The following is a 57,671-nucleotide window of genomic DNA, read 5'->3' as shown; positions in this document are numbered from 1 at the left end:
AAACGTTATTGCAGTAACCGATGACCGCGTCACCGGCCGCATAGATCGCCGCGGCGTCGTTGAAGCCGCGCGCGATGGTACGGACCTGTGGACGAAGGGCGGCGAGCACTTGGGCGCACCTGGCGAAGTCTTCGTCCGAAAGATTGAAGGGATCCGCAACGCCAGCCTGCAGCGCGATCATCGGAAGGTGATATAGGCATCATCGAACAGATTGACTTTGCCGGCATGCTTTTCGTCCCAGAGCGCGGCCCAGCTGTCGGTGCCTTCGGTGACGACATCCGCGTTGAACATCAACGGCTGCGTTCCCCAACTATAGGGTACACCATAGAGATCGCCATCGACCGTGTTGCGTTCCTGATATTTGAGGCCGGGCGTTATGTTGACCGCATTGGGGAGCTTGGAAGCGTCAATCGGCACAATGAGGCCAGCTTCCTTGAAGCGCGGAATGGAACCCGACTCGAAATAGAGTACGTCGGCCTGGATCGCGCCCGACTGGGTCTGGGCAAAAATCTCGTCATTGGAGCCGGCACGAACGACATTGACCTTGACGCCGGTCGCCTTGCTCCATTCCGCGATCCATGCGTCCTCGTGATATGTTTCCCAGGTAATGATCGTAATTTCCGATGCTGCACGCGCATCGCGAATGAAGGCGGGCGCTGCGAGCGCTGCCGTTCCTGCCGCAGCCGCCGCCAGAAAGCCACGCCGCCCTATTTTCAAATCCGTAAAATTCTCCATCACTTCCCTCTTTCGGTTCCCTGATTATTGCCGGCGCCATGGAGCGCCGGGCTGAAGGCGAGCTGCCGAGCACGTCTTCAGATCCTGCCTCCGCACGACCTTCGGAAAAGCGGCTCTTGCGTTTCGCTTTCGCATACTACACATCGCCTGCGCAACAGATTTCTGACGAGCTCGTCGAAAATCTCGCGCACAGCGGCGTGCGAACCTCCGGCAGGTCGCGCAACTGAAGTCCGATTGCAGTGGTAGTTTCGAAATGACGGCGATAAGCCCATCCTCCCTCTCCTCCAAAGGCCAGCCCGCGGCAGAGGAAGCCCAGGACACCGCGTTCTGAGTCTGCAGGAAATCCAAGCCCTGGCCACGCGCATCCTCGTCAGACACGGGCTCACGGAACCGCATGCCGATGCGCTGGCAGACGTCATCACCGCCGCTGAACGTGACGAATGCGCGTCACATGGCACTTATCGCCTCGCCGGCTGGTGCGGACCATCGCCGCCGGCAAGGTCAATGTTGCTGCCAAGCCGAAAATCCAATCAGATCAATCCGCCATCGTCAGGGTCGATGCCGATATGGGCTTCTCCTCGCTTGCCTTCACGATGGGGATCGACGCCTTGACGGAAAGAGCTCGGAGCCACGGCGTTGCCGCCATGGCGATCAATCGCTGCTTTCATTTCACCGCACTCTGGCCGGAGGTCGAGGCTCTCGCCGAGCGGGGCCTCGTATCGCTCGCCATGACGCCGAGCCACAGTTGGGTCGCGCCAAACGGCGGCCGGACGCCGCTGTTCGGCACCAATCCACTCGCCTTCGGCTGGCCTCGGCCGGGACACCTGCCCTACATCTTCGACTTCGCGACCAGCGTCGTCGCGCGCGGCGAGATCGAACTTCATCGCCAGCGCAATCAGCCGATTCCCTATGGCTGGGCTCTCGATCGGCAGGGAAATCCGACCAACGACCCGATTGAGGCCATGGCCGGCGCGCAGATGACATTCGGCGGCCACAAGGGTTCAGCGCTTTCAACCATGATCGAGCTTCTCGCAGGCCCGCTGGTCGGAGATATGACAAGCCCGCAATCCCAGGCTTTCGATGATGGCGACGGCGGCGCCCCCTGCCATGGTGAACTGATCATCGCACTGTCGCCCGACATGTTCATGGGCACGGAACGCGACAGGCATTTCAAAAGCGCCGAACGGCTGCTTGAGGCGATTCCAGCTCAGGGCGCCCGACTACCCTCGTCACGGCGCTTCGCCGCCAGGGCGCGCACAACGCGCGACGGAGTCCGCATCTCCGGCACCCAATATGACATTCTGATGCAACTGCTTGCGCAAGACGCAGCCGCCAATCTTAAGGAAAGACCATGAAAATCACCGGGGTGGACATCTACAAGTATACCGTCGGCTATGCCCACGGAACATACGTCATGTCTGGAGACCGTGTCGCGGCCACGGAAGACGGCACGGTCATCCGCATCCGCACCGACCAGGGTCTCGAAGGCTGGGGCGAGATCACGACACTCGGCAAGATCTACCTGCCGACCTTTCCAGATGGCATTCGGATCGCGCTGAAGGACCTCTCGGAGGCGCTGATCGGTACAGATCCAACCAATATCGGAATGGTCAACCGCATCATGGCCGGCACGTTGATGGGGCAGGAATTCGCCAAGAGCCCGATCGACATCGCTTGCTGGGATATTCTTGGCAAATCGCTCGGCCGGCCGATCTCGGCGCTGATCGGCGGCGTACTCAACGACCGCTTTCCAATCTACGAGGCAGTGCCGCTGGCCGCGCCTGAATCCATGGGCGAGTTCATTCGCGAACGGCGGGCCGCCGGCATCAATCGCTTCCAGCTCAAGGTCGGCAACAACCCCATGGATGATATTGCGCGGACCCGCGCCAGCGTGGAAGCTGGCGATTCCGAGACGATCATCGTGGCCGATTCCAACGGCGGCTGGTCGCTTGCGTCAGCGAAGCTCGCACTCCAAGGCATGGCCGGCCTCGCAGTCTATGTCGAGCAACCCTGCCGCTCGACGGCCGATTGCATCCTCGCGCATCGTGGATCAGCGCTTCCACTCGTTCTCGACGAGTCGATCGTCAACCACGACGAAATCTATCGCGCCAAGTATGAGGCCAACGCTGTATCGGTGAACCTCAAATTCGGCAAGCTTGGCGGCCTCACTAACACGATCAAAGCCCGCGACCTGCTACAGGAACTGAACATGGCGGTCTCGGTGGAGGACATGTGGGGCGGCGACATCATCACGGCCGCGACCAGCCATGTGGCGGCAACGACCCGGCCGGAATCGCTGCTGATGACTCCGTTCTTCAACGACTGGACGGACGGCCACGTTGCCAGCTATCTTCCACGCTCGTCAAACGGCTTCGGCTCCGCGCCGACCGGTCCCGGTCTCGGTATCGAGGTGGAGGTCGACAAGCTCGAACATCTGTTCACGGTGGGCCGCGCCTGAGAGCGAAAACCGGCCGACGCCGCCTGCGACGTCGGCCCCTTTTACTGTTCACCCACAGTTGCTTCTGTTGCGTCAGTCTGGTCGAGATGGAGAAGCGCCATTAGGCCAACCCGGATACGATCGATATGCATGCGCATGAAATCGGCCGCCTCTGCAAAACGCCGTTCCCGGCAGAGCCTTACGAGTTCCTTGTGTTCGCGGACGGCCCGCGCCCGATCGCCAGTAATGTTGGAGAGCTGAATTCGCGTGTGCCGGTCGCATTCGCCGAGGAGGTTCTGGACTGTACTGGTTATACGTGGGCTCCGCGCATGGGTATAAAGCAGCATGTGGAATTCGGAGTTCAGATCGTTCCAGCGGTCGATATCCAGCTTATCGATCGACGTTTCGTAACGGTCAAGGATTTTATCTAGCTTCTCGAAATCCGCGGGTGCGAGATGCGGCGCCGACCTTTCGAGTAAAAACGGCTCGAAAAGGATGCGCATGTTGAAGAGTTCTTCGACCTCCTCTGCACTTAGCTCTACGACCACGGCGCCGCGATGGGGCTGGATGCGCACGATCCCCTCGCTTTCGAGCAAGAGCAGGGCCTCGCGGATGGGTATGCGACTGATTCCGAATTCCTGCGCCAATTCCTCCTGACGCAACTGACGCCCCGGCGGAAAAACGCCCTCAAGGATCCGGCTTCGGATTTCCTCGGCAGCTGCGGTCGACATCGTCTTGTGCTTCAAGCTCTTGCTAACAGTCGCCACGCGGCATTCCTGCTTCACGCAGGTGCACATTTTATACAATGTGCAGAGCCAAATGCAAAGAGATGGCGACAACCGGCATGAGATCCAACTTCGCCCCAGTTTCGGGAAAGTCCTGAGTGTCAACCGGCGCCGAATATTGACCCTTAACAGGGCGCAAGCGCGTGGCCGCAAACGAGCCCTGGGAACACGAGCGCCGATGGCAATCCCGCAGGGCCCGAACCAGCGCTGGAGCATGGACTTCGTCTCGGTTGCGCTGGTCGACGGCAGGCGCTTCCGTATCCTGTATGTCCTCGACGAATTCAGCCGCGAGTGCCTTGCCACCGTGGTCGACAACTCGCTATCCGGCGAGCGTGTCGGCCGGGAACTGGATCGCATCGCGCTCACAACCGGTTACCCCTGCATGATCGTCTCGGACAACGGAACGGAGCTGACCTCGAACGCCATTGACCTGCCACTGAGAACTTCCTCCAGAATGGATTAGAGTCCGGCCCATTGAGGACGGACTTATGAAGAAGCAGCGATTTACGGAAGAGCAGATCATTGCGGTGCTGAAGGAGCAGGAGGCCGGAGCGAAAGCGGGCGATCTTTGCCGTAGGCACGGGATTTCCGAAGCGACCTTTTATAACTGGAAAGCTAAATACGGCGGCATGGAGGTATCTGAGGCCAAGCGCCTGAAGGCGCTGGAGGATGAGAACGCCAAGCTGAAGAAGCTGCTCGCCGAACAGATGCTGGATACAGCCGCACTCCGCGAACTTCTCTCAAAAAAATGGTAGGGCCTGCCGCCAAGCGTGACGCTGTCGCGCATCTGAAGGTCACGATGGGGCTTTCGGAACGGCGGGCCTGCCAGATTGTATGTGCCGACCGAAAGACGATCCGTTATCGATCCTCTCGACCGCCGGAGGTCGAGTTGCGAGCGAAGCTACGCGATCTGGCCAATGAGCGACGGCGGTTTGGCTACCGACGGCTGTTCATTCTGCTTCGGCGCGATGGGGAACCGTCCGGTGTCAATCGCATCTATCGGCTCTATCGCGAGGAAGGTCTCTGCGTGCGCAAACGCAAAGCCAGGCGTCGTGCTGTTGGCACGCGTGCGCCGATCCTCGTCGAAGCAAAAGCGAATGCTCGCTGGTCGCTGGATTTCGTCCACGATCAGTTCGCCTGCGGCAAACGCTTTCGCATCCTCAATGTGGTCGACGATGTCACACGCGAATGCCTGGCGGCGATCCCGGACACATCTATCTCTGGTCGCCGTGTCGCGAGGGAACTGACGACGCTTGTCGAGCGAAGGGGCAAGCCCGGCATGATTGTTTCAGACAACGGGACCGAACTGACCTCGAATGCCATCCTTGCTTGGTCGAAGGATCACAAGGTCGAGTGGCACTACATCGCGCCGGGAAGACCGATGCAAAATGGCTATGTCGAGAGCTTCAACGGCCGCATGCGCGACGAGCTGCTCAACGAGAGCCTGTTCTTCGGTCTCGATCATGCTCGCAGCGCCATTGCGGAATGGGCCGGCGACTACAACAATTTCCGGCCGCACTCATCGCTCGGATACCAGACCCCAGCGGACTATGCCGGGATCATCGCCGCAACCGGCTCCAACGCTACGCAATGTGGAAGCTCCGCGTTTCCGCCGGTTGCTCCCACCCCGCCATTTGGCTTATCAAAAAAACGCCGACGCTCTAATCGCAGCCGGATGAAACTTCAGTGGCAGGTCAAGCTTGCTTGTACTCGGCGGGGCTGAACCATGGCCGGTGAACAATCTTCCCCTGCGTCTTATACGGCGGCGACAGGTCGGGAAGATGCTGGAGCCATTTATGGCGAATGGCGGTTTTCAGGACCTGCCGGAGCGTGCCCACCTCGTCATGCAAGGTGCTGCGTGCCGGTGCCCTCCCCGTCGTGGACGTGGCAATGCGCTGCACGCGATAATCCTGAACTGTACCGGCATTGATTTCCGAGACGCCCATCTTGCCGAAGAACGGCACCAGATGGAGCCGCAGGCGGATGCTGTGACCCTCCACCCATTTGGGGCTGCGCTCCCCCTCGGTGATGGCCGCATATTCCTGCTCGAACTTCTTGGCGGCTTCCGCGAAGGTGGTTTCGGTCTTCAAAATACCCGCCGCCGATTTCCCGCGCAAACCGAGAAGCCAGTCTTCTGCAAAAGCCTTGGCCTGCTCCAAGCCGGTTTCCTTGGTGCTCACACGATACTGACGGCCCTTTATGGACGTAGAGCAATGCCAGACGCGGCCCCGCGCCGGTAAATCTGCACCAATCCTCCGAGGATTTCATGGCTTGGCATGCTGCCCTCCCATTTCGCTTATTGCTCGATATGGGAAGAGGGAATCACACCATCAAGCCTCCCGTCAAACGGGTGGGGTGTGTTTGTGCTGACTGTGTGCTAGGTCCAAAAACGACTTCAGCCTCCCGAAGGAGGCCGATTAAAGTCTTGATAGTCTTTAAGAAACTTGGTTGCGGGGGCAGGATTTGAACCTGCGGCCTTCAGGTTATGAGCCTGACGAGCTACCGGGCTGCTCCACCCCGCGTTATTGTTTATGCATTGCAAAAGGGCCGCTTTGAGGGCGGCCCGATTTCGGCTTGGGCCGAGGCTTGTTATGAGAAGATTTGATTGCCTTTAGCAGACCTGGCAGCGACCTACTCTCCCGCGTCTTGAGACGAAGTACCATTGGCGCTGGGGCGTTTCACGGCCGTGTTCGGAATGGGAACGGGTGCAGCCACCCCGCCATGACCACCAGGTCGGCTAAGGGCAATCTTTTGAGAAGCTGGTAGAAGGCTCGAGCCTTCGTTTGTCTTAATTTTGTGAACACGTCTTTGATCTTTGGCCTGGCGTTTCGGAGCGAATCTCCGCAAGGCCAGAGGCCGTCGCGCCTGATGGCGCGGCCCGTCCGGAGCGCTTTGGCGCGTCAGGACAGAAGATCAGCATCATCAGTGCAGCTATGCTGCGCCGATGAGCATGAACAATGAGAACGATCAAGCCAATCGAGCTATTAGTACCGGTAAGCTTCACACATTGCTGCGCTTCCACACCCGGCCTATCAACGTGGTCGTCTTCCACGGCTCTCAAGGGAATACTCGTTTTCAGGTTGGTTTCCCGCTTAGATGCCTTCAGCGGTTATCCATTCCATATATAGCTACCCTGCTATGCCCTTGGCAGGACAACAGGTCCACCAGAGATATGTCCATCCCGGTCCTCTCGTACTAGGGACAGATCCTGTCAATATTCCTACACCCACGGCAGATAGGGACCGAACTGTCTCACGACGTTCTGAACCCAGCTCACGTACCGCTTTAATTGGCGAACAGCCAAACCCTTGGGACCTGCTCCAGCCCCAGGATGCGATGAGCCGACATCGAGGTGCCAAACAACCCCGTCGATATGGACTCTTGGGGGTCATCAGCCTGTTATCCCCGGCGTACCTTTTATCCGTTGAGCGATGGCCCTTCCACGCGGGACCACCGGATCACTATGACCGACTTTCGTCTCTGCTCGACTTGTCAGTCTCGCAGTCAGGCGGGCTTATGCCATTGCACTCGACGACCGATTTCCGACCGGTCTGAGCCCACCATCGCGCGCCTCCGTTACTCTTTCGGAGGCGACCGCCCCAGTCAAACTACCCACCATACACGGTCCCGGATCCGGATAACGGACCGCGGTTAGACATCCATGACGATAAGGGTGGTATTTCAAGGATGGCTCCACAGAAACTGGCGTCCCTGCTTCAAAGCCTACCACCTATCCTACACATGCCTTGGCGAATGCCAGTGTAAAGCTATAGTAAAGGTGCACGGGGTCTTTCCGTCTGACCGCAGGAACCCCGCATCTTCACGGGGAATTCAATTTCACTGAGTCTATGTTGGAGACAGCGGGGAAGTCGTTACGCCATTCGTGCAGGTCGGAACTTACCCGACAAGGAATTTCGCTACCTTAGGACCGTTATAGTTACGGCCGCCGTTTACTGGGGCTTCAGTTCAGAGCTTGCACCCCTCCCTTTAACCTTCCAGCACCGGGCAGGCGTCAGACCCTATACGTCGTATTGCTACTTCGCAGAGCCCTGTGTTTTTGATAAACAGTCGCTACCCCCTGGTCTGTGCCACCCCATCATACTTGCGTACAAAAGGGTCACGCTTCTTCCGAAGTTACGCGTGCAATTTGCCGAGTTCCTTCAACATAGTTCTCTCAAGCGCCTTGGTATACTCTACCTGACCACCTGTGTCGGTTTCGGGTACGGTCTATACGGTGGAGCTATTTCCTGGAACCTCTTCGCCGCCCAACCAATCCAATAAGGTTGAACAACACACGAGATCCGTCACTACCACCAGGCCCACGAATATTAACGTGGTTCCCATCGACTACGCGTGTCCGCCTCGTCTTAGGGGCCGGCTAACCCTGCTCAGATTAACTTTAAGCAGGAACCCTTGGTCTTTCGGCGAGGGAGTCTCTCACTCCCTTTATCGTTACTCATGTCAACATTCGCACTTCCGATATCTCCAGCAGCCCTCACGGGTCCGCCTTCACAGACTTACGGAACGCTCCGCTACCACTTGCATTGCTGCAAATCCTCAGCTTCGGTGCATGGCTTTAGCCCCGTTACATTTTCGGCGCAAAGACCCTTATTTAGACCAGTGAGCTGTTACGCTTTCTTTAAATGATGGCTGCTTCTAAGCCAACATCCTGGTTGTTTTGGGATCCTCACATCCTTTCCCACTTAGCCATGACTTGGGGACCTTAGCTGGAGGTCAGGGTTGTTGCCCTTTTCACGACGGACGTTAGCACCCGCCGTGTGTCTGCCGACTAGTACTCCTCGGTATTCGGAGTTTGGTTAGGATCAGTAAGACGGTGAGTCCCCATAGCCCATCCAGTGCTCTACCCCCGAGGGTATTCGGTCGACGCTCTACCTAAATAGATTTCGCGGAGAACCAGCTATTTCCGAGTTTGATTGGCCTTTCACCCCTAGCCACAAGTCATCCCGAACTATTGCAACAGTTATGGGTTCGGCCCTCCAGTTGGTGTTACCCAACCTTCAGCCTGCTCATGGCTAGATCACTCGGTTTCGGGTCTAATGCAACTAACTCAATCGCCCTATTCAGACTCGCTTTCGCTGCGCCTACACCTACCGGCTTAAGCTTGCTAGTTACACTAAGTCGTTGACCCATTATACAAAAGGTACGCCGTCACCCTTGCGGGCTCCGACTGTTTGTAGGCATCCGGTTTCAGGTTCTATTTCACTCCCCTTGTCGGGGTGCTTTTCACCTTTCCCTCACGGTACTTGTTCGCTATCGGTCATGCACGAGTACTTAGAGTCGGTCCGGAAAGTTATTCAGTTTGAACAGAGCCTTCTCAGCATGAGGCGAATGGATGCCAATTTGAGGAAGGCGAGTGCGTTGCGTGACATGTTTTCGAAGTCCTTGGCCAGCCTGCGGCAACGTCCCAGCCACGCGAAGGTCCTCTCAACCACCCAACGTCTCGGCAAGACCTCGAAGCCTTTGGCAGTATCGGAGCGCTTGACGATTTCGGTCGCAAGGCCCGGCATGGCCTTCTTCTGCCCCTTGGCAAAGACAGGTCCCTGATAGCCGCCATCGGCGAACAGCCTTTTCAGGAACGGGTACCTCCCAAACAGCGTCTTCAAGACCAGCACGCCACCGTCACGATCCTGGATGTCGGCCGGGTGAACCAGGGCATGAAGCAGCAGCCCTACCGTATCGACGAGGATGTGGCGCTTCTTGCCCTTGATCTTCTTGCCCGCATCATACCCGCTCGGGTCGATGCAGATCCCCCTTTTTCGGCGCTTTTAACGCTCTGGCTATCGATGATGCAGGCGGTGGGACTGGCCTCACGATCCATCGCCTCGCGGCATTTCACATAGAGTTCATCGTGAAGACGGCCGAGTGTGCCGTCCCAGTTCCAAAGGTCGAAATAGTCGAACAACGTGCTCTTGGCCGGCAGGTCTTTCGGAACGGCGCGCCACTGGCAGCCCGTGCTCAGCACATACAGCAGGCCGTTGACGACCTCGCGAACATTGACCTCACGTCGGCGCCCGCCACGCTTGGCTGGAGGGATCAACGGCTCCACCAGAGCCCATTCCGCATCCGTCAGATCACTCGGATAGCGCAATCCATCGCGCTTGTATTTTCCACGGTTCGCTGTCGTCCACATCGCTGCCTTGCCCGAAAAGAATCATCTCAAAGCCAGGGAATCATAACCGACTCAGATTACGCAACTTCTTTCCGGACCGACACTCAGGTTACAAAGATTTATAGTGACGGCAATATAAATTCGAACTCAGAATCGTAAGATCAGTCTTCGTGAAGATCGAATCCACGAATGAAATGACGAAAAGAAACGAAGGTGGCAAACATTGGATAATGAGATTCTGGCGCGCCCCTATCCGTTAAGACGGAACTATAACCTGTTCGTACTACCGATTTTCTTCCTGACGATTTCCGGCCTACTTATTGCCGTCTCAAACGCTCTGTCTGTTAGTGTCGAACGTGCCTATAGTGCACAAACGGCTTCGCTCCATGCCGCGCTGTTCGCGCCGATCTTGGGGAAAGCCAGACACTCGGAGATCGGAAGTGGAGGAAAAGTCAGCGACGCTGACCAGACAAGACAGGCTATCGAAACGGAAGCGAAGGAGCTTGACTTGCTCTGCGCAGTTGCTTTTACCGAAGACGGCAAGGTACTGGCGGCAACCAACGACACATCGTGCATGGCCTCAACGATAAGTCGCATCCCCGAAATATCTGACGGACAGACAGTCTTTCTCGAAGAAGATGGGCCCCCTGTGCATTGGACCGTGCTCAGCAGGGCGCCAGGTATGACAGGGTCTATGTCGGTCTACATCGCCACTTCCGAAAAGGCATCCGCCCGCGAAAAACTTCTCGACAACGATACGATTATTTGGATCGTTATCCTTGGCGTGCCTCTAATAGGAGCACTTTGCCTCTCCACGTATTTCGTCTCACGGGCACAAAATGAAATCGACACACGCACAAACGCCCTGAATGAGGCGCGAAAGTCGCTCGCACATTTTGTTTCCGACAGCACTGAGAAGCGCGTTAGTTCCGGGCGCTCGAGCGCCGAGCGCCTGGCTGCGTCCATCCTGGTCCTCGATATCAGAGACTTCTCCAGTTTTGTCGAACAGGCGAGCGCCGAAGAAGCCGCTGCCCTTGTGTCTGAGGTTGCAAGCCACAGCTTCGCGGCCATCCTCGAACACGGCGGCGATATTGATCGCCTCGTGGGTGACGGGCTTGTCGCCTGGTTCGAAGGATCAGAAAGAAAGACAAACGCCCTCAGGGCGTCGGAGGCAATTCTGACAAGTGTCTCACGGGCGAATTTGCCCAGAGGGATCGGCATAGGACTGCACGACGGCACTGTGATAGAGGCCGTGATCGGAACCGAAATTCGCAAGGATGCAACGATCCTCGGTTCGCCCGTCAACGTTACCGCGCGACTGTGTGCTGCGGCACTACCAGGTGAAATCGTGGCCTCCAGTGAATTTTTCGAGGTGGCGGCAGGGCACGAGTTCAACGTTTCGGCTAGAGGCTCACTTCTGCTGAAGGGTATCGCCAATCCTATCGAGACGATTCGGCTTTCGCTGATGAACCGACGCGTGCTTGTCTAACCCGGCAGTGGCTCAAGTTCGGTTCCGTCATCTTCAACGCCCAGTTTTTCCCGCAGTTCAGGCGTTTCATTCGGGCCTATTTGCTCCTCGCTATTCGAGTCGCTGACGAATGTTAGGGGGAGCATCGCATGCTTGCCTTGTCAACGGCGACCGTATTGACCACCAACGTCCTCAGACGCTCGCAATCGCCTGTTCAAGCAAAGACCGCACGTGCGCCGCGACCGTCTTCAGTTGCTGGTTTTCGATAGCCTGCATCGAGGCCACGGGGTCGATGGCGCTGACCATGATGGCGCCCCCCTCCAGCGATCGTACGATCACGTTGCAAGGCAGCATCGCGCCGACCTTCGGCTCGATCTTCATCGCCTCGAGGGCCATCTTCGGGTTGCACGCACCCAGGATGAGATAGTCCGGTATATCGACGTCGAGTTTCTTATTCATGGTCGCTCGTACGTCGATTTCAGTGAGGACACCGAACCCGTTGCTCGCGAGAGCCGCCTTCGTGGCTGCGACCACCTGATCAAATGGTATTCCGTTGGTCGTCTTATCGAGAGTGTAGGTCATGTTCTTCCTCCATATAAATCGGCTCCTGCCGATTAATCCGCCGGTGTGAGGACCACACAGTAACACTTGATCAATATTCCGCACACCTAGACGGCTGTTCCCACCAAGGCGCCTATGCCTGCTGTCAGCGCCATCGCAAAGGCGCCCCAGAAGGTTACGCGTACCGTGGCCCTCAGCACATTTGCACCGCCTGCCTTGGCACCAATCGCGCCGAGCAGGGCGAGGAACATAAGCGAGGCTACAGAGACCAGCATCACCAGTTGGTTCGGTGGCGCCACCCATACCATTGCGAGTGGCATTATCGCGCCAACCGCGAACGTCAGAGCCGACGTCAGCGCGGCAACGATCGGTCGGGCGGTAGTGATTTCGGAGATGCCAAGTTCTTCGCGGGCATGCGCCTCAAGCGCATCCTTCTGCATTAGTTGCACTGCTACCTGTCGGGCCAGATCAATCTCGACGCCGCGCCTGGTGTAAAGCTGTGCGAGTTCCTCGCGCTCAAGATCGGGCTGGCCGTCAAGCTCAAGCCGTTCGCGGGCGAGATCAGCCTGTTCGGTATCCGCCTGCGAGCTGACCGAGACATATTCTCCAGCCGCCATCGACATCGCACCAGCCACGAGGCCGGCGACGCCGGCGATCAAGATCTCCGAGCTGCCCGCCGCGGAGGCTGCAACGCCGACGATTAAGCTCGCAGTGGATACGATACCGTCATTTGCACCGAGAACGGCGGCTCGCAGCCACCCGATCCGGGAAACGAGATGCGTTTCGCGATGAAGGCCCCTCATGACTTCCTCCAGATTACACCATCTAAGCGGGCTGCAAGAGGGACGGTGTTGGAGATTGTGCCGTATTTGCGGACATTCTTGTGTAAAAGTTCAAGCCGTTGGTCAGTCTCATCGGTATCGACCACGAGTTGGTACTTGACCGAAACGATAAGCGGCGGATCATCCTGTCGAACGGCGTGAAGGACCACCTCGACACCATCAATAGAGAAAGCGAGGGGAGGAATGACGCGCTCAATGCCCTTGATCATACAGGCAGCGATGGACGCGAGCAGAAGTTCGGCCGGATTGAAGGCATCGGCAGCGCCGGACAGTCCCGTGGCAAGCCTGACCTCGGCAGTCTCGGTGCGTGCCACACTCTCCCTAGGATCTATCCGTTGAGCCGAGACCTTGTATCCGAGCATCACTCGTCCTCCATGGCGCAGCCATGTTTAGGAGACCACAAGCCCCACACTATGCTTTGATCACAAACAAAAATTGATCGACATCAATCGAAAAGATCAATGATGGACGTCCGCGTTCGGCTGGTTTGCGCAATAACCGGCCTTTGTTAGTTGTAAAATTCTACAAGCAAGCGGATGCGGTCGCAGCGCCGTCCTCGCCATCCTTTAATCGCTTCATGCGGCGTTTCAATTCAGTCGACAAATTTGTCCGGTGATAGGGCGACATTTTGCGCCACGCCTTGATTTCATCCGCCGTCCGGCCGCAGCCCAAGCACCATTTATTGCGCGGATCGAAGCGGCACAGATCGGTGCAAGGCGACTTATTATTCATCATGAACCTTATTTGAGATAAGCGCGAATGACATCGATCAGTTCGGCCGCGCCTTCTTCACGCTCTTTCTGACTCAGACTTTCGGCGGCCAAGTGCATGCGGATATGATCTTCGATGACTTCGCCCATTAGACCGTTGATGGCACCACGCGCACCCGCGATCGTTTGCATGACTTCGACGCAACCCTTTTCCTCCTCAAGCATCCGCTCGACACCTTCCATCTGCCCGCGAATACGACGTACGCGGTTGATCAGCTTTTGCTTTTCGCGGATGGTATGGCTCATAGGAATGCTCCTTCGGTATAGACGTTTTTGTCAAGCCGCGCGGGTTTCGACCTCCACCGTCACATGCGACAGATCGTGAATGGCCGCAAGCTTTGCGCGGTAGTAGGACGGCGCATGCGGATCATTGACGACGATAGAAACGATGGCTCCGTGGTGGCCGGGCCCGAGTTGCCAGATGTGGAGATCGACGATTTCCGCGCCTTCCTTGACGAGGATTTCCTGTATTTCCTCGGGGAGGTCTTCGCCTTCAGGAACGTAGTCGAGCAGGACGCCGCCCGTATCTCGGATTAATCCCCAGGACCAGCGAGCGATCACAATAGCGCCGACGATACCAATAGCTGGATCAAGCCAGAGCCAGTCATAGAGGCTTCCGAGAACCAGCGCGCCGATCGCCAGAACGGAGGTCAGCGCATCAGCCAGTACGTGGATGTAGGCGGCGCGAAGGTTCTGATCCTGGCCTGCATTGTGCCCGTGTCCGTGAGCATGGCCATGATCGTTTCCGTGATGGTGATCATCCTTGAGGAGCCATGCGCAGACAAGGTTTACGATCAATCCGACCACCGCCACGATGATGGCTTCCCTGAAATTGATCGCTACAGGCGACTGGAAGCGCAGAAAACTTTCCCAGCCGATAAGCACCGCGATTAGCGCCAGGATCACGGCGCTGGCGAATCCTGCAAGGTCGCCGAGCTTGCCAGTGCCGAATGAGAAGCGGCGGTTGCTGGCGTGCTTGCGAGCATAGAGATAGGCCAATGCCGCGATGAGCATGGCCGCAGCGTGCGTGGACATATGCCAGCCATCTGCCGTCAAAGCCATAGACCCGAACATGTTTCCGGCGACGATCTCCACCACCATCATGGTGGCGGTGATACCAATCACTAGCCACGTGCGGCGTTCGTTCCGCAGGTGGTTGTCGCCAAGGAAGAAATGTTCATGGGCGGCGTTGAGCGCACGACCATGGCTGTGATCGTGCGGATGGGGATGGTCGTGCGCATGCCCTTGAGATGAACTCATAGCCTAAACTCCATTTCATATATTATAGGGGGGTATACTATTTGTAAGACGAATACAAACGTTCTGAAATCGGCGGAGTGTTTGTTCTTACAAAGTAGATGACGTCATCAATGACTGCATGGGCGGAATCCAGACACCGCCGATTCGGCGTTGGGAAGACGCTTGACGCCAACACGCAATTTAGAGAACCGCCGGCAAAAATCCGGAAACCGCGACCGATAGCATCCAGCGCGCGAGTCCGCACTTAAACCATTGATCGCCACACTGCCGCCTTGGGCCGTTAGATTTAAACGCCTTGAAGGGATACGAACCATCGCCCCTATTATCACCAGAGCCTACCGACCATCTCGTCCAAACACTTGGACAAGTCTCGCACCAAATCGGAAGGAGTGCGGGCCTATTGTGGCCGGCCGCCAATTAATCAAAGGAATCCTACACCTGTGCGACGATCTCTGTCTTCAGAATCGTCTCGACCGCCGCATAAAGATCAACCGCGGCACCAGGCGCGCGAATGGTCACGATCAGCGAATAGCGCGCCTTCTCGTTGTATCGGTCCAGATACGGCTTTTCCTTCCACCAACCGCCAACTGGATAAATACCGATGGCGTCACGCTCGGCAAGATCAGCCGCCGTTCCCCGCCAGAAATCCGAATGCAGCGATCCGCTGTCGCGGAATGTACCCAATAACCAGCTTTCGCCGACGTTGACGGGTGTACCTTCTTCCTCGTTTCGGGCAGCCTGGTTGATGCGGGCACGGAACTCGTCGACGGATTCCGTGGCTGTTTTCATCTGGAAGCGCAATCCGTGAGAAGCGTATCTGTGACGCCTAGTCCAGCCTCGCTCGCCGGGGTTCGGCTCGATGAAATAGGACAGCGTGACCCGGACCTCGACAGGCTCAGCGCCCAAGGCCAGCAGATTGTCCTTCGGCCAAGGAAGCAGATGAAGCTTCATATCTCTCATTTTGACTGATCCGCTCCCTTCTCGCTGGAAGGGTCGAATGTCGTCCTCGATCATCAAAGTCAGATCGTTATTGGCGGAAAGCAGCGCTCTGCCGAGATTTGGCACGCCGTAACCGTAGCGGCGCAAAATCGATTGCAATTGCGTTTTGTTGCCGTGGCAGGCCGTGACGCGGGCGGCCATCGCAGGTGTCCATTCGGCAGAATGAACCAATAAAGCACGGACAGTCTCGGGCCAGAGCCCCGGCCGGCTGACCATGATCTCTGCCGCGAGCTTGGCAGCTTGCGCGGTTGCGGAACTGGTGTCGCCAATCGTAGAGAAGTAGCGGTTTTCGGGCCGGAAGTGCGTCGTCAGAATGCGCAGGTCATCAATCGGCTCACCAGGATTGACGCCGTCATGCGCCAGGTTCCCGCCCTCCATGACGATGTCCGGCTTGACCGGCCACTGACGATCCCAGGTGACGGAGGTCCTGCTCGCCGGAGACAGTTCTCCAGCGGGCGCGATCGGGGCGTAGCCGGCAAAAGGCGCATCGATAACGTCAACTTTGTTGGTGAAAGCCCCGACGGTGATTGCGTTCCAAGCTTGCGCTGGATCATCTAGCGGTTCGATATCGTTGCGAACCAGGTGATCCGCAGGGCTTAAGTCAACCCGTATGTTTCCAGCAGCTATCAGGATCAACCGCTGCGCATCCGTCTCGAAGCAGAGTTGGTCGATCGAAGCAGACCAGGATGAGGCTCGCCCCCGCGAAGGAGCCGTGCTTGTTATAGCAGTCGCTACGACCCGACTTCTGTGCGGCGCCTGAATCTCGGCTCGAGCAATCGCCTCACCGGTAATCGCGCCGTAGAGATCAGGTCGGTTTTCATCCGCGTCGCCAGGTGGCAGAATTCTAACACTTTCCAGCCGATATTGCAGTTCGACAGCGTCCTCAGAAGCAAGCGGATCAATCAGATCGTTATAAAGTGCTACTCCGGCCATTCGCGTGCCGTGACCCTGCCAAGCTGGCGTGTCGTCGGCGCCCCAAGCCGGATTGATCGTATGCCAATCATCGATCGACAACACCGGCTCGATCAAAGGATGAGTGCGGCGGACCCCGCTGTCCAAAAGGCATATAGCAACGTCACCGGCAGTCTGCGAGACCTGAACGCGACCAGCGAGATCGTCTGTCCAAGCTCTTTGTTCTGCACCTCCAAGACCTGTGAAAAACGCTGGCGTATCTTTTGCCCGGCGCAACTCAGCGATGGTATCGCTGCGAGCAACGACGCGATCCATGGTCACGGTGCTTGCCAACGCCAAGACGACTTCGCGCTCGGGGAACCGGATGGCGTGCTGGCGCAGCTCTATTTCCAAAGCGGCCGCTATGGCTTCAAACTTCTCACGCCTGCCTTCGCGCAACCAGATTTCCCACCACACCGCGAGTTGCTGGTCGGGTGGAAACAGCGCTGCGTCATCCGTGAAGAGAGAACGCGCGGATGCCAGCTGTGCGGTTTCGATCCTTGAAATTAGAGGCTCATTTCGAGGACGCCCTTTGTCGGTGTCCGTCGATCGATACTGCTCAATCTTGTTTAGGAAGTAGTTTTTTGCACGCTCGGGCACAAATACCGAGGCCTTGACGATACCGCCGTCGCCTTCCGGCTCGCGGACTGCGACAACCTCCATTTTTTGTTGTCTGTTCGCGAGCTGGTCGATTGCGGCCCCCTCGGAGGCAGGAAGATCGAACTCGAGATAGAAACCGCGCGTCTCAAAGGCTGTTACCCCGGTTTCGGCAAGCTGCTGCTCTGCCGCCGCGACAGCTCCTCCGACTGCCAACGCCAGCGCCTGGGCATGAGCCTGCCTATTGCGTTGAGGTAGCGCCGGTGGGTCAATTTTCCGGTTTGGGCGCCGGTATGGCTCTGCCGCGCCGTTATCTCTCAGCAGGAAATGCGGGCGATCGCGTGGTCCGGTTGCCATTATGGCCTGTTGCTCGCATCCATAGCTTGGGCAGCCAAGCGGCGCTCGGCAAGCGCGTCAAATATGCTTGCAGCAGTGACCGTGCCCGAATTATCCAGAATGACGGACTTGGCGGCGTCGTCAGCCACACGAGTAATATCTGCCGGCGAAAGGCCGTGTGCCGCGTTCGCGACATCTACCCACGACAGTTCGGGTGTTGCGAAGCGATCAAGCCTGTTACGAAGGATCGCTTCGATGAGTGACACATCCGGAAGCGTGTATTCGATAACGTCGTCGAAACGACGCAAAAGCGCCCGGTCCAGTAGTTCGGGATGGTTCGTCGCAGCGACGATTAAGGCCTGGCTTTCATCCTGTTCTACGAATTGAAGGAAGGAATTGAGCACACGCCGGATTTCTCCGACGTCCTGCCGGTCTCCCCTCTTCGCTCCGATCGCATCAAACTCATCAAAGAGATACACGCCGCGGGTCGCGGTCATGGCATCGAAAACCAAGCGCAACTTCGACGCGGTCTCGCCCATAAACTTTGTGATGAGGCCGTCCAAGAGAATGGTGAACAAGGGAAGATGCAGTTCTCCCGCCAAGGCGCTCGCCGTCATCGTCTTGCCGGCGCCCGGCGGACCGACGAGCAAGATCTTGCGGCGCGGCTGAAGTCCGTGGCTTTGGAGGCTCGCCTGCTGCCGCTGCTCGGCTAAAATACGATCGAGACGTTGGCGAAGGGGTTGTGCCAGAACCATGTCTGTTAGGCGGATGTCGGGGTAACGGGCACTCAGCAGACCGGCGAGTTCACCCTTCGGCTGCACAAGTACGATCGCCCCGCCCGCCCGGCGCATGCTCGGCTGGCGCGTCTTTGCTGTATCAACGAGATCTTTAACCTCCTGCGCCAGCTTACCATGCCCCTGCCGCGCCTCATGGGCGGCCAACTGGAGAGCCGTCGACAGGAAACGGTCCTCATCGCCGGCGATGTGGCTTTTCAGAAGAGTCACAATGTGGCGAGCGGTGGTCATCGTAATCTGCCGTTTCGTTCTGCTTTTGGACTATCAGCTGCAGCGCAATTTGCAACGCAATTCCCCCAAGGTTAACAACCAATCCCTTACTATACCGTTCCGCGGAACTAAGTGACGGTCTAGCGGCCCCGCCCGAAGTTAGCATAACCTTTTTATGTCTGCCGGTCAGAACTCATAAAATCCCCCACGCCCGAAACCTTCCCCTGCCCGTCATCTCGCGAAGACCGAGCTCCTGCACGATGCGCCTCGCTCCTTGAGGCGTGACCTCAAGCGTCTTCGCCACCATCCCGGCCGAGATCAACGGCCGCGCCATGACCAACTCGACCAGCTCCGGCAGCCTGGACGACGTTCGCCGTCCCTCCAGCTTGCGCATCATCATCTGCCGCGCCAGCACCAACCGGTCATGCTCCTTGAGCCCCGTCTCGGCGGAGATTGTCAGCGCCCTTGCTATCGCCAGCAACCGCGTCTCACGGTCACGATGCCGGCGCCGCTCGACCGGAATGGCCTTGAGCCCGAGATTGATCGCTGCGTGATGACCGCCAGTGGTAACGCCGCCCTCGCGCAGGACCGAGGCGGCGAGCAAACGCCCGAGCCAAGGCGCATGCTGGAGGACAGCGATCTGGTTCCAGGCATCCAGCGCCACGATTGCCTGCAGGACCGGCGGCAAGTCCTGGGCACGCGCGAGCACGGCCCGCCACTCCTCCAGCCGCTCGTCCTCATCCCAGTCGAGGTCATAAACGAACGGATCCTTTTCCGGAGCGTTTTTGGCGCTCCCCGGCTTCTTCGCCTCTTCGATCGCGACCCCGGATCGGGCGAGTACTGCATCGATCGCTGCAAACGCATCACCCAGACCATCAATCTCGGGATCTTCCGCATCCCCTATCTCGGCCGGAGCGTCGCTCACCTCAACACTGCCATCCCGCACCCCCTCCCTGTCTCCACCCAATGATGCTCCGGCCCACGACCGGCCGCGGAGGGAGGCGAGGCCTTGATCAGAGAGGGCCCAGGCGGGGGGATGGGCGGCGATGCGACGGCGAGTTTTCAGGATGTCGCGGGCAATGGTGAGTTCATGGGTGGGAGCACGGATATCCCGGAGCGCGTCATGCAGGACGAGGTCTTCGAGATGAACGAGTTCACCGTCGACCCAGAGCGAGGCATGCGCGTCGAGGAAATGCGACCGCTCGAGAAAGCCCTCGCCGACGGGGGAGCGGGCAATGCGCTCGTCGAGACGGGCAAGAGCAACAGCGGCCTCGGAGATCGGCCGCAGCAGGCTGTGGATGGGCAATTTGGCGAGATCGTAAGACATTGAATTTATGGTAAATGATTTGTTAAGCGAAAGCTATATCCGCAATAGCGTTCTGTACTCCTCACAGCTATGCCGATGGTCTATGACCTCCGATAAGTAACCCTTATCGATGATAGATTGATCTGACGCCGCAAATCACCAAAAGTGGCCTCCGTCACGGGCCTGAAACACGCCAGAACCGCCCGTTTTTGGAGCCAAAATGCCGCCTGTGCAAAAATCCGCCATCGAACGCCGCACCGAGGAACTCGACACGATTGCAGCCGTCCTGCCGATCGAGCGCCGCGACGAGCTCGCCGAGCTGTTGAGCGATCAGGATGTCGAGACGCTGCGCCATCTCGTCAACCAGGGCATGGGCGACAATACCCTTCGGGCACTGACGTCTGATCTGGCTTATCTCCAAGCCTGGGCGCTGACGGCGACGGGAAAATCGCTGCCCTGGCCGGCGCCCGAAGCCCTCCTCCTGAAATTCGTTGCCCATCACCTGTGGGATCCGCAACGGCGCGAAACCGATCCCGATCACGGCATGCCGGCCGACATCGACGAGGCGTCACGACACGAAAGTGTTGGATCTGTCCGACTTTTGAGAACGTATGGTGATCACGCTGCGAGGATAGATGTTTCGCGCCGCAATGGCCTGAGATCAACGCCGTCTGTTGGGGTCCAGATGTAATCGCCGGTGAGACTGATGTGCTGCCAGCCGAGTGGGGTAATGTGTTTGATGATGTCAAGCGGCGTGGGAATGCCCTCGCGGTTGAGCTCGGCGAACGCCGGTTCGAGATAGAGTGTGTTCCAGTAGACGATGGCGTTGATTAGCAGGTTCAGTCCAGATGCTCGGTAGAACTGGCTCTCGAAAGTCCGGTCGCGCAATTCTCCGAGGCGATTGAAGAACAGTGCGCGGGCCAAGGTGTTCTGGGATTCGCTCTTGTTGAGGCCGGCCGTCGCGTTCCTGCGCATTTCGGGGTTCTGCCACCACTGGGGCAGAAAGATGGACCGATTGATGCGACCGAGATCGCGTAGCGCCAACGCCAGTCCGTTCTGGCGTGGGAATGCGGACAGCTTTGCCAACAGGGTCGAAGGCCGAACCTGCCCGGAACGGATCGTCGTGACCAGCCGCAGGATGTCGTTCCAGTTTGCCTTGATCCGCTCGACGTTGATGTGCTCGCCAACGAGCGGCGCCAGGTTTTCGGGAGGCGCGTCGCCCGGGAAGAGATAGAGCTTGCGATCCTTGAGACCGCGCAGCCGAGGCACAATCTGGAAACCAACGAGATGGCAAAGGGCGAAGCTCATATCGCTTACCCCGCCGGTATCGACATAGTGGGTTTCGATGGCGAGATCGCTGCCATGATAGAGCAGTCCATCGAGGACATAGATGGCTTCGCTCGCATTGGCATTCATGGCGATGATGTAGAAAGCGCCGTACTGGTCAGAGGTGAACCGGTAGAATTTGGCGCCGGGGTTGGGACCATAGCGGCCGTTGAGGTCGCCGATCGCCTCGGCGTGTCCGCCCGCCGGAAAATACTGGCCATCGGAGGATGACGTTGTTCCATCGCCCCACAAGCTTGCCAGAGGCAATTGCCTCTGGGCGTTGACGAGAATGGCGTGCGCGGCCGTGTAACCTTCCTCGCGAATATGCCAGTCGTGCGCCCAGGCGAGTTGGCGCATCGTAATGCCGGGGGAAACGTCCGCCATTCTCGTGAGACCGAGATTGATGCCGTCCGCCAGGATGGCGGTGAGGAGCGCAAGCTTGTTGTCGGCCGTCCGACCGCTGCGCAAATGGGTAAAGGCGTTCGAAAATTCCGTTCGGGCGTCAACCTCGAGCAAAAGGTCAGTGATGCGGATCGCAGGCAGACGGCTTTCCACCTTTAGCTTCAGCGACTTGGCGATATCCGGAAACATAGCCTTGTGCGGCGTGACGCTAAACCCCGCCCCGGTCAGTTCTACATCGTCGAGCTCGCCGGCTGCGGCCAGACGCGAGAGGTCAGCCAGTCCATCGTTCAGCAGCTGGCGCTGTTGGCGAAGATAAGTCTCGACATCGGTATCAACGGCGATTGGAAGCGCTCCTTCCTCACGCATCAGCTCGAATGTCGGCGTGGGAATGAGAAAGCTTTCGAAAGACTGGAAGCGTTTGGCTCCTTCCACCCAGATATCGCCCGCATCGAGCCGGCGCTTCAATTCGCTGAAAAGGCAAAGCTCATAAGCCCTGCGATCAATCTTTCCATCTTTGAGTATGAGAGGCATCCAGCCCTTCGGCGCAAAGGAGATCGGTGCCTTGTCGGGTATGGTCCTTTTGCCCGTACGATATAGACCCGCGACCACGGATAGCGCCCGCAAGAGGTTCGCCGCCACTGCGTGACCGCGGAACACGAGAGTGGAGAGAAACTGTGGCGCCAGTTTCCTGATCGTCGGATAGCGCTGGAGCATTTCGATTTTACCGTCGATAACATCCGGCGCGATCAGCGTATCAACCGCCTGGACACTGGTTGCAAAAGCTGGCCATTGGATGACCAGATCAAGCGCTTTGGCCATGTCCTCACCCTTCTCTCTGGCCTTGATGATCGCATGGCAGACTTTTGAAACGTCCTTCAACGGCGTCTGCACTTCCCGAACGGATCGGGTGACGCGAGCAGCCGCCTGGTTATTGGCTCGCCGCGTCAGGATGCCCATGAGTTTCTTGAACATGTCGATCGCGCAATCGGTGAGATGGCGGGAAAGGTGGAGCACTGTTGCAGCCAGGACAGCATGTCGGCGTTCGGTGTTAAGGTCGCGCAGATGCTGCGCGCTCATTCGCGTCCCCTCTGCAGCAAATTCGTCAAAGACCTTGGCCGGAATTCGATCCATCAACGTCGTCGGCAGGTTCAGAGACCGGAGAAAACGAATGCGCTCGGCAATTCTGTCGAGGTTGACGGCGGCTGGCGACAATGCCGGCGTTCTCGCCCAGGCAAGAATGGTCACGCTTGTCCCCTCACGCGGATCGAGAAGCTTGTCCAGATCGAGCTTTTGGCCTTCTGAGATCCCGCCGGCCAAGGCCCGATGAGCAATACGAATGCCGCGCCTGATTGCCACATGAATGATGGCTTCGAGCGCTGGCCGCGCTGGCAAAAGAATTCTCCTGCGTCGCAGTTCTTCCACGACCATATCCGCCAATACATCGGCCTGGCGCAGGGTTTGCGCGGCAGGTGTCAGCCAGCCTGTGAGTGCCCGCACGTCCGAAGGCACAAACGGACGCATCTGCATTCTGTAGAAAAGCAGGGCCAGATGCTCGCGCCGCGTCTGTGGGCGCTCGAAATAACGTTCGATCTCATGGTGATCGACGCCGATCTGCCGCGCCAGAAATCGTAAGACGCCAGCCGGCAGGACCTCGCCATCCGCAAGCGGTCGGCCAGGGTATCGTAGCGTGGCCAGAACACAGGCGAGGCCCAGTCTGTTCGCGGCCTTGTTCTGTCGCATGATCAGGTCGAGATCCGATCGATCCAGCGTATAATGTTTGGCGATCTCCCTTTCGTTATCCGGGATGATCGTCGCCTGTTGCCACCATGCCTCGCTCAGTAATGCTCTTCGCGCCATTCACTGATCTTCCCGTTTCGCCGCGGAGAGTGCAGCGAAACGGAAAATGCGTGTCCGACAAACGAACGTTTCGCGGCATCCACAGTTCTTGTCCGCAAACCTTGTCATGAAACGGCAAATCGGACAATGTCCGAATTCAACGGAAAAACGGACAAACCACGTCTCATGACCTCTATCGGCTATGCAAGGGTCTCCACCGGCGAGCAGGACACCGCCCTGCAACTCGACGCTTTGCGCAAAGCAGGTTGTGAAAGGCTGTTCGAGGATAAGGCATCCGGCGTGAAGACTGACCGCCCCGGATTGGCTGAGGCGATCCGCTACGTTCGCGACGGCGACACGCTCACAGTCTGGAAGCTCGACCGCCTCGGCCGGTCGATGAAGCACCTCATCGAGATCATCACCGAACTGGAGGCCAAAGGCGTCGGCTTCCGATCCATCACCGAAAACATCGACACCACGACATCCGGCGGTCGCCTGGTCTTCCACCTGTTCGGCGCGCTGGCACAGTTCGAGCGCGATCTGATCCGGGAACGAACACGTGCCGGTCTGCAAGCCGCAGAGGAACGCGGCCGACGCGGTGGCCGACAAGTCGTCGTAACCCCGGACAAACTTGCCAAAGCCCGCCAGCATCTGGCGGCCGGTTTGAACGTCCGGGAAGCCGCGGCCCGCGTGAAAATAGGGAAAACCGCCCTCTACGAAGCTCTCAAGGCCGAAAAAGCAACGACAACCACGGTCAAACCAACCTGAGTTCCGGATACGTTCTTAAAAGTCGGACAGATTCGCCACTTTCGTGTCGTGACGCCTCTTTGGAGGGATTAGCTCCCGCCTCCGAGAGCAACGGACTGCACCCAACCGACGAAGATGCCGACAATGCCGATCACGCCAGCGATACACGCTGCCATGAACGATCCGCCAGCACTGTGACGGCTCTGCTCGTTGTTGACGGCATCCCACCACTTGTAGAGCGAATAGAGCGCAAACATGATGGAGAGCGCACTGCCAGCGTACAGGAACGTCGAGCCAACATTGTTCAAGCCCGATTGGGCATCGTCCGGGTTCAGACGAGAACTGGCTGCGGCCGACTGCGCCTGTTTCTGGAAATCGAGCGGCGCTTTGGGGTCTGCCCCCTGTGCGAACGCCCATGTCGTCAACGCAAAGTAGGATACACTCGCAGTAGCAAGTGCCCCATAATATTTGTCCTTCACAGCCGTCATGGCCGAACTGACTCCGCTCATTCCCATCTCCTTTTCATCCCTGTTTCGGGGGCGAACAATCGATTTCGGTAATACTACAACCCACTGGCATTCACAACATATCAGATAACGTTTTCGTTGTGAAATGCAAAGCTGACATTCTTATTCCGCTGCTTGCTGGTACGAGTATTGTGCATCGTACTGCATGACCTCATCCGCCAGCACCTTTGCGAGTGAACCATTGTTCCGCTTTTTCGAACGTGCGATCTCATTCCATCGCGAAATTGCGGTTCCCTCTGGAAAGCGCCGGGCGAGGATATCGAGTGCCCGATCCAGCGGGACACGACGATAGATTTCATCACGAACGGCTCGATCCTCCGCTTTCGTGGAAAGTGCCCAAAGCATCCGCACTCCGAGAGCATTCTTGAAGATCACCCAACGCTTCTCGTCGTTTCGCAGCTTATACATCACCAGCACGTTCGCGCCCTTCGAAGGGTCCGAAGGATCAGGACCGTTCACATATGTCGTCAACGCCTTATCGATGGCTTCTGTACCGCCAAGCTCTTCAATGATCTTTCTGCGGGCTTCCTGCGAATCCGAGTTCAAAATCATGATTGTGGTGGCCTGCGACGTGAGGCCACGGAAATCGCCTAGCTCCTGACTGACCAAGCAAACTTCAAGATTCCACTTACGACCTGTACGGCAATCATGCCAGACCACCTCGTTAATGGTGTCGATAGTGCCGGTTAGATGGTATTCGTCCATCATCAGGCGCTTCGGGGTCTCGGCGATTGTCTGGAACTGCCGTGTCCAATAATCCTCATAGAGCGTCCGAATGGCCTCATCTTGTGGGAAGGTCATGGCGCGGATGTCATCTTTGTCGCCAGCGATCTTTGCCATGAACAACTGTCGCGTCATGAGGAACATCAGGGTGTTTTTCCGGCTCAACTCATCATTGAGCGAGCCGACCGTCAGAAGGTCTTGAAGATCGACGGCCATGACTCGAGCAGCGCCGGTTTCCATCGTGGTATGGCTGGCGAACATCGGATAGGCGGCTTCCAGCGCTTCCAGATAGCGTTGCAGCTTTTCGAGCATCGCATCGCCGAAGTCTTTCTTCATTTGCGGCTCTGCAATGATGGTCGCAATATCCTTGAAGCGGGGCGCTGCGTAGCGTTGCGCCCTCGAAGCCATCTCAGGCATTCCACGCCGCATAAACTCGTCCACGAGCGTCCAGTAGCGCGTTTTGTCGCTCAAAACGATACCAGCGGCAGTGGCGGCATCATTCAGAACCGGATCAAGGTTCGCCTGCCAACGGTTAGGACGTGAATCGATGCTGAGATCGCTCTTCACCTCGTAAACGCGGGAAATAATGCGCGTCATCAGCTCGGGAAGCAGATCCTCCTTCATCGGGATCGCTGTCAAAAGGAAGTTCTTCAGGTAAACCCTCTCGCGGTCGAGGGGGCTACGTGACCCAAGCGAAATGTCGAAGGGATTAACCGCCCACTCGGCCGTGTTTTTCGGCCGAACATACAAAACCTCATTCTGCCGCTCAGGCGGAAGCAGCTCCTTCAGCAAGTTCATGCAGCCGCTCGATGACACACCCACGTCTGCGATCATCATGAAAGGCAATTCACTGCCTGACCTATAGGCCATCAGATCAAAATTCATCCGGTTGAAAAGGACCGACTTACCCGAACCTGTACCGGCGCTGCCAAGCGTGAGCCATGCTGGCTGCTCAGGGGCGAAAGCCCTGTGAGGCAGAAGGGACCCATCCAAGCCCGTGAAAAGGCTATCCCCGGCTTGGAAAACCGGCGCTGTGCGGTGCAGAGGCATGATGACCGACAAGTCGGAAACCGGCGCAAGCACTCCGCGCCATCCTTTCGATGTGGCATTCATACCGGCGACAGTCTCGGCGAGCACCCGCACCGGATTTGCGGGACTGTCCGAAACCGAACAATCTCCCCAAGACTGGATATCCACCAGAAGACGCGAGGCGCGCGTGGGAAGCAGCTCTTGCCGCTCATGCGGCTCGATCCATGTCGCAGCTTCCAGATTGGCCTTCACAACGGCTTCTGTATCCGAACCTAGCGCCTGCGTTACGAGCTGAAGATTCTGGCCGAGAAGTTTTGTCGTGGAATTGAAGATGCCCAAGAGCTGCGCAGCAACCTGCCGCAGCCCGATAGAGCGCCGATCCGCGTGATTAAGCGATTCCAGATGCAGAGTGACCCGGTACGGCATTTTTTCCGACCGCAGGCGCGAAACAAGTATGTTGAACGGCCGGAGATTCTTCGGGAAGCGATGAACCTGACAAACCGAAAAGGTGCGCGGCCCCCACTTAATTTGACGCATATCTTGGGAAACGACAGGAGCTGACGAGAGAATCTGCTTTGCCAGCGGCTGCGCGAAGAAGTCTGACACATCGCTATCAAACGTTTTTTTGATCGGCGGATATTTCACAGCGCCGGGTTCGTGAGGCAACCAGTCATCTGGCGTCTCATGATAAAAGATGCCCTGCCTGATTGCCGCTATGTCCGGTCGCGATCCATCTTCCTTCGGTCGCATGATCTCGGCCATGACGCCACACCGTCTTAAGGCCGAAAGGACGCTCTGGACATAGGCCATGTGCGGGCCTTCCAGCCCTTTTAGCTCAATGAAGGGGTCCATTGCCGACCGCATCGCCGGCAGCTCGCTACGGGCCTCATCGTTGGCCTTTTTTTGCATCATCATTTCACGCTGCGGCCCTGCTACCGGCCGTGACGTGAGGGCCATTATAACCCGCTCATTGACCGCCCTTTTCAGGATAACATCGCGCGTTTCCCGCAGGATCGTATCGATCCGCAACTGTTTCAGCTCGGCATTATGTCGGGCGCGGTCAAGATGCTCATCAACCACCTTCTCGGCATTGTAGGAGCATTCATATGAAATCGACATGTTATGGCCGGGCGTCTTCATTACCTGCGCCAACTCGGCCGAAAAAATGTCGACCATACGATCCGCAAATTCGACTTCCGATGTGATCGAGCGAATCCCCTTGATCTCGATCAGAGTGATGTCGGAGCCATCATGTGCAAATATGACGGGACGCGGGGTGTCTGGATCGAAGCCGCTCAAATCACAAAACTGGTCAGCATTCCGGTTGAACATGCTCATGTGCGGTCCCTCGGGGTAAAGCGATACAGGAAGCCGCCTAAATCGGCGTCATCAGGTAAATTCTCAAAATCTGTGTTGAACGTGCTGGAAGCGAAACCTTCGGCGATCCGAACTCGATGTTCCAAAGATTCATCAATCGCACTGAGAGCATTAGGAAACTGGTTGCTTGCCGCCAGCCCGCGCACCCGGTCTATCAGTGCTGTCATAGCCTCACTGCCCTGCAACTCGGGCAGAAAGGCAATCTTGGACGGCTCTTTGTTCGTCGCCATGGTCCGTTACTCCATCGATGGCGTTGGCCTCTGGCCAAACGACTGGCGAACCGAATTCTGCTGTCCGAAATCGACCTGGCTACGGTTGGCGCGCTGTAGTTTCTCCTGTGCGTCTTCAATCTGGTTTGCCGCCTGCAGAACCTCTTTTGGAGGCGAGGCGAGGCGCGATCTAACAGCCGCCAGATGCCCTCCCGCGTGCGGTCCACACCGTTCAAGACGTTCAGATAACCCTTTGACAACTTGCGGGCCGGTCTCGTTCTGCAACTTGGCCCATGCGGTTTTCATTGCCTCGCCATAAGCGCCAGCATCGCCCATTGCCCGCATTCGGGCTTCCATGGGTCGAGACGGATCGGAGGCTGCGGCAGCAGCAGCAGACGCCTTATTTCCAAGCTGGATGATCTCATCCATCTGTTTCGTAAGGGCCGTATTGGCCTCACCAGCGGCACGGCGGGCTTCAACCATCGCCTCACCCGGAGCAAGTGCGCGACGGGAATTGGGTCCATGCTCTCGGAGCCGAATTTCATTGTCGATGATGCCATTCACCGCCAGATTACTCTTCATCCGGAGGGACGGCGAAAGCTCTTCCATGCGGCTATAGGCTTTAAGCGTGCGCTCCATCACATCTTTCGCGGCAGCGCGTTCCTCCAAGCCTTTGATTTTCAGGACCGTAGGCTCTGGCACCTTCCGATAAGGCTGGCCGTGCTGATCTACGATCCTCTGCGAGAGTGCTTGCCGCTCGATGAGCGTGAAATTGCGTTCGACCTTTTCGAGCGCTCGCGCATGAGCGGCGGCATAACCCGGCTGCACGATATCTTCCAGCGCTTCCTCTGCCGTCAGCTTGCCGCTCGAAACGGCATTTGCAGCGTTGACGAAGGCTGTCTTCATGCCACCGTCTTCCACCCACTGATCGGCGACGTTCGCAAGACGATGAATGCGGTCTGTGGGAGCAAAAATGTTTTTATCGACCCATATGCGATCAAGATCGACAGTCAGATGATCCGTCAGTCGGCGAAGAGAGCCATCAGAAGCTTGAATCGATAGATCGGCCGGGAGCCTGTGCGCGGCCGGATATGCCTTACTGGCGCGTTTGTCTTGCACCTTTGCGCCGGTCGCAACGAATTTCGAATTCTCTGGTATGATACCAGCAGCCCTTGCGTTCTCGATCAGCACCAGTGCGGCATAGGTCTGCTGCAATCGGCCCTCTGCATGGCGCTCAAGCGCTCCAATTGGAAAACTATCGCCCGTCCGAACCACATCCTGATAAAGCTCGCGGAACATCTCGACTGAATCGGGCTTGGCGTCGTGAATTACCCGGCGTTCCCGCGAAGGTTCGAGGCTTTTGCTGGCCGCATAGGTCTGCTGTAGCTCGATGCTATGGCCGATCTGGATCGGGTTTTCCCAACTGCCCGGAACGGGTTCTGGATTTTTCATGGCATCTCCTTCGACGGTAGATTGGGGTCGGGCCTCGCCGCTCGCCGCGTACCTCAGTTGCTGCTCGATGCTGTGGCCGATCTGGATCGGATTTTCCCAACTGCCGGGCACATTCTGCCGCGCATCTTCCATCGCAGCCTTCCGTTCAACCATGCGAGCGAAAAGCTCCGCATTGCTCTGAGCGGCCTGCTCGACATATCCGTTACCGTCATCGTGAAGTGCCATCAGCCGCTGCCAAGCCGCATCAACTCTACGCTCGATGTCAGCGCGAGCACTCTCCCGCCATCCCTGATCTTCCCCATCAGCATTGTACATGTACGAGCCTGTCTCAGCGTCGTAAGACGGTTCAGGACGCTCGATGTCGGTAGACGACTGATAAAGGGAATCGATTTCTTCCAGAATGCCGTTGACCACGGCTACATTCTGTTCGCCAAAAGCCTCAACGGCCCGCTCATACGCGCGAACCTCACTTTCCTCGTCAAATCCATCGTCAAGGAAACCGTATTCCGTGGGATATCGCTTCGCATGATCGAGCACATAGCGATTGCCGGATCTCGCCTCCGCCTTCGCGGCGACAACGGCGTCGTGAAGCTTAATGACCGCTTCATCCCTCGTGGTTGCGTTGAGCGCCGGTTCTGTGACATGCGACCTTGCCGATGCTAGTTCGGCAAGAACATGCTTTCCTCGTTCGACCTCTTCCCGGTTTTCTGGCTCTAACGCCATGGGCAGACCTCCAAAACGCACAAGTTACCGATAGCCGGAAAGGCTATCCCCACATGCTGGAAAGCGCGTAGGTGACGACAGCAGAAATCCCAAGCAGGGCACCAAAGACAAAGGCAATCACTTGGCCGTACACGGTTTGCTCACCGTGGCCGGTGAAACCGTCATTTTCGCTCTGAACCATCAGCCAGATATTGACGCCGGTTTTCAGGCAAATGACCAAGCTCAGAAGGGCAAAGATCACGGGGATCAAGTTTCCGGCTGATGCCAGAAACTCATAAAACGATTGCCCCATGGTCTCTAGGTTCTGGTTATTTGGGTTCATCTCGGCCCTCCCACGGGTTTATCGCACCCCTTGCGGGATCACCACTGGCGCCAAGAAGACGACGCCCAAGCCCATCCCGGCCGGAGCCGACATCGTAGGGGGGCGGCTGAAATTGCTGGCTGCGGCTTGTGAAAGGTTCTGGCCAAGCGGCTGCAATGCGGCGAGAGCTGCCTGTCCATAGTTCACAGGCTCCCGGCCAGATACGATGACACCATCGCTAACCGCAACGGTCCTGTTATTCTGGACGAGCTGCTGGCCGACCTGACCGACGCCTTGCAGGATAGAAGACAGAAACAGCCCGCTGTATCGCTGCAACGTGTGTTTATCTACGTCTGCTGCAATTCCGGTGCGGGCCTGCGTTTCCGACACGGCAATTGCCGTCACCGGAAATTGAGCACCTGTGTTGGTGACGATCTGATTGAAGGAGATCGCCGCCTGATTGTCGGAGTAGCTGATCTGGCCCACGAGGCGCATGCCCGTCAACGGCCCATTACGCGTGCCTCTAGCCGGGTCGTAGATCACGTCATCGAGCGACACGATAATCGGAGCGCCCGGATCGTCGGAATTGAAAGCCCGATCCAGACGCGCGAAAATAACATCGCCAGTGCGGGCCAGCATCACCATTTTGGGCTGCGGCTTTGCTACTGGCCCTGCCTGTTTCTCTTCCTTGACTTCCGGTGCTTTGTATTTTTGCGTTGCCATCTGAACGCGGGGCGCATTCCCCCCATTCCCGTTGCCACCACGAGCAAGCGCATCGATCTGTGCCTGAATGGCTGCTCTAGCGGCCTGATCCGATACGGGCTGCTGCACCGGAACCTGCGTCACATAGACGGTTCTTTCCGTGGTCTCCTTGATGACGCGCTCTTCCGGCTCGGCCTTCTTCTCTGGCGGAACAACAGGTTCTTCGCCCTTGTCAGCCGGGCCTACCCCGGTAATCACGGTAGGAGCTTGATAATCCCTTCCGCCTTGGCGAGCTTGCTGCGCGTCCTCATTGTTGACGGTAGCGCGCCTGTTGGCCTCGTTTGTATCAACCGGCGTCATTTGATCGTTTCGCGGCACATTTTGGCCATTCGGAAGATTGCTGGCTGTGCCAGCGCCACGGTCAGGTGCCGTTTGCCCCGAAAGCATGAAGGCCCCGGCTCCGATAGCAACGACCAATGCCCCTGCTGCGCCAATAACGAGCTTATTCATGGTCAACCCCTCTTAGTATCGAACCGTTGCGGGGCGCTCCACGCCCGATCTGTCGGAGAAAAGCACGCGATAAGGTAGCCCATTGAACCTATAGGCCGTCTCCCCATCCGGTGTGGGGACCTTTTGCGCGAACTGCGGAGTGAGCATTTCAACATGACCGACGACGACCAGATCACCGTTAGGCGTGGTATAGCCACGTAGATCAGGCGCACCCTCCAAGGCTACTGACCTTGCCCCGGCCGGTATCCTACCGATGATATAGGTTGCCAAGTCGCTCTGCGGCACCGGCCTTCTGGCGACATTCCTGCCGCTCGGCGCATTCCGCCCCTTCAGAGAAACCGGCCTCACTTTTTCAGCGAGCGGAGACCGCCCCTCGATCACGACAGTCAAAGGCATGTCGATACTCACCTTCTGACCGCCCTGCGGCCGGAAGCCGGATTGCGTCAACAACACGATGGGATATGGCCACTTATCAAGCGCCACGTTGATGTTGCCAAACACCTCGAAATAGCAGGGAGTAAGGTTGATCGTGGTAGGCCGCTCACCGGCTTCGCTCGCCTGAGCGCCTGTAGCGTTTCCGCATCCTGCCCCATCCTGCGCCAGCATCTGCGGGTTATACGTTACGTTCGCCACCGGCCACGGATAGCCATCGCTGTCAACGAAGGTGACAGGAGTCGTAAGACCAAAGGCCATCCGCACCGTGGGAGGCGTCTGCATTGGTGTCTTTGCGGCGTTCACAACCCGAGGCAATGCGCTCGGGTATGGATCGGTCGAGTAAGTCGGCCGGACAGCAGCACTCTGAGAACCTAGCGTGGCGTCCCTGATGCGGCCGACCTCGTTGGGCTTGAGGATCATGCCTTCGGTCCGATCCACCATCCCTTGCCTGATTTTGTCCAACTCTTCCCGCGTGAGTTCGCGGGCTGGAAGGTTCGGTTGCTGCGAATAGGTCTGCGTACCTGGCTGCTGCTGATACTGGCCGGGGTCCTGCCGAGGTATCCCTTGCTCACCAACCGGCGCATTGATGTCCTGCTGTTGCTGTTCTTGCGCGACAGCCGCGCCTCCCATCATGACGGAGAGTAGCAGCGCTACCGGAACCCCTTTGGTCTTCATCTTCATGCCCTGCTCCATCAAGACTCGTTCTTGTTGAAATTCTGTGTGGCGCTGATGCTGTCTATCCCGATCCCGTTCGGGTTGGCCTCGGAGGGCCGAAGCGCAACAATCAGCATCGTCAGCAATATGTCCGACCGCCTCGTGTCCACGTTTGACTGCTGAAATTGAACGATAGGGACTTCCACTCGCCAAAAACGGCGTCCCTGCAAAAAGCCGACCTCTTTGATGTTCGGAACGCCGGATCGGTAAGCTGTTTGCGTAACGAAGTTCTCTCTAAAGGCGATAGGGGAGCCGGTACGGTTCACTTCCTGAACATAGGAGTTTTGGCCAGAAGGCGTGAAATACTGCCTCAGAGCCGAACCGATGATCGTCGCCTGATTATAGTAGTCGTATGAATTGACCGCGACTGCGGCATCAGAAGCGAAATCAATAAGCCTCGCTTGACTGATCGCAGCTTCTTTCAGGACCGTCGCGTTGCACGAGCTGCCGGTGCCCTGCTCACGCCAGACAAATTGCGTGACAGGTTTCATCAGATAGGTGTCGGCCGTCATCGCGAAGCTCGCAACGACACCAAGGCCAAAGAGACCGCCAAGACCTATAATCGCAAAGCGGTAGATCTCGACACCTTTCATGGACGCCCCCCTTCTTCGACTGGCTGCGTCGAGACAAGGCGACCAATCGCAATACCCTTTGGATTAAGAGGGGATTTGTGAGTACGAACGATCGTTGCATAGAAATCACGGTTTTCCGACCGACGATCCTGCGAGTTCCGGTAGATCAGCGTCATTGGGACGACGATTTCCCACTCATAGCGAGACGTACCGTCCGGCTGTCGAGTTGGCCCTTGCCTCGATATCACTGCGGGACCGCGTTGGGTTGCGGTAGCGTTCTGATATTTCGCGACGACATCCTTGATGATGCCCCACTCGCTGACCGAAAGACGATAATTGTTGCGGCCTTCAAGCGTCATATAAAGCGACGTGCTGCTGTTGATCTGGTCGCGCCAAGAAGTCCAATCGTAGGTTTGGATCATGCGGATCGCGTTTACCGCAAAGTCGCGAGCGGTCGCGTCTGCCACCATCGGCTCATCAAGGCCGATAGGCGCACACACTGACTGAGCATCAGTCGTGCCCAAGAAGGCAGTTGCCGGGAATTTTACGAACCGCGCATAAAGAATTTGCGCCAGATGAACATAGATCAGAACAACGGCAACTGCCAAAAGCAGCGTGAAAACGCGCATGTTCCGCAAGATCGCGGCCATCGCTGCATTGTCTTCTAAAATAGCCTCTTTCGACTTCACCGCGCCGTATTCCCCTGCAAAATCGGCACCGGGCAACCAAAAACCCCGCCATCGGCGACGTAAGGTTCAGTCACCGCATTTGCCTGTAAAACATATCCGAATAACAGCACTGCGAGCGTCCCCACGATCAGCGCCGTCCATAAGATCGTAAGCTGTTGCTGCTTGGCGATAATCTGTTCACGCGCGATAGAAGGCGCGACCGGATCGGGAAGAGTAGCCAAAGCGAACTTTGGCACCCTTACCTCACTGAATTTCTTCTTCTTATCGAAAAGCCCCATTGGCGACCCTCATTCCTTCAGGAGAGCATCGACAACCGGCATCATGGAATTGTCCCACCCCTTGAGAACGGCGACTTTGCCAGAAGCTTTCGGCACCACGAAAAGCGGTACTGCTGGAGCACGATCAGGCAGATTTGCCGCCAGCGTCAGCCAAACCTCGAAGTTCTGGTTGACCTCTTTGTCGAGGTTGGCATCCGGCGACATGTCGAGACCTTGCGTCTGCTGTGCCATCAGATTGTGAAGCGCCTTGACCTTATCCTGTTGTTTCAGGACACCCCGAATGCCCGGCAACGCATCAAGCTGTGTGGCCTGATCGCCGAGCACGCTCACCGGCACAAAACGGATCGGGTACTTGCCTGACAACGCCTTATGAGCTGCTTGGCAATACGGGCACCGAGGATCGAAGAACATGACAATGGTGTTCTTCTCGCTCGCCTGCTGACCGGCAGGCGTGTCGGAAATGCTCGCCAGTGAGGCTAGGCCGGTCAGCAATTGGTTTGCTACATTCAGGTCGGCAATTTCATACCCGGAATCGACCCCTTGCCGGGTAATGGGTTGCGCCGATGCGATGGCGTTCGGCTGAGCCTGCTGCGTCTGCTGAGTTTGCTGCACCGGTTGCTGCTGTACCGGCTGCTGCTGGTATTGGACCTGCGGAGGCTGGTAAGGCTGCTGCAACGGGAATTGTTGCGCCTGATACTGAGGTTGCTGTGGATACTGACCCGGCTGCGGATAGAAGCCCGGCTGCTGCCCCGGAAACTGCGGATACTGGCCCTGCGATTGCTGCGGATATTGGCCCGGCTGAGGCTGGTAGCCGTTCATCATGGGCGGTGCGCTCTGCGGCGCAAACTGCTTCGGTAAAACAAAGACCCCCAAGCAGGCTACGCCAACGAATGCCGTAGCCCAAATTCCCTGAATGATAATCTTCTGCGTTCCCGAAACGCTTTCCTTCGATGACGTGGTCTCAGCCATGACAATCCCGTTGTTAGAACCCGATAAACCGGTTTTCGCCATCGAGCGAAAGCCATCTACAAATCAACCGTCGCCACCTTAAACGACAACGATTTTAGAATCAATTTTTCTATCAAACATTTCCGGGCAGTTGTAAATGTGTCTCGCTTCACGAGACCTCGCGCCGCTGTCCTACTGGCTGACGACGCGCCAAGCGCCCTCGATCATCCGCAGACTCAAGGCCCGAGTATCCTTCGCGCCCGTTTTGACGCGCTCTAGGGTCACATCGGCAAGATAGGTTGCGTCATCCTGAGACCGGATATTGTCGATTGAAACGATCTTCACAGCCTGAGGCGGGATAACATGCCACTCGGCGGCGGCGGCACCATACGCTTGTACGGCCTCCTGATACTGCTGTGCCATGCGGCTCATCACAGCTCCTTCAATTTCCGCGTGACTCGGCCCCTTATCTCCGCAGCCAGCAAGCAGTCCGCAAATAATCAAAATAGCTATTCGTTTCATTTGCATGTCCTCTCCTGTCCAATGATTCCACCCCAAATAAAAAAGGCACCGGCCTATATGGCAGGTGCCTTCCGTCTCTCGCAAGTTGCAGAATTATTTTATGCGGCGTTCCGAGAGTCATTCGCCAGTCGGGCGGCTCTCATCTCTTCCAGAAGCGCCTTTTGCGTCTCGTGAAGAGCACGGGTTTCCTCCAGCAGATCGACCAGAGTAAGCCTTGCGCATTCGCCTTGGATCAGGAGGTTCGTCAACGTACCTTCTGCCGTTGCATTTCCTTCTACAAGCGTCAGGCCATTAAAGAGGCTTGCATTATAGAGGTCGCGAACATCCGCAGCACGCATCTGGGGCTTTGGTTTTTTTCCGAAGAATTCCAACACCTTAACCTCCTGCAAAAAATTCGACATTAATTTCCGTTTCTAAATATATGTCAAATCCCCAATCATATCAAGGATTTTAGGTCGCTCACGAGTTAAAGTCCTCACTCAGCAGCAGCCAAAAGCGCCCCTGTATTCAAAGTCGCCGCTCGAATGGAATTGTTGCGAAGAGCTGTACGCCTTGCCACACGCAAAGGCTGGTCAATCAAGACACCAAACGCCGCCATTGCCAGCTCGCTATCCGTTGCCGACAACCCTGCGCTGGAAATGCTATCCGCGTAGCGCGCCTTCAGCGCATCCTCCAATTGGTCGATCTCGCGGTTTACCGAGATAGCGCCGCTGCTGCTGTCTAGCGCGGCGAGGCTTTCGACAATTGCAGCATCGAGCTGCCCCTGCGAAACGATGCCGCTTTCCAGCATATTTTTCAGGGTTTCAGCCACAACCTCGATAGGCGTATCAGCCTTTGGCTTGCTCCTTCTAAACCGCTCATCGCGGATCACACTTGAAAGCGTCGTAAGAATATCACGGAGCAGAACCGCAATGCCGTCACGATCCTTATGGTCGAGATATCGCCTCGTCGGATCAGCCTGCGTAAATGACCACTCTTTGATGCCTTCCGCGCTCAGCTCCTCAAGCATCTTCTCTTGGCGATCACGCTTGCGAATTGCTTCTATCGATTCAGGATCACGAGATTTTACCGGCACAAAATGGTTTAGCCGCCATTCTGTGACTTCAGGGACCCCACCGGTATAGAAAGCGGTATAGCGGATCGTCCGGCTCTCACCACGTCGAATCCGACCTTCCCGCGTCTGCGTGCCTACGATCAAATGGAATTGGCCGTCTTGCTGCCCTGCGATGTCGGCATATTTGATCACGTCCTCTTCTTCGTAACTGACCTCATCACTCAAACGGGTGGTCTTGAAGGCAGCGCGCTGATCAACCTTCATCCCTCTCGAAACAGGGGTCATCACTTTGGATCCCCACCCCCGGATCAGCTTAAATGTGTTGCTGTCTTCGCCCCCGACGAAACGGCCAATATGCCTCAACGTGGTATTCTGAAGCGTCTCTTGGGCTTCCTGCGGGGAGGCTTTTTCGAGAGAGTCGGGCGTCTGCATACCGAACGTGCATGAAACCCCAAAAGAGCGGGCTTGCGCAGCGGCGACAGAAAATCCCTCGACAACATAATATCCGTACTCATCGAAAATGAGCGGATAGGGCATGTTCGATTTGCTAGGTGATGCGTCCACAATACTGCGGCGGTCGCCCTCAAGCGGCTTATGGAGCAGGTTGCCGAGAACCTGTTTCACAGCCGCAACCGTGATCTTTCCAAGAGCCGCTGTGCTTGGTGGAGCTTTTTCGAGCGAGGGGATCATTACAAACACTATGCGACGGTTCAGGAAAACGTCGCTCATGTTGATTTCACCGACCTGCGCGTTAAACACATGCCCGAAGGAATAGGTCAGCATCGCAGCGGGTTCCGACAGGCTCATCGTCATGTAACCCCACTGTCGGTACACCTCGGCACGAGAAGTTTCGTTCGCTTGGTTCTGATCGCCGCCGCCCGTGCCTCCCGCGAGCTTTCGATAGCTTTCTATCATTTCTCGGGAGAGCGCTTCGACCTCGTTTTCGCCAGACAGGAGCGCCATCGCAATCTTCGTATCGTTGGCGTCGATCATGGGAGGCGGCTCTTTCGGCATGACCTGGCTATAGCCCGGCAGATCGAGAAGAACCTGCTCCAAGCTCTGGCAAGCCTGCTTCAACCGAAGAAAATCTTCATGCTTGCCTTCATCCGGCAGGCTGACTACGCGGCCGTGCTTGTCCCTGAAGCGGCCAAACCATACGAGGTTTTCAACGTTATTAAGCTGGAAAAACTCTGTCAGCAGTCGCGGATTGTAGTCAACATATCCCCGCTCTTGAAGGAAAGTCAGAGGCCGGGGAAGCGCCTTGTTGAGCTGCATAGCTCGCTGCGCGAACACGCTGTTCGATCCTTCTGCTGGCGGAATGAATGTTTCCATCAGCGTGCTTTTCTGGTCAGATGACCCCATCGAAAAGGGGTTGAAAGTGTTGGTCAACTTGACTTCGGAATGGCCGTAAAAATCCTTCGCGCCCATCATGAAGTTGAGGGTGAGAAAGTCCTCATCCCTACCGAAAAGGCGGGTGATTTTCTTCAGTGAGTTGAGGGTATCGGCCGATGCCTTACCGTCAACCATAATCGCACCGCTGTTCAGGCAAAGGGCATTGAACACAAGTCCAAATATCTCTTCGGACTTACCGGAACCGGTGCCGCCAAGAACCATTCTGTGGGTCTGGATGTCTTTCGCGGCAGACCACACCTCCTGACCAGAGTACGCCCCCCGGCCTACTCCGTGGTAAATGACGCCAGCGCCAACGTCGCCTGTAGACTTGTCTTTGAAGCCCTTTTTGCCGAGGTCCATCGGAACCCGGTAAGGGGCATCCCACAACTTACGGGCATAGCTCCCCTGTGACAGAGCGAGGAATACCGCGCCAATCGCCAGAAGTTCCGGCCAGAATGGTGCCCAAGACAAGAGCAGAGCTATGACAGCCAAGCCAAAATAGGGCTTGAGAACGTCAGCGGGATCGTTGTGGCAATCCTTCACCCATTCGGTGAGGCTTTTCCTCCTTTCGCGCCGGGAGGATAAGCGAACAACGTCTGTATGCTCGACGCCTTCAAACTCTCTCGTGCGCTTCGCCATTCAACTACTTCCCTGTGCCACCAAGGCGACGGGGCGGATTGCTCCCTCCGTTGCCAAGGCCCCCGCGAGGCTGGTTCCGCATCCGGGCAATCTGACTGCCAGTTCCGGCCAACGACCCACGCCCGCCGATGGCAATCTGCGATGCTGCCGCAGCAGCAGGATTTCCAAGCATCCCTTCGCCGCGCTGCGCTTGCGATCCGAGGAACCGGCTCATACCTGCCTCGACGCCATCCATCACGGCATCCCCAACGCCGTCGATCAGGCCGCAGCAGATGGAAACCAGCGCTACCGCCGCCGAGGCGTAGATCATGAACCCGCCGATTGCCAACGCGATATTGCCCAACTGCCCCCCGGCGCTGACCGGTCCAGCATAAGCCATGGCCGCATATGCGTTTCGTGTGAGGATGTTGAGGAAATCCAGCCCCACGCGCATGAGCATCATGCAGAAGATAAGTCCGATGATGATGAGAGCCGGGCGCACCAGCAATGCCAGCAGCACCATCAACGCTCGCGCGATGCTCGTCCCCTGCAAACCACCTTGCCGGTTTGGGTAGAACATTTGCATCAGCCAGAACGGCGCTGTGATGATCGTCTGTACCGCCAAGATCAACCACGAGAGTGCGGCGAGAAAGAAGTAGATCAGCGGCATGTACGGCACGACCACAGCCAGCAGAAAGCCGATGGCGACCAATAGCCAGCCGAGGGGACCCACCATTTCAAGCAGCTTTCCTCCGATATACGCCAGTGGGTTCACCATCCCCACCGCCGATTCCGACGCAATTTCACCAGCTTTGGCAGCAGCGACGAGAGCGCCGCCGGCACCGAGCATCGCACCGCCCGTCGTTTGCAGTTGCGGGATAGGATCGGCCCAACCTTCTCCGTTCAGAGAGTTGCCTTCATTGTTCTGGCCCATCATGCCGAGCACCCAATCGGTCAGACGGCCCCAACCCATACCCGCACCGCGAATAGCCGCGATATCAGACGAGTTCGTCCCCAATCCGCTATCTCGGTTTGCGTTGTTCAAGAATGTGCCCGACATCTGATCGAGGTTGGCCATGTCCGACGAATACTGCTTGAAGAAGACTTCCAGTTCATTTGAACACGTTGATTTCCAGAAGGCCCACGAGCTGGAGACCACGCAGCCCCAAGCTGCCGCCAGATCGCGCGAGGCAGGAGTAGCAGAAACGGATATCCCCTTGCGGATGCCGTCGCGGGCAGAGGTCGCATTCACGAGAATACGCTGGTAGAGGACCGCATAGAACCAGCCGTTTCGATTAGAAGCAGACATTGCCTGCGCAGTTGTCTGGCGCAGCTCCGGTTCAGATTGCTGAAACTGAGTGTTGATGGCTTGCTTAGCCGCCGCCACAACCGTCGAGATAGACTGCCCAATAGCGTCCACTTCTGCCGGGCCGCGCTTCCGCATGCCATCTGCAGGGTACAGTATGTCAGTCAACCTCTGCGCTTCGGTATCGAGCGACGAGAGGATTGCATCGGCACCGGCCTTACCTGTTCGGGCAGCATATTTGCTGATTGTGCTGGCGATCTGGTTCTGGATGGCCATGTTGGAAGGATCAGCGTTCGCGTTCGCCTGAGCGTTCGGCACCGATTTTTCAATGGAATAGGTAGCCGTAACGCCGCCGCAAAGCCCAATGCTGTCATTCAGCGAAGCAGGAGCTTTGAAGTAGATGCTCCGTTGCGCAAATCCTTCTTGGGTGTCTCGTACCTCTGCCCCGAAACAGGAGTAATCTGGCCGTTCGTCGTTGCCATACTGGCAAGACTTTTATTCAGCGAACGTTTGCAAAGCTCGCCGCCCACCCGCGCCTGCAACGCTTGGGTTATAGCAGTCCGCAGATCAGATTCGGTGCCATCCCCCCGTCACTCCACCAGCCGCTCTCATTCAGGTTCGTGAACGTCTTGTTGACGGCATTGGCACTTGCCATTTTATCGCCAGCGATGCGCCACATCGAGTCCCCGAGGCCAGACGACCATACGGCCACCTGCATCGTGCCTATTTGCAACGCGCTGTATCCGTTGAAGGCCGGGAAGCAGAGGATCGCGCCCAAACCGGCTAAAACAAGCGTCCAGCTTGGGTTCATTGAACGACCACCGGCCTCGCCATCATTTGCCGTATCTTTAAGGGCCGCGAATATGAGGTAGGTGGCAACGACAGCGATGACAGCCAGCATCGCCCAATTCAATGTTGTGACGAGCTGCGCCAGAATATCGTTGGTGTTATCGCAGCTACCGCCAGACGGAGCCGCTTGACCACCCGGCACCCATAGGTAATCGAACGTGCAGCCAAGAATTCGCCGAAGGAATACGAGGCCCGCACTATAATCTTCGGGAGTGAAAAGCTCTGTAATATCCGGCCGCTCAGCCATTGTGTCCCCCTAAGACGTTAAATACTCATACGTGGTGTGGCCGCATTTCTAGGCTCAGCCGGGCGCGCTCGTGTCTTGCTATCAAGGTCAGACCTACTTGCCTGCACCACGGCCCTCATATTCGACATGAAGGTAGCAAGCTCGTCGCCAGTAGGCGTCAAACTTGGGGAACCGACGCTTGAAAGCGATCCCCCCATCTGTTCCATTGATTGCGTAGCCGCCACGTGGGCCTCAAATGCCCGCGCAAATATCTCTGCTGGTTCGGTCAGGTACGCCGCATACTGCGGAGAGATAAGGCCCTTTTCTTCCAGCGCCGAGACAATCCTTCTGGTGGATTGCGCGAATTTATGGGAGCGAACCTTTTCCAAGATAAAGTCTTTATCGCCAACATTGTGTATCTGGTGACCGATCTCGTGAATCAGGGCACCGGGCCGCGTCGGCACAATGTGAATTGCGTGAAGCTGAATATCTTCGTTGGCTCGATAAAGCGTTGCCGATCCACGGTCCAAGCCACCGGCCCGGCCCATATCAGGGGCAAAGAAAAACTTCACGGTTTCATCGCCGAAAAGGCGATCTCTCGGCATTCCAAAGGCTTTCGCCGCTGCCGACAGCGCTTGAGTAATACGTGCCTTGGCGTCAGTGGCAAGATCGAGCGACAATCCCTGTTGGACGGTAAAGGTGTTCGGGCCGAGATCGGGCGCACCCTTCGGCTGGAATTTCGCTCCATCATAGGCACGATAACTAATCCGTTCGCCCGCAGCCTCCACGAGCCGCCCGCGCAGCGATGAGGCAAGATCAACCTCCGCAAGACCGGTGGCATTGATAACCGAAACCTCGCGCGCAATGGCTTCCACCATTGCCTTGATTGACGTGTCGGCCGCGATCTGCGCCTCGCGCCCACCCGCATCCCATTCCATCAGGCTATCGAGCTTCTCTTGCCATCCATGCCGACCGGTAGAGACAGCTAGCAGAACCGTTCCCCATGTCTCGGCCGCGCGTAAAGGACCAACCTTGGCTACTAAGCGGTCATAAACCCCGAACGCGTCCCCCTCAAATGGCAGTTGCTTGGCGGCAGCGGCTCTTGCACCCATCACCGCATATGCATGCTGGATTGAACGGTTTATATGCTGCAAGAGGGGAACCGGCGCGTCGGCCGCAAAAGCGTTCAGCACCGCATCTGTGACCTCGCGGGAGGATCGAGCGGGAGGCGCAATGTTCGTTGGCGCCCGTGCTGTAACGCTCAGTGCCCCCATAATGCGCCCCTTGTCAAAGAATGCTTCCAGCCGGGTCACGACATCATTTAGCGAGCGCACATCGTTCATATGCTCATAGATCGCTGGGCGGCCATCGTTACCGCTCTGGATCATCGCCCATCTGCCTTCGTATGCCTTCTCAACAGCCGCAGGGCTAGGCTTATGCGCTAGCTCCAATCGGAGAAGATAGCGGCCCCCGCTCTGCCTCAAGGAAAGCGAGATGCCGGGGCCGAAATCGAACCACTTTTTCGCGTTCTGGTCCATCTCTCCTCACCTTTCATCGAAGCTGAACGGGTTGATCCCAAATCCTATGTCGCTAACGCGCCCGACCAATTCCTGCTCGTTTATGACGCCTGCCGGGGCAAACTTCGTTCCATCGTGCTTGACGAGGCAACATTTATCGAACTTCAGCTTCTCGCCGTTCTTGTCCTGTGCCTGCAACAAGGCACACGCCTCCATCTGAATCTCACCGGCCTTTTCTTTGCCGAAGGCCAGAGTGACCCGATAACCTGGCTGCACTGCCCCCTTCGGTTTCGGGGCTATAACGAAAAGCCAGAGTCCCGAATCCGGCCCATCACCTTTGAACCAAAGGACGCTGCGGCCGGGAGGAATAGCGTCACAGCCAATTCGCGCAATATACTCGCCGATTGGCATGCCGCCCGGCTCACCATCGATGAACGCCTCTTTTTCCGCTGCATATGCAGCATTCTTGAGGGTGATGTTCAGTGAGGTAGATTCCTCAACTGACAGCCTTTTCACCTGCGGCGAAGCCTCTTGCTTCGGCGTGGCGGCAACAGAAGGCTGCTCGAACGACGTTTCGCGCTCCGATCGCTCGAATTCCCCGATCTCATCCTCATCCGAGAACCCGACCTGATCTTTCGCCTGCTTCTCGATCATTGCAGCGCTCGGAGCATCGTCGTCATCTTCCACACTCGAATACGCATCAACCGTCATAGTCGCTCTCCGCATGTTTCGATCCGCTCGATGCAAGTCGCTCGTCAGCCAGCCTCTCCACGGCTTCCTGAATCTGCTTGGCGGCATAGAGCATCTTCGGCATTCGGCTGATCCGACCTAACGCCTCATTGATCGCCGCCTTCATCCTGTCTGGATTGAGCTGCACATCAGATTTGCGTCGAGCCTCTTCGTGCTTCGCCGCCGTTGCCAGCTCTGAAACGTAGATGTCCCGTGCAGCCGAGGGGCGCGAGGGATCATCTACCTCATAGGTAATTTCGATGTCGCCATCGCCGACCTCGAAATCCTGATCATCGAAATAGCCGTCGCTATCCGGGACAGCCACATCAACGTCTACTGTCGCTATCTCGTGGCTATCGTTGTGATCTGCGCGTTCGGCTGGCTTATTTCCTGTCAATTCGATCCCTGTGCCTCTGCTGCGAGCATTCCTGCAACGACCGCGGCCTTGCGAGCCTCTGACTCCGAATGGTAGGTGCGGAGGCGCATCGAAAGTGCCCGCAAGCGGTTAAGTTCGATCATCAGGCCACGCTCTGACTGCATCTGAAGAGCATTGGTCCATTTTTGATAGGCGGGACCACCGCCATAGTTGTCTATCAAGGCATCCATGGCCTGAAGGACGCTCCCCGCCCCATCTCCGTCCCCGCTGGCCTTATTCGACATCGCCGCGACCGCAGCCAACGAAACTAGCGCAGGCGAGCGCCAAGCCTCTGCCTCGCGCGCACGCAGCATCGAGAATTCACCTCCAACAGTGCCTGTCTCATTACCCGTGGGCTTCTCCACCGCAAAACCAGCGAGCTGCTGGATTACTTTTCGCTTATCCTCTTCCGAGGCATTTACATCGAGCAACAACGAGGCGTCCGTCGAGCGCGGATCTCGCCGGTCAGCCGCCTGCTGCGCGACACTCGGAACAGATCCCGGCGATACGTCGATCTGCTTGTAAACACGCGAGGTTGAGCTACCGGTGCCATCAATAGCGCCCGTCACCTTCTGCAAAAACGCCACTTGGGCGCATGCATTGGGTCCTTGCCCTGTCTCATACGAGTAGTTTTCCTTGATCGCGACCAAACGCTCGCGCCGCATCTGCTCAGTTACGGTATTTGCGTAAGCCTCTTGGCTCTTCTTGGTGGCCTGCTGCAACCTTTGCCCTTCGCCGGAAGTTTGCCGGTTGAGCACCTTGAGCGCTGCGAGGACCTGTTCCAGCGTCTCGGAGCCAGCTTTGGCGACATCATTTTCCAAAATCTGCGTTTCTTGGATCAGATGCTTTTCGACTTGCTCGTGGGTGGCAATCCATCCAGTGCTAATCGCACACCATGCCGCAGCGGCCGAATTAGCGCCAAGCAGCATGCTACCGCCGAGAACAACTGAACCGAGAACAAAACGCTTATGCTTTTTCATCGGACAGCTCCTATTGAAGACCGGCGCGGCGCTGGCCAGCGCCTACAGAGACAACGCCCTCGTTGCCGTTGAACACAGCTCGGTTAACCCGAGACAGGGCATAGGAAGACAGCGCCAGTTCCGTTCTCGCATTGTCTTTGACCTGAAAAGCCATCAGAGCGATGTTTGCGGCTTCAATCCGAACAGCGTCGAGCAGCGTGGCTCTCAGCGGCTTGTCGGCGCTGGCCTGCGCCCACTTCACCCCACCATCGTCACCTGTCCAATGCTTCATCAGCTCGGCCAGCTTTTCTCTCGGGCCACCCGGCTCATTTTCGGCAGCGATGGACGACAAAACGTTCACCACGACCGAACGACGAACATCGTTCCTGTTCTTTTCGAAGGTCTGCAAATCGCCTGCCACACCGCCACCGGCTTGCTTCTCAATCGGGGGTCCGGCAACGAAATTGATATACTCTGCCGCCGCCGAGCTGTTGCCGCTGAATATAGCTTCGGCATCAAAGTTCGAGCCGCTTTGCGCCAATGACGCCCAATCCTTCGGGGACCCATATTGGCCCGGCTTGAAATAGGTGCCATTACGATAGGACGCGGCTTTCCCGGCCATTGCCATGTTTGCAGCATAGAAAGACTGGCTCTTTGTCTGCAAACCGCAACTGTCATAGCCCGTGACGCCATAGCGCTCTTTCGCATCGGCAATTTGATACGCCTGCCTCTGCGCAACATTTGCGCTTGCTGCCGCTTCAGCAGATTTCTTTACCACGGTAGAGGTTTGCTGACCCGATCCCGATTCCTGTTTCGTCAGGACCTTCAGCGCTGCCAACAGAAGCTGGCGTTGGCGCATCTCTTCCGTGATGAGCAACGTCTTCGATTTCACGATCTGCGTCGTCACAGCAGTATCGAGCTGTAGCGTCCGCTGGATTACATGCGCCTCAACAGCACATGTCACGGCAAACGCAGGGACGAAATCCCCGCCATCGTAATCGCAGCGAGATAAAACGCCGCCTTTTTCTTCGAAATAACGGTCATTGCATATCGCCTCCCATACCCGACACCGCCACGCCCATCATTGTCGAACGGGACGCTGAAAGCGCCGCGCCGCGCATACGGGCATTCATCAATTCCAGACGATCCCCTACAACTTCAGCATTAGGCTTGATCGTCGGCAGTGGGGCGAGGACATCAATGTAGTCCGCAGCCGTCACGACTTCAGCGCCGCCATAATTTCTATTCACGAGAAACGGCGCTGCATTCGAATCCCCGGCGTTGCGCTCGCTTCGAACGGTCGATTGGCAGTATGTCGGGCCGAGGGCCGCACGCTCCTGATCGGTGCAGTAATGTCCGATCCTCTTAAGAAGCGAGTTCTTGATTGTCGCGGCCGCGTTTCCGCCGCTGCTCAGGTATTTCTGATCAGATGACCGGAAAGCGGTCAGCATCTTCTTTTCGGAATTATCGACACCTGAGAGACCCGACCTTGCATCCACAACAGCGCAGGATGTCTCACCTTGACCAGTTTCATACGAATATCGGTTTTTGATGTCGGCCATACGGAGCGCCTGCTCTTGCGCAAGTTCCGCATTCACCGCCGCCTCTTCCGATTTCTTGATCACGTGCTGTGTTTGGGATGCTGAGCTGGAGACTTGCCGGTCAACCGTTTTCAGGCCAGCCATGAAGCGCTCGAAACTAGTCGCCCATTCCATGATCGTTGCATTGGCAGCGCCCGGCATCGTCGTGCCAGCGAAAGCGATGCCAATCACCAGTGCGGTTGCTGCTTTTCGCATCGGATATCCCCTTTACTGCTGGAAGAGATTTCCGAACGGGTTGCTCGTGTTTCCGGTATTGCCGGTGGGCTGCGTTCCATTACCCACCGTGTTGTTTCCAGCCTGCACGGCAGGCGGGGTCATGATCGGCTGGTCGATGCCGTTGCCGGTGCTCATTGACGCCAGCGTGAAGTCATACTTTCCGATGCCAGGAATACTCGGAAGCTTCAGCTCTGTTACGCTATTCCCTGAACCGCCAAGCAGCTCATTCATCTGTCCTCCCATGACGGAATCGAACTGGTACATATTGTTGTTGATCTTCCCCACCACCTTCTGCAGTTGGTCATTGAGCACTTGGCAAACTTGCTGCTGAGCTTTCTGGATCAAACCATTGATCAACTGATCCGCCGCCCCGCCCAAGAAATCGAAGCTTGTGGGGATCAGGTTCGAGAGATCGAGGGAATCGAGCAGGTTTGAGCCAAGGCAGCTATTGGCCCCGTTAAAAAACTCGGAGCTATCCACTTTCGCTGCATCGAGAAGCGCTATCTGTCTCTGAACCGCTGCATCGGCCGCTTGAGTGATCCCGCATCCACCCGCACCTTGAGCGGAAGCCGGTGAGGCCGCAAAAATCGCCGCCGAAACTGCCAACCCTGCAAACGTCGCCTTCGTTGTGGCACGCATGTCCGTCTCTCTCCTGTTAGCCTCTTTCCCACGCGGCAAGAGCCGCCAAAGCAATTCTCAAATTTCTGACGGACAAAACCGCCGCGAGATGATCGGCACCATATGCCGCCGTCTTCTCGAAACCTTGGCCGGTGCGATCCTCGACCGCGAGCGGCTTGTACAGGTCAACGAGGACGGCACCTTTCAGCGGATTTACCGCCAGTTGAGTTCCGCTATCGGGGTTTGCGTTCTCTGGCACTCGCTCGACCTCTGAATTTCACTGTGAAATCAAAAAAAGATTTACTGCATAATGCGGCAATATCCAACCCCCGCAGGCCGCATTGAGAGCAATCCCGCAGAGTTGAATAAGAACGGCCTGTCGGCAGGAAAAACGCTAAATACGGAACCTTTGGACGATTTTGATAAACCGCTCTTCGATTTTCGGAGCATCAAGGGGATATTTTTCTCGGAGCAGAACTTTCGGAAGGCATTCGCCACAATATCTGCATCAGGGGTGACGCCTGTCGAATGCTCCCTAACCAGATCACGCCAATGGCTGAAATAAATCGATCCGCTTGCTGGAAATGCTACGGCTCCAATGGCCCGCCCACCTTCTCTGCGCGGCTCTGTTGTCTTCGATCTTTTATTTAAAAAATAAGATTCTGATTTCTGCCTAGTATTTTGTGTACCCCTTGCAGCGGAAACCGGGCGGTCAGACCGGTCCTTTTTTTGCATTCGCTCAAGTCGAGCGCGGCACCAGTTCACGACCTTGATCAAGCAAGCCTGAGCGGGCCGTATAATCGACGTTACACCCAACGTCTTCCCGCTCTCAACCACGATGAAACCGCTCGATTTCAGATGAGCCAAAGCCTGCTCGACTGATGATCGGCTGCACCCCGCCTTTTTAGCTATTGTCGCAATGGAAGCGTCACATCGCCCGCGCGCGAGGGCGCTAAGCTCGCAGATCGTGTGCAATACCGCTCGAAAACTGGCACGAGGAAGCTTCGCATAGATCTCGGCTACGTTTGCCCCGCTCTTTTCGAGCTTCGCTGAGAACCAACCCGCACTGATGTTACGAGTTCTCGCCTGCGCACGCCGTTCCTCCAAGGTAAGCCTCGAATGGATGGCCAAGGGTGTGCCCCATTTTACCGGTCGCGCTCTCCGGCCCGCCGAGAGTTCCGCCCGACGCTCATTCACCGCGCCGTAGACAGACTCCACAAACTCATCATCCAGTAGCCCGCGAGCGTGCGCACCGATGACAGCCTTGATGCAACTATCCAACGCCGAATGTGACCATGTATTTTTGACGTTAGATAGGATTGTTCGTTCGCTGAGTTGGCACGTCGCCAACGCTGAAGCACTCATCTTTCTCTCTTTCCGGTTAGCCGGAAACGCCGAGAAAAAAAGACAAAAAGACTTGCATTTCGCCCTGAAGGAATCTACCTTCTAGGGAGAACGGCGCTCGGCAAAAGCGTTCTTTTCTATCTTAGTTTTCGACCCCGGACGGGAGACCGTCTGGGGTTCGGCATTTCTGGGTTAGCTTTCTAGTCCTTGACTGATTCCCTTTCCAAAATTTTTCACAATGAAACCCGACAGAAAAAGTATGTCAAACTTTTTAACGCCGGGTAACTCATTCTACACGGCTGCAACTGCTGGTGACGTGGCTCTCTCTGAGCGCACCGACATAGTAGCCTCCGTTTTTGCTCCCAAATGCTGACTGATCAGCTCACGGGAGAGATTCGCCACAACCTCATTGTACACGACCAGCGCGCCTTTGATGCCGATCATCCCATCAAGGGACTTATCGCTCGCCGCAGCGCATAGAATCGCGGCTACGTCCGACGCCGATGCGATCTCCTTCGCCACTGTCGAGTTGCGCACCACGGCCGTGCCAAGCTTGTTGCTCCAATCTGCGCAAAGCGCATCCTTGGATTTGTCGCAAACATCGTTCTTGGCTTTTACGATTACGCCGAAGGTCTTCCCACCGAAGGCAGCCAGCGCGCCTTTTTCGCTGAGTGACGCGGCGCACCTGGCTATCTCCTTTTGGTCCCAATAGACCCGGAAACCACTGGCCGCGTCAGACGCGCCCTCTCGAATTCGGATCGATGCGCCGGGAGTGAAAAGCTTTTGCGTCGAGTCCCCGAAAGGATCGGTGCCGACAAAAAGACCGGTATTGATCGCCCCTTGCTGCCGTACAGCTTTGACGATTTGCTCATGCATCTCTTGCAGCCGAGGCCGGATCAGATCGCGAACATGATCAATCGTAACCTTGCAGCCACCGTGGACCATCCTTGTGAGCATGTCACAGGCGATGTATTCCGCCCGCGCCTCGTCGTCTGCCTCGCTGATAATCCCCGTCATTCCTAAAAGGAGGCCGGAAACGGAAGCCACGTCAGCTTTCATGAAGCCGACACGGCTTGCCACGCTCGATGTCAATTGCTCGAGCACTTTCTTGTGCCCATCGCGCTTGAGCAAAAAGCAGTGCCGGATCGCGCCGCTTTCGTCCGTATACATTGCCTTTTCGCCCATTCGCTTCCCCGCGAGAGCCGAAACGGCGGCAAAAAGGTTGCCTTCAACAGCATATCGCGTCCGACTGACGCTCCCGCCCTGCACATTCTGGAACAGGGCCATCATCACGCTGTCTTCGGGACTGCCATCTCCCAAGAACGGCTTCCAGTGAAGACGTTCATAACCATTTCCGAAATCGGGGATTTTCCCTTCGCTTCGGCTTCTTCCAGCGCCTGAGCGAGAGGTTGAGACCACATGGGCGCAATGGACCGGGCGAGGCCAATCCCGTCATCGTCCAGACGCGCACTCTTGAACGCCCATATCTTCGTGACGCCCTTAGCCTCAACTGTCGCTTGGTGTTCTTCGCGTAGGATCGCATAGACAGATGCCATCGGCATATCGATCAGGTGCTCCTCGCCGGGTACTGCGATCCGCACGCTCCACTCGCCAAGATTCAGGGGCTTCTCCTCGTTGAAGCGTACATCGGTGATCACGGCCGGGACACCGATCTCTCTATCGGTGTGATCTGTCCCGTCGATATAATCGACGGCGGCATTGAACAGCGTCGAATCTCGCAGCCTTGAGACCAGCTTGGGGTAAACCGTGACGATAGCGCCGGGTGCGAGTGTTGGTGCTATGTCGAGCAGGAAATCAAGCTTGTGCCCGGCATCGAGCACCATTTTCTCAAGCCCCTTGATTTCCTTTTCAGCATCGCGTGTCCATTGATTATCCCAAAACCCTTGGGCGACCTCCAATGGGTGTTCTGTCGCTCCAAGGCTGCGCAATTCGTCAGAGCGGTTCATCACACGGTCGAAAATCGGATCAGAGAAACGAATTTCCTGACCACTCGGCGCGAGGCTTTCCAGCCGCTCAACAACCGACATCTCGCGGCCAAGGGTTTGATCGATCATCCATCCCTTGCCCCGCGCTACCGCGTCCTCAACAGCCAGCACATCGATTGGCTTGATTGTCTCCTTGTAAGTCAGCTTGTTGAGCGCAAGGGGACGTTCGGACATGCGTGCTGATGCCGCGTTGCCACTTATCAGCGATGCCACTTCTTTCACCTGCGCCCGCCAGTCATATTCTCGCAGCCGCAGAGGATTTTCGCCGAGGGCGTCCAGCAAGGCCACGCGCATCTGAAAAGCGGTGTCCAGCTCGCCCATGATCGTGCGCTGCATGCCGGAAGGCAGCGCGATCATACGGCCCATCAGCTTCTCAGAATATTTCGTCTCGATATCGGATTCCGGGTCGATATCGAGCGTGACGGCAATATCCGGGTTATTCTTGAGATATTCGCGGCTGACAAATTGCCCCACCTCGTTGAGAAGGTCGAGCGTATCCTTAATGTTGGACTCGTTTTCACGGGTGGCCGTAGAAGCCGCTGTAAGCGAACGGTTCTTTCGGTTGAACAACTGCGCCAGACGATCCGAGCTGGCCAGCCCTTGCAGGGGCACCGTATAGAGCGGAGGATGAATTTGCCCGACACGATTGATGCGGCCGTCCATCTGGCGCTCCTGCGTCACATCGCCCTGCATCTGCGCCTTGATCATCTCCCGCTGCCGCACGTCGAAACCATTTGCGGGTGACGCCTGCGCCGACAGGCCCACAGCGGCCGACTGGTTCAGGATCAGAACATCCACACGACCGTTATTGAAGTCCGAAACAACATCGTGCTTAAGCGGCTTGGGCCGGGCGCTAATGACAAATCCGCCCCATCTTCCGCTGGTCGCGACATAAAGGAACGGCCCGTGATTTCTCCCAATGATAACCCGTGCTTTTCGAGTGCCACGGCTAAGTCGTCGATCACGGTCATCGACAATAGGGAAAAGTCGGCCGCATCCACCCGCGCATTGAAATCAGCCAGCCAATCTTCGTATTCGTGAAGGCGAATTTCTGTGACCGCCCCGAATCCATTGCTTTCCTTAACGGTCAGCAACCGGTCAGCTACACGCTTGATCACATGCCCGAGGTGGGGCTTCTCAGGAGGACATAGGCTGACCCCTTCATGATGCCCGCATTGTCGGCATCATCGAGGCCATCATTATCCCAATGGCTCGCGATCAGATCGCGCATCAACGTGTCGCCAGTATTGGCGACCGCCACCAGAGGCTTCCTGCCTTCGGCGATTGACTTCAGCACGAGGTCTTCCAAGAAAACCCCATTGATAGCCAGCGTCAGGTAGTTCGACAAATGATGGAACCGGGAGGCTGGTGATTGATAATGCACGCCGACCGAGCCTAGAGCACGGTCCCGTTCCGCACCCTCTGGCATCTGTTCGATGTCCTTTTTCAGCTCCTTTTGCCGATGCTGAGACCAATCTTTGACCTCGCGGCCGAGGGCCAGCAACTCGGACATCTTGTGCGCGAAAAGATCGACCTTTTCGAGTACCTGAGCAAAGCGAACCGGATCGACATCTTGCAGAGAAACAGTTTCGCGAGCGACTTCAGTGTTGTCGAGTTCACGCGCAATAAGCCCTCCGACCGCGCCATCTCGTAAGAAAGCGCTTCCTGCAAAGCCAGCGGCTCTTTTTCGATCAGCTCCACCAGTCTGTCGGGCGGAATCCCGACATCCGGTAGCGCAGAGCCGTAGACGCGCAAATTCCGCGCACCCTTCAACGCCGTCCCTGACGCATATGCAACGGAACCACCTGCCGCTTTGACGCCCTCAACCAGTGCTGTCATCGAGAGACCGACGTTCGACCCCTCACCGGCTGCTCGATGAGCCTCGTCCATGATCAACAATGGTGGCTTGTCCTGCTTGCCAAGCCACTCCATGATCGCCGCAAGTTTCGCTTCCCTGCCCTGCGCGCCGAGCTGCGAATATGACGACAAGATCATGTTCATCGACGGATCAATCGTCTTTTCACGTTTGGCAGACGATGGCGATGCCCGGAAAACGAAACCCTCTCCACGTCGCCGCTCCCCTGAAAATCGGGTCAAGGATCGATGCATCCTTACTGCTGTTGACGATGTAGGGTTTGATAAACTGCGGCAGCTCATTGGCTGGCTTCCGCATTACCGTGGCCAGATCGCGCGCTACAAAATCCGTGAATAACGAGGCATTATCGGTGAAGAACAACACCGGCCGATCCTCTTTGAAGGCCGCACGGGCGAGCGCCGCGAGCTGACGGCCTTTCCCAACGCCCATCAGATCTCCGACAATAATGGATTCTGCCCGCAGCGCTTTATGAAGCGCAAGCCCTACACCATCGACCTGTCCAGCATGCAGCAAGCCTCCCAACTCGCTGACCTCAACGCCAAGGCTGTCTGCAACAAAATTATCTACCGGCCCGCGAACGCGCTCCAGCTCCGTGAGGGCAAGTGCGACCGGTTCTGCCAGCGCTTTTTGAATCTTGAGAACAGGGCCACCAACAAGGGAGGCGGACTCATACGTGACTTGGAACGGATCATTCTCAACAACCAAGTCATCGACCAGCACATCAGGCGAAACCACGAACTCGGCCTCGTCCTCCGACATCTCAAGTTCGTCTTCACTGACCGCCTCGAACACCGGTTCCTCGACACCTGGACCGACCGGGGAACTGCCGGGACCAGAGCCGCCGGCACATCACCGTTGGGCGTCTCATCTGTCGTGATATCAGCGTCGTCAAAGTCGGGAGCTACGAACGTTCTAGCAACCCGGGTGTCTGGCGCCGAGCGCCGAGCCATAATCTCGTCCATGGCCAAACGTGCAGCATCGCCCCACGCGAATAGCTGATCAGTGGTATGGAGATATGGCAGCTCATCGGGGATTTTTTTCGCTCTCTCAGCGGAGAGCGGGTTTTCAAGCCGGGGCCAAGGGCATAGACGATCACAGGGAACTCAGCGCCGGATTTCCGATAGAGCCTTCCGTCGAGCATGGCAGCGCCAGCAACCTCGAAGGTCGCATGGAGATAGTTGTTGAAGAAGCGTGTCGCTCCCTCAAGCTTGCCTTCGCCCATCATCTCACCCGGTAGAACTAGGAACGAGCGACCACTGTCCGCTCGCACCTGGTTCAACGCGTCATAGACGATCCGATGGTCAAGGCGTGAGATGGAGAGCGTGCGGCCCTCTCTATCAGCCACATTCTGTGCCTTGATCGCCTCAAAGGGTGGGTTTGCCAGAACGGCGTCAAACGCCATTCCTCCAAATCCACCTTCAGCGTTCACTTCGAAAGCTCGCGGCCTGATATTTACAAACGGTGCGCCCGCATCCTTCAGCACTCTTGTGCCACGTTCTGCGCGTGCCTTGTCCAGCTCAAAGCCTTCTATACGTGCTCCGGCCGCCGCAGCGCCGAGCGCCAGCGTTCCGTTTCCGGCCGTTGGCTCAAGCACCAATTCTCCCTCGCGGATGCGCAATATATCCTGTGCGACAGCCGAGATCGTAAGAGGCGTTGAATATTGCTGCAAACGCAGCCGTTGCGCATTTCGTTCGCCATGAGCGGCAGACCTATCAGTCAGCTCTCTGGCGACTTCACGGAAAGCCCCACCGCTGCGCACGAGGTTTGCAGCTTGGACCGCCAATGCGGCTTCAATTTCCTCCTGAAAGGCGAAAACGCTAAGGAAAGGAGACGCGTCATCGACAACTATATCCTTGTGCAACCGGGCTATCGATCCCCGGTCAAAGCTATCACCTTGCACGATAGCCAGTGCTACACCGGCCGCGCACCCTGCCAGCTCAGTTGTTCGAATCGCGCGTAGGAACCGATCACGATGCTCGCCTTTTTCACGACCGTTGCTGAAGCGGTCGTACTCGTAGTGGGCCTCATTCGCTTTGTTGACTGCTACTCGGCCCCGATGGTTTCAAATACCTTTGAACCGGCGAGGTTAAGGCCGATCTGGCGCGGAGTGACCATATCACCCATGCCGGTGCCGCTCATGCACTCGTGAAAACGCTTGGACAAGAGCGCGCGGTCGGCAACATCGACGTTGAAATCATCGTCCCAAAGCCGCCTGATCGGAAGGCCGCAAGCAACCCACAAGTCGCTTGGATCGAGATCGCCGGGCGGTCTTACGACGAAAATCGTGGCTTCGCCCCTCGTAACCGTATTGAGAACGGGCACATTGCAATACTTCAGACCGCCCGCACGCCGGTTGCCCGCACATCATCGGTCGTCGCAATCAAAAGATCGCCTGCATTGCCGTGCATGCGAGAAGCACGCGGTATATACGCGGCTCCGATGCCATCGACAGAAAGAATGGGGAGTGGAACGGAAGGCATACCTTAGCCCCGGCCTAGAAGTCGCGACCCGGCGAGGCAAAACGCGCGGGCGGGCGACTTTGAAGCGAAGAGGAAGGCTTTTCTCCTCCAGCCGACAGCAACCTTTCATGCGCTCTAATCGCTTCCTTCGCAGGCGTCGGCGTGACCTCTGGCGCGGACTTTGGCAGTGCAGAATAGCTCGTAACTGCATACGCGGCCGGACGCTCTAAAGCCCCGCCGTCTGCACCGCGAATGGCTATTGCTATCGCCCCGGCGAAGGAACCCGAATGAAACAACTCTGGCCGCTTCAGCAGATTATCCATCGACTTCCGTACGATTGGCACCGTAAAGCCCGGTGTAAGGGCAACCGATGCCTCTCCGGACTTCACCACATCATAAATCCGTTGAACCGCTGCGCTGTCCTCGGGAGCGGCTTCGGACATCCGGTCGATGACGATCTGCGCCGAAACGCCAGTCGCCGCCGCAATTGCTGCCGCTGCCGCCGCTGAGTTGCTATCGAGCTGGCTACGTTTCAGCGTGTCACCAAAACCGTTCGACAATTGGAACTGCACGCCATTCCCGAGGTCAGCCTCAAAGCTTGCGCTCCGCATGTAGAACGCCTTGCTCTGCGCCTCGCCTTCTTCATTTTTCTCTGAAATCGTCACGATCACGGTTCGAGCCATAACGCCAGAACCAACCGGCGACCGAACGTCGAAAGCCTCTTTGACAGCGCGTTGAGCCTCATCCTTTGAGGAAGGTGACAGCAACACCGCCTTGTCTGGCTGGTAAACCTGTAGCCGCATCGAGCCATCGGAAAATTTCGAGAGTGACACCGTACCCGACATTGCTGCCTGAAACTCGGATCGCTAACAAAGCCATATGCTGCTTGCGCGTAATACTGGCGATCACTGAAATCGAGCCGGGTATTGTTGAGCAAGATTACTCCGCCCGGCTTCACGCCTTGATCGTTTGTCCTATCGGCGAACTCGGATAGCTCTCTTCGATTGGCAAAGCGATCTTCCATAGACGCACCCGCTCACGATCATCAACATCATTGCGGCCCTTCATCATGTTCGCCGCTCGCGCTGGTGACATGAGTTGGACGGTCAGCTCTTCGCCATTTTGAAGTTGAGTGCCCTTAACGGACGTTACACCGTCTTTTGAGGTGTATTCGCTCACACTGAGAGCGACGTTGCCGAGGGTGGCAGGCAATTTTGGACCAGCAAATTTCTTAGCACGTTCGGCCATGCTCTTCTCCAACCAACTAAATCACCGTCTGACAGACTCGCCAGCACTCACTGCGAAATAACAGACAGCAATCAAATTGATTGTCAAGCCGGACTCAAAAACACTGTCGAATCACCGACGAGGACGGACACGCCGAAACCCTACAGAGCAGCTAGTTTCCATGCATTGTCGAGGCCAATTGACAATGCATCTCTGTCGGAAAAAAATCTCTCGTGTCGAATGGGCGACCACCTGACCGTAAGCTAAGGCAGTGGCCTTTCGCGCTTCTTCCGTCGCAAAGATCGTGGCTTTTGAAAAACGCACGTCGAACCAGCCACCTCGTTTTAAGTCCACGGAAAATAACGGTCTTTCGGTCGGCAGCATCCCGATTATTTTCCCGACATGTTCTGAGTGCCCCAAGACAATCGGCATTATGAAGCCGTCTTCCAGCCACAAGCCCGATGCAAAATCTGGAAATTCGGGTGCAGCCATCGCTTCACAAGAAGCGCAGCGGCATCCGATCCGATCTTAGAGGCCGCGCGCTCGATGACGGCTTCATACAGCTCACGTTGCACATCGAACGGGTTGGGACATTTTGCTAATCGGGTAGCCACAACATCCGCAAACGCACCTTCGACAACGAATCGCGTTAGCTGCGAGACTGTGAACTCAGTACGTTGATCTGGTGCGCTCAAACCTTGTACCTACCTTGGAACAGTTTCATGATCACTTGCCGCTCGATCATGTCACGAGGCGTATAACCTTTACGGGACGCATAGGCCGCGAGCGCGATGTAGACGACCCAAAAAATGACGAATGGCCAAAGGAGGGGTAGCTTTGTGAACTGCCACACCATCCCCGTCGCGATCCCCGAGGGGATAAGCAGCATCACTGAACCATGAGCCCTAAAACCCATTGATCGGCTCGCCCGTCCAGCGCCACCCATCACCGGAAAAACTTACCCGCTCTTCATCAGCCATTCCGATCTCCTATGAACTGGTTGCATGAATAGGGCCAGCAGCGGATTTGCCCGACATCCAAATGTGTGAAGCGGGA

53 protein-coding genes, 1 tRNA gene, 2 rRNA genes and 4 pseudogenes (1 of these 60 running past the window's edge) are annotated in these 57,671 nt (G+C 56.9%); 8 read left to right on the top strand and 52 right to left on the bottom strand.

The window, feature by feature from the left end; translation table 11 throughout:
- Both G3A56_RS29225 and G3A56_RS29220 read right to left on the bottom strand, forming a co-directional pair.
- Window positions 1-181: the 5' portion of a type 2 periplasmic-binding domain-containing protein gene (locus G3A56_RS29225; protein ID WP_246231482.1), read on the bottom strand. The gene continues 143 nt to the left of window position 1, outside the view; 181 of the gene's 324 nt are visible here — the first part of the coding sequence; its start codon is at window positions 179-181; the stop codon falls past the left edge of the window.
- A complete protein-coding gene (locus tag G3A56_RS29220; RefSeq protein WP_246231481.1) occupies window positions 178-735 on the bottom strand; it encodes an extracellular solute-binding protein in 558 nt (185 codons plus the stop codon). Before G3A56_RS29220 ends, G3A56_RS29225 begins: the two co-directional genes overlap by 4 nt.
- A 270-nt stretch (window positions 736-1,005) precedes the next feature.
- On the opposite strand from G3A56_RS29220, the pseudogene G3A56_RS27935 reads away from it, so the two are divergent.
- A pseudogene (locus tag G3A56_RS27935) lies at window positions 1,006-2,090 on the top strand (Ldh family oxidoreductase).
- Window positions 2,087-3,193: a mandelate racemase/muconate lactonizing enzyme family protein gene (locus tag G3A56_RS27930; protein ID WP_130521225.1), complete on the top strand. Its 1,107-nt coding sequence runs from the start codon at window positions 2,087-2,089 to the stop codon at window positions 3,191-3,193. The pseudogene G3A56_RS27935 and the gene G3A56_RS27930 overlap by 4 nt, the downstream one beginning before the upstream one ends.
- Before the next feature lie 41 nt (window positions 3,194-3,234).
- Here the strand turns inward: G3A56_RS27930 and G3A56_RS27925 are convergent, their stop codons facing one another.
- A complete protein-coding gene (locus tag G3A56_RS27925) occupies window positions 3,235-3,918 on the bottom strand; it encodes a GntR family transcriptional regulator (protein WP_246231454.1) in 684 nt (227 codons plus the stop codon).
- 181 nt (window positions 3,919-4,099) lie between these two features.
- Here G3A56_RS27925 and G3A56_RS27920 point away from each other — a divergent pair.
- A pseudogene (locus tag G3A56_RS27920) lies at window positions 4,100-4,384 on the top strand (DDE-type integrase/transposase/recombinase); the annotation flags it as partial.
- 61 nt (window positions 4,385-4,445) lie between these two features.
- A pseudogene (locus G3A56_RS27915) lies at window positions 4,446-5,636 on the top strand (IS3 family transposase).
- 15 nt (window positions 5,637-5,651) lie between these two features.
- On the opposite strand, the gene G3A56_RS27910 reads toward G3A56_RS27915, so the two are convergent.
- The 5 genes from G3A56_RS27910 to G3A56_RS27890 all read right to left on the bottom strand — a co-directional run bounded on the left by G3A56_RS27910 (window position 5,652) and on the right by G3A56_RS27890 (window position 10,108).
- The gene (locus tag G3A56_RS27910) at window positions 5,652-6,116 is read right to left on the bottom strand and encodes a hypothetical protein (protein WP_210255084.1); all 465 of its coding nucleotides are present in this window, start codon (window positions 6,114-6,116) and stop codon (window positions 5,652-5,654) included.
- Window positions 6,117-6,402: 286 nt separating this feature from the next.
- A tRNA-Met gene (locus G3A56_RS27905) sits at window positions 6,403-6,479 on the bottom strand.
- 96 nt (window positions 6,480-6,575) lie between these two features.
- A 5S ribosomal RNA gene (gene rrf / locus G3A56_RS27900) occupies window positions 6,576-6,690 on the bottom strand.
- Between the two features lie 230 nt (window positions 6,691-6,920).
- Window positions 6,921-9,283, bottom strand: a 23S ribosomal RNA gene (locus tag G3A56_RS27895).
- Window positions 9,273-10,108 (bottom strand): IS5 family transposase gene (locus tag G3A56_RS27890; RefSeq protein ID WP_130521628.1). Its coding sequence is split into 2 segments (ribosomal slippage): window positions 9,273-9,721 and window positions 9,721-10,108, totalling 837 coding nucleotides; the frame shifts between segments, so codons are not numbered across the junction. The genes G3A56_RS27895 and G3A56_RS27890 overlap by 11 nt, the downstream gene beginning before the upstream one ends.
- 202 nt (window positions 10,109-10,310) lie before the next feature.
- On the opposite strand from G3A56_RS27890, the gene G3A56_RS27885 reads away from it, so the two are divergent.
- Entirely contained in the window at window positions 10,311-11,576 is a 1,266-nt protein-coding gene (locus G3A56_RS27885) for an adenylate/guanylate cyclase domain-containing protein (protein WP_130519695.1), read from the top strand.
- Window positions 11,577-11,747: 171 nt separating this feature from the next.
- Here the strand turns inward: G3A56_RS27885 and G3A56_RS27880 are convergent, their stop codons facing one another.
- The 9 genes from G3A56_RS27880 to G3A56_RS27840 all read right to left on the bottom strand — a co-directional run bounded on the left by G3A56_RS27880 (window position 11,748) and on the right by G3A56_RS27840 (window position 20,211).
- On the bottom strand, window positions 11,748-12,137 hold the full coding sequence (locus G3A56_RS27880) for a DUF302 domain-containing protein (RefSeq protein WP_130519697.1): 390 nt from the start codon (window positions 12,135-12,137) through the stop codon (window positions 11,748-11,750).
- 86 nt (window positions 12,138-12,223) lie between these two features.
- Window positions 12,224-12,919 (bottom strand): VIT1/CCC1 transporter family protein, encoded by a 696-nt coding sequence (locus G3A56_RS27875; RefSeq protein WP_130519699.1) that lies wholly within the window; start codon window positions 12,917-12,919, stop codon window positions 12,224-12,226.
- Window positions 12,916-13,320: an OsmC family protein gene (locus tag G3A56_RS27870; RefSeq protein ID WP_130519701.1), complete on the bottom strand. Its 405-nt coding sequence runs from the start codon at window positions 13,318-13,320 to the stop codon at window positions 12,916-12,918. Before G3A56_RS27870 ends, G3A56_RS27875 begins: the two co-directional genes overlap by 4 nt.
- Before the next feature lie 160 nt (window positions 13,321-13,480).
- On the bottom strand, window positions 13,481-13,690 hold the full coding sequence (locus G3A56_RS27865; protein WP_082179016.1) for a DUF1289 domain-containing protein: 210 nt from the start codon (window positions 13,688-13,690) through the stop codon (window positions 13,481-13,483).
- Window positions 13,691-13,698: 8 nt separating this feature from the next.
- Complete coding sequence (locus tag G3A56_RS27860; protein WP_052820499.1) at window positions 13,699-13,974, bottom strand: metal/formaldehyde-sensitive transcriptional repressor; 276 nt, start codon at window positions 13,972-13,974, stop codon at window positions 13,699-13,701.
- A gap of 30 nt (window positions 13,975-14,004) precedes the next feature.
- Window positions 14,005-14,988 (bottom strand): CDF family Co(II)/Ni(II) efflux transporter DmeF, encoded by a 984-nt coding sequence (dmeF, locus tag G3A56_RS27855; protein ID WP_130519703.1) that lies wholly within the window; start codon window positions 14,986-14,988, stop codon window positions 14,005-14,007.
- 432 nt (window positions 14,989-15,420) lie between these two features.
- Window positions 15,421-17,892, bottom strand: coding sequence for a S8 family peptidase (locus G3A56_RS27850; RefSeq protein WP_130519705.1), 2,472 nt, complete (start codon window positions 17,890-17,892; stop codon window positions 15,421-15,423).
- A complete protein-coding gene (locus G3A56_RS27845; RefSeq protein WP_097143403.1) occupies window positions 17,892-18,896 on the bottom strand; it encodes an AAA family ATPase in 1,005 nt (334 codons plus the stop codon). The genes G3A56_RS27850 and G3A56_RS27845 overlap by 1 nt, the downstream gene beginning before the upstream one ends.
- Window positions 18,897-19,068: 172 nt before the next feature.
- Entirely contained in the window at window positions 19,069-20,211 is a 1,143-nt protein-coding gene (locus G3A56_RS27840; protein ID WP_165909441.1) for an RHE_PE00001 family protein, read from the bottom strand.
- 190 nt (window positions 20,212-20,401) lie between these two features.
- On the opposite strand from G3A56_RS27840, the pseudogene G3A56_RS27835 reads away from it, so the two are divergent.
- Window positions 20,402-20,806 (top strand): annotated as a pseudogene (locus tag G3A56_RS27835) (integrase); the annotation flags it as partial.
- Here the strand turns inward: G3A56_RS27835 and G3A56_RS27830 are convergent.
- Window positions 20,800-23,766 (bottom strand): Tn3 family transposase, encoded by a 2,967-nt coding sequence (locus G3A56_RS27830; RefSeq protein ID WP_130519709.1) that lies wholly within the window; start codon window positions 23,764-23,766, stop codon window positions 20,800-20,802. The pseudogene G3A56_RS27835 and the gene G3A56_RS27830 sit on opposite strands and share 7 nt — an antisense overlap.
- 165 nt (window positions 23,767-23,931) lie before the next feature.
- Between G3A56_RS27830 and G3A56_RS27825 the strand changes: the two genes are divergently transcribed.
- The gene (locus G3A56_RS27825; RefSeq protein WP_109614887.1) at window positions 23,932-24,513 is read left to right on the top strand and encodes a recombinase family protein; all 582 of its coding nucleotides are present in this window, start codon (window positions 23,932-23,934) and stop codon (window positions 24,511-24,513) included.
- Between the two features lie 68 nt (window positions 24,514-24,581).
- Here the strand turns inward: G3A56_RS27825 and G3A56_RS27820 are convergent, their stop codons facing one another.
- From G3A56_RS27820 to G3A56_RS27710, 23 genes are all read right to left on the bottom strand, one after another.
- Window positions 24,582-25,001: a hypothetical protein gene (locus G3A56_RS27820; RefSeq protein WP_130519711.1), complete on the bottom strand. Its 420-nt coding sequence runs from the start codon at window positions 24,999-25,001 to the stop codon at window positions 24,582-24,584.
- Between the two features lie 120 nt (window positions 25,002-25,121).
- Window positions 25,122-28,109, bottom strand: coding sequence for a hypothetical protein (locus G3A56_RS27815; protein WP_130519713.1), 2,988 nt, complete (start codon window positions 28,107-28,109; stop codon window positions 25,122-25,124).
- A complete protein-coding gene (locus G3A56_RS27810) occupies window positions 28,106-28,378 on the bottom strand; it encodes a hypothetical protein (protein ID WP_130519715.1) in 273 nt (90 codons plus the stop codon). Before G3A56_RS27810 ends, G3A56_RS27815 begins: the two co-directional genes overlap by 4 nt.
- Window positions 28,379-28,384: 6 nt before the next feature.
- Window positions 28,385-30,532 carry a hypothetical protein gene (locus G3A56_RS27805; protein WP_130519718.1) on the bottom strand — a complete coding sequence of 716 codons (2,148 nt, stop codon included), beginning with the start codon at window positions 30,530-30,532 and terminating at the stop codon, window positions 28,385-28,387.
- A 43-nt stretch (window positions 30,533-30,575) separates the two neighbouring features.
- Window positions 30,576-30,854 carry a hypothetical protein gene (locus tag G3A56_RS27800; RefSeq protein ID WP_130519720.1) on the bottom strand — a complete coding sequence of 93 codons (279 nt, stop codon included), beginning with the start codon at window positions 30,852-30,854 and terminating at the stop codon, window positions 30,576-30,578.
- Between the two features lie 18 nt (window positions 30,855-30,872).
- On the bottom strand, window positions 30,873-32,045 hold the full coding sequence (locus G3A56_RS27795; RefSeq protein WP_130519722.1) for a DotG/IcmE/VirB10 family type IV secretion system protein: 1,173 nt from the start codon (window positions 32,043-32,045) through the stop codon (window positions 30,873-30,875).
- Window positions 32,046-32,057: 12 nt separating this feature from the next.
- The gene (locus G3A56_RS27790; protein ID WP_164057010.1) at window positions 32,058-33,161 is read right to left on the bottom strand and encodes a DotH/IcmK family type IV secretion protein; all 1,104 of its coding nucleotides are present in this window, start codon (window positions 33,159-33,161) and stop codon (window positions 32,058-32,060) included.
- Between the two features lie 11 nt (window positions 33,162-33,172).
- Entirely contained in the window at window positions 33,173-33,787 is a 615-nt protein-coding gene (locus G3A56_RS27785; RefSeq protein ID WP_130519725.1) for a DotI/IcmL family type IV secretion protein, read from the bottom strand.
- Window positions 33,784-34,491 carry a DotI/IcmL/TraM family protein gene (locus tag G3A56_RS27780; RefSeq protein WP_164057009.1) on the bottom strand — a complete coding sequence of 236 codons (708 nt, stop codon included), beginning with the start codon at window positions 34,489-34,491 and terminating at the stop codon, window positions 33,784-33,786. Before G3A56_RS27780 ends, G3A56_RS27785 begins: the two co-directional genes overlap by 4 nt.
- Window positions 34,452-34,733, bottom strand: coding sequence for a hypothetical protein (locus tag G3A56_RS27775; protein WP_130519729.1), 282 nt, complete (start codon window positions 34,731-34,733; stop codon window positions 34,452-34,454). Before G3A56_RS27775 ends, G3A56_RS27780 begins: the two co-directional genes overlap by 40 nt.
- A gap of 9 nt (window positions 34,734-34,742) precedes the next feature.
- Complete coding sequence (locus tag G3A56_RS28615; protein WP_207900515.1) at window positions 34,743-35,702, bottom strand: thioredoxin domain-containing protein; 960 nt, start codon at window positions 35,700-35,702, stop codon at window positions 34,743-34,745.
- A 171-nt stretch (window positions 35,703-35,873) separates the two neighbouring features.
- Window positions 35,874-36,209 carry a lipoprotein gene (locus G3A56_RS27765; RefSeq protein ID WP_130519731.1) on the bottom strand — a complete coding sequence of 112 codons (336 nt, stop codon included), beginning with the start codon at window positions 36,207-36,209 and terminating at the stop codon, window positions 35,874-35,876.
- A 92-nt stretch (window positions 36,210-36,301) separates the two neighbouring features.
- The gene (locus G3A56_RS27760) at window positions 36,302-36,577 is read right to left on the bottom strand and encodes a hypothetical protein (RefSeq protein ID WP_130519733.1); all 276 of its coding nucleotides are present in this window, start codon (window positions 36,575-36,577) and stop codon (window positions 36,302-36,304) included.
- Between the two features lie 101 nt (window positions 36,578-36,678).
- Window positions 36,679-39,288: a type IV secretory system conjugative DNA transfer family protein gene (locus G3A56_RS27755; protein ID WP_130519735.1), complete on the bottom strand. Its 2,610-nt coding sequence runs from the start codon at window positions 39,286-39,288 to the stop codon at window positions 36,679-36,681.
- Window positions 39,289-39,292: 4 nt separating this feature from the next.
- A complete protein-coding gene (locus G3A56_RS27750; RefSeq protein WP_281357820.1) occupies window positions 39,293-40,939 on the bottom strand; it encodes a DotA/TraY family protein in 1,647 nt (548 codons plus the stop codon).
- A 184-nt stretch (window positions 40,940-41,123) separates the two neighbouring features.
- Entirely contained in the window at window positions 41,124-41,669 is a 546-nt protein-coding gene (locus tag G3A56_RS27745) for a hypothetical protein (RefSeq protein ID WP_164057008.1), read from the bottom strand.
- A gap of 17 nt (window positions 41,670-41,686) precedes the next feature.
- Window positions 41,687-43,186, bottom strand: a complete 1,500-nt coding sequence (locus G3A56_RS27740; RefSeq protein ID WP_130519739.1) for a hypothetical protein — start codon at window positions 43,184-43,186, stop codon at window positions 41,687-41,689.
- Window positions 43,187-43,192: 6 nt separating this feature from the next.
- Entirely contained in the window at window positions 43,193-43,876 is a 684-nt protein-coding gene (locus G3A56_RS27735) for a hypothetical protein (protein WP_130519741.1), read from the bottom strand.
- The gene (locus G3A56_RS27730) at window positions 43,866-44,291 is read right to left on the bottom strand and encodes a hypothetical protein (RefSeq protein ID WP_130519743.1); all 426 of its coding nucleotides are present in this window, start codon (window positions 44,289-44,291) and stop codon (window positions 43,866-43,868) included. The genes G3A56_RS27735 and G3A56_RS27730 overlap by 11 nt, the downstream gene beginning before the upstream one ends.
- Window positions 44,288-45,289, bottom strand: coding sequence for a hypothetical protein (locus G3A56_RS27725; protein WP_130519745.1), 1,002 nt, complete (start codon window positions 45,287-45,289; stop codon window positions 44,288-44,290). Before G3A56_RS27725 ends, G3A56_RS27730 begins: the two co-directional genes overlap by 4 nt.
- 10 nt (window positions 45,290-45,299) lie before the next feature.
- A complete protein-coding gene (locus G3A56_RS27720) occupies window positions 45,300-46,175 on the bottom strand; it encodes a hypothetical protein (RefSeq protein ID WP_164057007.1) in 876 nt (291 codons plus the stop codon).
- Window positions 46,176-46,308: 133 nt separating this feature from the next.
- Window positions 46,309-47,064: a hypothetical protein gene (locus G3A56_RS27715; protein ID WP_130519750.1), complete on the bottom strand. Its 756-nt coding sequence runs from the start codon at window positions 47,062-47,064 to the stop codon at window positions 46,309-46,311.
- A 12-nt stretch (window positions 47,065-47,076) separates the two neighbouring features.
- Window positions 47,077-47,724 (bottom strand): hypothetical protein, encoded by a 648-nt coding sequence (locus tag G3A56_RS27710; protein WP_130519752.1) that lies wholly within the window; start codon window positions 47,722-47,724, stop codon window positions 47,077-47,079.
- An 88-nt stretch (window positions 47,725-47,812) separates the two neighbouring features.
- Here G3A56_RS27710 and G3A56_RS27705 point away from each other — a divergent pair, with 88 nt between their 5' ends.
- Window positions 47,813-47,977, top strand: coding sequence for a hypothetical protein (locus G3A56_RS27705; protein ID WP_164056736.1), 165 nt, complete (start codon window positions 47,813-47,815; stop codon window positions 47,975-47,977).
- A gap of 26 nt (window positions 47,978-48,003) precedes the next feature.
- On the opposite strand, the gene G3A56_RS27700 is transcribed toward G3A56_RS27705, so the two are convergent.
- The 11 genes from G3A56_RS27700 to G3A56_RS27650 form a co-directional block, all read right to left on the bottom strand.
- A complete protein-coding gene (locus tag G3A56_RS27700; RefSeq protein WP_164057006.1) occupies window positions 48,004-49,068 on the bottom strand; it encodes a helix-turn-helix domain-containing protein in 1,065 nt (354 codons plus the stop codon).
- A gap of 270 nt (window positions 49,069-49,338) precedes the next feature.
- The gene (locus G3A56_RS27695; protein WP_164057005.1) at window positions 49,339-50,337 is read right to left on the bottom strand and encodes a hypothetical protein; all 999 of its coding nucleotides are present in this window, start codon (window positions 50,335-50,337) and stop codon (window positions 49,339-49,341) included.
- Window positions 50,337-51,761 carry a hypothetical protein gene (locus G3A56_RS27690; RefSeq protein WP_210255089.1) on the bottom strand — a complete coding sequence of 475 codons (1,425 nt, stop codon included), beginning with the start codon at window positions 51,759-51,761 and terminating at the stop codon, window positions 50,337-50,339. The genes G3A56_RS27695 and G3A56_RS27690 overlap by 1 nt, the downstream gene beginning before the upstream one ends.
- A gap of 77 nt (window positions 51,762-51,838) precedes the next feature.
- The gene (locus tag G3A56_RS27685) at window positions 51,839-52,171 is read right to left on the bottom strand and encodes a hypothetical protein (RefSeq protein WP_164057003.1); all 333 of its coding nucleotides are present in this window, start codon (window positions 52,169-52,171) and stop codon (window positions 51,839-51,841) included.
- Window positions 52,168-52,482 carry a hypothetical protein gene (locus G3A56_RS27680; RefSeq protein WP_164057002.1) on the bottom strand — a complete coding sequence of 105 codons (315 nt, stop codon included), beginning with the start codon at window positions 52,480-52,482 and terminating at the stop codon, window positions 52,168-52,170. The genes G3A56_RS27685 and G3A56_RS27680 overlap by 4 nt, the downstream gene beginning before the upstream one ends.
- Window positions 52,483-52,499: 17 nt before the next feature.
- Window positions 52,500-52,985, bottom strand: coding sequence for a hypothetical protein (locus G3A56_RS27675; protein WP_164057001.1), 486 nt, complete (start codon window positions 52,983-52,985; stop codon window positions 52,500-52,502).
- 88 nt (window positions 52,986-53,073) lie between these two features.
- Window positions 53,074-53,721 (bottom strand): hypothetical protein, encoded by a 648-nt coding sequence (locus G3A56_RS27670; RefSeq protein ID WP_164057000.1) that lies wholly within the window; start codon window positions 53,719-53,721, stop codon window positions 53,074-53,076.
- A 109-nt stretch (window positions 53,722-53,830) separates the two neighbouring features.
- On the bottom strand, window positions 53,831-54,790 hold the full coding sequence (locus G3A56_RS27665) for a hypothetical protein (RefSeq protein ID WP_210255088.1): 960 nt from the start codon (window positions 54,788-54,790) through the stop codon (window positions 53,831-53,833).
- 182 nt (window positions 54,791-54,972) lie between these two features.
- The gene (locus G3A56_RS27660) at window positions 54,973-55,251 is read right to left on the bottom strand and encodes a hypothetical protein (protein WP_164056998.1); all 279 of its coding nucleotides are present in this window, start codon (window positions 55,249-55,251) and stop codon (window positions 54,973-54,975) included.
- 172 nt (window positions 55,252-55,423) lie between these two features.
- Window positions 55,424-56,233, bottom strand: coding sequence for a hypothetical protein (locus G3A56_RS27655; RefSeq protein ID WP_164056997.1), 810 nt, complete (start codon window positions 56,231-56,233; stop codon window positions 55,424-55,426).
- 109 nt (window positions 56,234-56,342) lie between these two features.
- The gene (locus G3A56_RS27650; RefSeq protein WP_164056996.1) at window positions 56,343-56,636 is read right to left on the bottom strand and encodes a hypothetical protein; all 294 of its coding nucleotides are present in this window, start codon (window positions 56,634-56,636) and stop codon (window positions 56,343-56,345) included.
- Window positions 56,637-57,671: the final 1,035 nt, after the last annotated feature.

Source organism: Rhizobium oryzihabitans (genome assembly GCF_010669145.1).
In the GTDB taxonomy this organism is placed as follows: Bacteria; Pseudomonadota; Alphaproteobacteria; order Rhizobiales; family Rhizobiaceae; genus Agrobacterium; species Agrobacterium oryzihabitans.
Note: the sequence above shows the minus strand (reverse complement) of the source record. Positions and strands in the feature narration are given on the sequence as shown.

Excerpts from the sequence above, each read along its gene's own strand:
- G3A56_RS29220 (WP_246231481.1), bottom strand. The coding sequence starts at position 735 with ATGGAGAATTTTACGGATTTGAAAATAGGGCGGCGTGGCTTTCTGGCG.
- G3A56_RS27930 (WP_130521225.1), top strand. The coding sequence starts at position 2,087 with ATGAAAATCACCGGGGTGGACATCTACAAGTATACCGTCGGCTATGCC.
- G3A56_RS27880 (WP_130519697.1), bottom strand. The coding sequence starts at position 12,137 with ATGACCTACACTCTCGATAAGACGACCAACGGAATACCATTTGATCAG.
- G3A56_RS27875 (WP_130519699.1), bottom strand. The coding sequence starts at position 12,919 with ATGAGGGGCCTTCATCGCGAAACGCATCTCGTTTCCCGGATCGGGTGG.
- G3A56_RS27870 (WP_130519701.1), bottom strand. The coding sequence starts at position 13,320 with ATGCTCGGATACAAGGTCTCGGCTCAACGGATAGATCCTAGGGAGAGT.
- G3A56_RS27865 (WP_082179016.1), bottom strand. The coding sequence starts at position 13,690 with ATGAATAATAAGTCGCCTTGCACCGATCTGTGCCGCTTCGATCCGCGC.
- G3A56_RS27860 (WP_052820499.1), bottom strand. The coding sequence starts at position 13,974 with ATGAGCCATACCATCCGCGAAAAGCAAAAGCTGATCAACCGCGTACGT.
- dmeF (WP_130519703.1), bottom strand. The coding sequence starts at position 14,988 with ATGAGTTCATCTCAAGGGCATGCGCACGACCATCCCCATCCGCACGAT.
- G3A56_RS27850 (WP_130519705.1), bottom strand. The coding sequence starts at position 17,892 with ATGGCAACCGGACCACGCGATCGCCCGCATTTCCTGCTGAGAGATAAC.
- G3A56_RS27845 (WP_097143403.1), bottom strand. The coding sequence starts at position 18,896 with ATGACCACCGCTCGCCACATTGTGACTCTTCTGAAAAGCCACATCGCC.
- G3A56_RS27830 (WP_130519709.1), bottom strand. The coding sequence starts at position 23,766 with ATGGCGCGAAGAGCATTACTGAGCGAGGCATGGTGGCAACAGGCGACG.
- G3A56_RS27825 (WP_109614887.1), top strand. The coding sequence starts at position 23,932 with ATGACCTCTATCGGCTATGCAAGGGTCTCCACCGGCGAGCAGGACACC.
- G3A56_RS27820 (WP_130519711.1), bottom strand. The coding sequence starts at position 25,001 with ATGAGCGGAGTCAGTTCGGCCATGACGGCTGTGAAGGACAAATATTAT.
- G3A56_RS27815 (WP_130519713.1), bottom strand. The coding sequence starts at position 28,109 with ATGAGCATGTTCAACCGGAATGCTGACCAGTTTTGTGATTTGAGCGGC.
- G3A56_RS27810 (WP_130519715.1), bottom strand. The coding sequence starts at position 28,378 with ATGGCGACGAACAAAGAGCCGTCCAAGATTGCCTTTCTGCCCGAGTTG.
- G3A56_RS27805 (WP_130519718.1), bottom strand. The coding sequence starts at position 30,532 with ATGGCGTTAGAGCCAGAAAACCGGGAAGAGGTCGAACGAGGAAAGCAT.
- G3A56_RS27800 (WP_130519720.1), bottom strand. The coding sequence starts at position 30,854 with ATGAACCCAAATAACCAGAACCTAGAGACCATGGGGCAATCGTTTTAT.
- G3A56_RS27795 (WP_130519722.1), bottom strand. The coding sequence starts at position 32,045 with ATGAATAAGCTCGTTATTGGCGCAGCAGGGGCATTGGTCGTTGCTATC.
- G3A56_RS27790 (WP_164057010.1), bottom strand. The coding sequence starts at position 33,161 with ATGAAGATGAAGACCAAAGGGGTTCCGGTAGCGCTGCTACTCTCCGTC.
- G3A56_RS27785 (WP_130519725.1), bottom strand. The coding sequence starts at position 33,787 with ATGAAAGGTGTCGAGATCTACCGCTTTGCGATTATAGGTCTTGGCGGT.
- G3A56_RS27775 (WP_130519729.1), bottom strand. The coding sequence starts at position 34,733 with ATGGGGCTTTTCGATAAGAAGAAGAAATTCAGTGAGGTAAGGGTGCCA.
- G3A56_RS28615 (WP_207900515.1), bottom strand. The coding sequence starts at position 35,702 with ATGGCTGAGACCACGTCATCGAAGGAAAGCGTTTCGGGAACGCAGAAG.
- G3A56_RS27765 (WP_130519731.1), bottom strand. The coding sequence starts at position 36,209 with ATGCAAATGAAACGAATAGCTATTTTGATTATTTGCGGACTGCTTGCT.
- G3A56_RS27755 (WP_130519735.1), bottom strand. The coding sequence starts at position 39,288 with ATGGCGAAGCGCACGAGAGAGTTTGAAGGCGTCGAGCATACAGACGTT.
- G3A56_RS27745 (WP_164057008.1), bottom strand. The coding sequence starts at position 41,669 with ATGGCTGAGCGGCCGGATATTACAGAGCTTTTCACTCCCGAAGATTAT.
- G3A56_RS27740 (WP_130519739.1), bottom strand. The coding sequence starts at position 43,186 with ATGGACCAGAACGCGAAAAAGTGGTTCGATTTCGGCCCCGGCATCTCG.
- G3A56_RS27735 (WP_130519741.1), bottom strand. The coding sequence starts at position 43,876 with ATGACGGTTGATGCGTATTCGAGTGTGGAAGATGACGACGATGCTCCG.
- G3A56_RS27725 (WP_130519745.1), bottom strand. The coding sequence starts at position 45,289 with ATGAAAAAGCATAAGCGTTTTGTTCTCGGTTCAGTTGTTCTCGGCGGT.
- G3A56_RS27715 (WP_130519750.1), bottom strand. The coding sequence starts at position 47,064 with ATGCGAAAAGCAGCAACCGCACTGGTGATTGGCATCGCTTTCGCTGGC.
- G3A56_RS27710 (WP_130519752.1), bottom strand. The coding sequence starts at position 47,724 with ATGCGTGCCACAACGAAGGCGACGTTTGCAGGGTTGGCAGTTTCGGCG.
- G3A56_RS27705 (WP_164056736.1), top strand. The coding sequence starts at position 47,813 with ATGATCGGCACCATATGCCGCCGTCTTCTCGAAACCTTGGCCGGTGCG.
- G3A56_RS27700 (WP_164057006.1), bottom strand. The coding sequence starts at position 49,068 with ATGAGTGCTTCAGCGTTGGCGACGTGCCAACTCAGCGAACGAACAATC.
- G3A56_RS27695 (WP_164057005.1), bottom strand. The coding sequence starts at position 50,337 with ATGATGGCCCTGTTCCAGAATGTGCAGGGCGGGAGCGTCAGTCGGACG.
- G3A56_RS27690 (WP_210255089.1), bottom strand. The coding sequence starts at position 51,761 with ATGATCAAGGCGCAGATGCAGGGCGATGTGACGCAGGAGCGCCAGATG.
- G3A56_RS27680 (WP_164057002.1), bottom strand. The coding sequence starts at position 52,482 with ATGCCAGAGGGTGCGGAACGGGACCGTGCTCTAGGCTCGGTCGGCGTG.
- G3A56_RS27675 (WP_164057001.1), bottom strand. The coding sequence starts at position 52,985 with ATGGAGTGGCTTGGCAAGCAGGACAAGCCACCATTGTTGATCATGGAC.
- G3A56_RS27655 (WP_164056997.1), bottom strand. The coding sequence starts at position 56,233 with ATGTCGGGTACGGTGTCACTCTCGAAATTTTCCGATGGCTCGATGCGG.
- G3A56_RS27650 (WP_164056996.1), bottom strand. The coding sequence starts at position 56,636 with ATGGCCGAACGTGCTAAGAAATTTGCTGGTCCAAAATTGCCTGCCACC.